Source organism: Bacteroides sp., assembly GCF_028690125.1.
Classification (GTDB): domain Bacteria; phylum Bacteroidota; class Bacteroidia; order Bacteroidales; family Bacteroidaceae; genus Bacteroides.
Genome location: NZ_JAQVBV010000025.1, coordinates 1 through 57,671, shown reverse-complemented (window position 1 = coordinate 57,671; position 57,671 = coordinate 1). Strand labels below are relative to the sequence as shown.

Here is a 57,671-nt window from a genome sequence, read left to right as displayed (position 1 = left end):
ATACAAAATCATTGAGACAGATACAAATCTGTATTTAATGTATTGCAAAAATCAAGGAGTCATCATAGTAAAATCCAATTGTTCGACGGATTTGATTGAATTTGTCCATTCAATTAAATCAGAGTACAAGTTATAAATCTTCATTTCGTTGCTTTTGTCCCTTCTCAAAAGTAAGCCTTGATTTTAGAGTGAAAGTATATGCTTTTTGAAGCGCAAGGAGATAGTATGGAAAGGGTACTAAGAATCCATCTAGGATGGAGACATCGTATTAGCGAGAGAAATACAACGGGATTTATGGAGATATAGACTTCACATCAACGGCTGGTATTTCATCATCGTTCACTGGACGGAAGGTATTGCTATCAAATAGATTATAGACCATGACATGGAACACGGTATTATCACTTGTCATTCACTCAACGATATGTTCAGAGATTATAAAATTTATCTTAACGAAGTGGAGAAACTATATAATCTGATTAAAATCGTGGACAGAAGCGCACGATTATATTAGTTTACTCTATCACTTTGGCATAGACTATTTGCTTCCCACTGCCATAACGCATCAGTACTCCGAGTTCGATAAAGTTATTCAATTCCTTTAGAGCGGACCTCTTGTCACACCCAGTAAGCTGGCAATAGTCAGCACGGGTTAGGCAGGGATTTTTCTTCAGATAAGTATTAACTATTTCCAAACACTTTTCTTCATTACGTTTAACCTTTTTCCCGGGACGAGTGAATGATTTTCCACGTTCCAATCTCATCTGCCCACGCACTTCTTTCTTAAATTGACTACTTACACGAAAATTAATATTCTTCAATTGAATGGACTGTGCCCGCACATCGCTCTTTTTCATCACAGGAGGTCCTTGCAAGGATACTGAAAAGTAACCCATATCTCCCACCTCTACAATCCACCCTTCAGCAAGTAAATCTCTCAACTCATTTTGAAAAGATTGCAGAGCACCCGACAGCATACTACGGCTCATTCCTGTAAACAAATGGACACGATCTAGAAATTCATTTTGATCGATAGTTCCCTTAAAAACGACCCGGGGATGAAGAGGCTGTTCCTCTCCTGTCTTTTGAATATCCGGTGTCTCATAAAGATCATAATGCATACTCATACTTACTAACATTTTTTATAGGTATCTCTAAATAATTACTTCCCTATCCGGAAGTAATCAATTCACTAATTCTAATTCGTTTAACTATAATAAACTTTACGGAACACTATAGTTGAACGAAAATAACACTATAGTTATCTTTTCGTTCAACTATAGTGCTCCGAATTGGCATTAGTATACAAAGATAATAAGATTAGGGAGAAAAAGAAATAAAAATAGCGTAGAAGTGCTTAGTATTCGCATTATCTACGCTAAATATTTAAATCCACAAGAGTTCCATCACCGTATCGTATGGATTCTCAGCTAGTTATAAGCTATTAGAACAATTTAGCAGGATATTCTCCAGCATCTACCAATGCCTGAATCTTATCAACTACGCTCTGACGGTCTTCCGGATAAGTTACACCAAACCATTTGCTAGTTGTATCGAGTACTTCTACGGTTGCAGTTCCGTCATTAATCAATTTATCCACCATCAATGGAATAAAGAATTCACTCTTCAAGTTCTCCATATTTTTCGGATCACTCAGGAAAGCTTTGAAAAATTCTTCACTATATGGGAAATAATCAGGAGTAAATCCCCAGAAATTCATACTTACCGGAGTCGTGTCAGGAGTAGCAACCCACTCACCATTATCATCAATGTATTTCACTTCCCCGTCGATGCGTTGAATTTTAGTACGTTCTACTACGGAAGTCAGCAAGTTGTTAGAATCTGTACCGCAGATTCCACGAGATACAGTACCACTTTCACTCAACGTATTTCCCACGCGGAAACCTACCATTGAATAAACATTCTTTGAACCTTCCGGAAGAGCTGAAAGGAATTTGCCCATTACCTGAAAAGAATCACGTCCGTAGAAGTCATCACAGTTAATCACAGCAAACGGTTCTTTAATCACATCGGCGCCCATCATTACTGCATGATTGGTACCCCAAGGTTTGGTACGGTCTGCCGGGCAAGTGAAGCCTTTAGGAAGATCATTGATAGACTGGAATACCAGTTCGCAAGGGATATGACCTTCGTATTTAGAAATAATTTTATCACGGAAGTCGTTTTCAAAATCTTTGCGGATCACAAATACAAGTTTGCCAAATCCGGCATTGATGGCATCATAAATAGAATAGTCCATAATAGTTTCGCCATTAGGACCCAGTCCGTCTAATTGCTTCAAGCCACCATAACGGCTACCCATACCGGCTGCCAATAAGAATAAAGTTGGTTTCATAATTTGTGTAATATTAAAAGGTTAGTGATGTCTACCGGCATCAATTTTCGATGCAAATGTACAAAAATATACGAATGGATAGGGACAATTATCGTTCAATCTTCGCCATTATCGTACAAAAACGGTTCATTAGAACGGATAACCAATAGCAAAATGTATCCCTAGATTCTTCATGAAAGTTCCGGTGACATTGTAATAACCTTTTCTGTCAGTATCATAGGGAAGGTGCAGAGGAATACCGAAATCAAGACGAAATACAAGAATATCCATATCATAGCGTATACCAACTCCTGTACCTAATGCAATCTGTTTGGGGAATGTTTTCAGGTGAAGCTGGGAGTCTGCACGCTCTTCATCTTTACGAAGCAGCCAAACATTTCCAGCATCCAGAAAAGTGGCTCCCCAAATACTCTTAAAGATACGGAAGCGATATTCTACATTAGCTTCGAAACGGAATGTGCCTGTCTGGTCCAGATAAGAATACTGGCTTTCTGCGGGATGATATCCACCCGGTCCGATACTACGTATCGTAAATGCACGGATACTATTAGCGCCACCAACATAAAATTGCTCACTGTAAGGGGCTACTGTAGCATTGCCATACGTAAAAATAGCCCCCAGTGCTACGCGACTGGCTATTTTATTATTTTTATCCATATTCCAAAGATGACGCAATTCAGAATTCAACTTCATAAATTGTGCAAAAGGAGCTCCCAGTAAATTTTTTCCAGTTTCGTCAAAAGGTTTACCAAAAGCACGATAAATGACTGAAGTTAAATTTCCGGCAGAGGTAATGGTAGATTGCCACCAAATAGGATTTTTGACCCAACGAAGAGAAGAATTATCATAGGTATAAGTATATTCCATCGCAGGAATAAACTGATTTTGCAAACTGACATATAATGCAGGATTAGCAGTAGCAATCTGGCGAAACTCATCCGACTGATGTTGCAATACATTAAACGTCAGTTTAAAAGGAGTAATACTATGCCGGCTGGTCCGTGACGGTTGGAAATCATAAGTAGCATTTCCTCCGAATGATAACAGTTTGTAATATTTGGCACGGTTCAGTTGATCAACATACAAACGGAAAGTAGTACTCGCCTGAAAGTCAAATTCACGTTTCCCTAAATTCGGGAAAAGCACTCTTGGAAAAGTTAATGCCGTAGAAGCTCCCATTTCCCAGCTATTCATCAGAGAACTCTTTTCGCCTCCTCCAGTCTGCCATTCATAAGAGCCTTTCAGCTTCACATTCCAACTTTCTCCTCCTCCGAATACATTATTACGAGTGACACCAAAAGAAGCACCAGGACCCGTCTGATCATTACTTTTAGTAACTACATTCAACTCAAATTCGGCATCCAGAGGTTTGGCGAAAGTAGCCTGTACTGTCACATCCAACGTGTCACAAGCAGCAGTTGTGTCACGAGGAGCATATTGCAAATCAAGATAGCTGAATATACCCAGTTGGCTCAATTTTTCCTGGATCTGTTCCTGACGATACTGACTGTAAAGCCTGGTGCTGTTAGTAGCCCGCATCCTCTCGTTACGTACAAATGCCTGATAGTTAAGCCAACGGTAAAGCATATTAGGACGCACATGCAGTTTATCATAAAAATGGATATTCAGATTTTCATATTGCATACTGTCATTGGGTACCTCTCCGTTCTTTCCAAACAGGTAAACAGAACCATTACCTACATAATAAGGACGCTGGGCCGCCACCGGCAATCCGGGAATAGGAATCAACCGAAGACTGATATGACCTCCGGGAACAAGAGTTGTATCTGCTTGATATGTCATATAATCGGGGCGAAAATAAAAATATCCCCGATTACGCAATAAGCTACTGATACGGGTACGTTCATTGTCAAGATCTACTACATTAAATTGCTCACCGGACGTTAGATAAGATGCACGGCGTCCTTTGTCCATAATCTGCAATGTTTTAGGTGTGAAACGCTGATAATAAACCGTATCAATGTAGTAAGGGTTTTTCATATCCACGGTATATTGGATACTAGCTTTCAGACTGTCTTTCTTATCTACTAATGTTTTATATAATACTTTCCCATTAAAATACCCGTAATCGTGAAGCAAATTGGTTGCTGCTTTTACACGTACCTCCGGATTGGCAGTAGAAATAAATACCGGTGGATTAGCAGCAAAACGGTTGAACATCCACTTACCAAATCCTTTTTTATACTTCACAAAATCATTGTACATCCACATTTTAAAAGGGATACGCAAGATACCACCAAACATTGTAGTACTAGGAGCCTTGTCAAGTGCTGCCTCTACTTCTGTTATCGCCATCTCTCCTACCCGGGTTTTAGAATCATTCAATACGATTGTCTTCTGTCCTGTATACAGTACCTCATCTTCAGGAAGATTTTTAGTAACCGAACAGCTAAACAACGAATAGACGCCGAACAGGGCACAAATCCATATTGCAATATAGTTATGTTTCATTCTCACTTCTTTTTCTTAAAGATAAACAACTCACCCAGTTTGTCCAACTTCTTACGGAGTACCAAACCGACTCCGGTTTCAGTAATTTCCCCTTCAAGTACGCTCTCATAATTCTTATCATAAAACAAACGTACGTAACGGGTTCCGGTTCTGTCAAGACGATACTCAAAGGAAATATTATCGATAAAAGATTCTGCATCATTTGCTGCATTTTCACCAGTAGATACTTTGCCACCAATAACAATCTGGAAACGGTTGTTGAAAAAACGCTGGGAATAACGGAAACTATAATCTGTCCGTTTTCCTCCAGTATCCGTGGCATTATGATCTTCAATACCAACAGAAACACTTGCATTCTTCAAATTACCCATCAATGCATTAATCTGACTGCTAAGTACAGAGTTCAGAGCTGCACCCATGTTCAGATTACCAAGTCCTCCTCCACCACCTCCAATAGGTCCTGTGCCGAGGTAGGTCTTTGCAACCATGATATAAAGCGCCTGCTTTCCACGTTCTTCTGCTCCCATAGCCGTAAGTTCATTTTGTATGGTCGCATCTTCAGGAGCTGATACGTCAAAAGCAAAAGAAAGATTATCCAACCGATTCTTGACAATAATAGAGACATCAAAGTTCACCATTCGTGTCCCTCCATTATCACCTTCAGATACTGAAGCCCGGATACGATCAGTTGCTTTAAAGTTCAACAGTGGATTCATCAGATTCCCGGTCCATTCTACATAACTGCCATTATCTATCGCAAATTCCTTTGCAGCAATTACGGGCAAAGCATATTTCATCAAACCACCTGTCAGTGTATAGCGTCCGGTCAGCGTCATGTCACCCTGTGGAGTATATTTAAGAGAAAGATCGCCACCACCTTCAAGTTCGATACGGTCATCGCTACTTGCATCCAGATCAACTTGCAGACGGACAGAAGGATCGATATTTACCATCATAATCATATCCAATCCACCCAAAGAAACCGTAGGTACTTCTTGGTGAACTACGGTCGTTGTATCACTAAATGAAGTAAAGGTTACCAGACTTCCCAAACGGTCTTGCACTGTCAGTGGTGAATCAGTCAGCACATACGATACATCTGTACTACCTAACAAGTTTATATTTCCGCGCATCGTCAGCCCATCCAAAGGCCCTCTTACAGTGGCTTTGAGATCAGCCAGAACTTTTCCGTAGACCAGGCTTTCACGAGTACGTTTTGCATTCAACAATGTGTAATTTTCTGCCAGCATATCCAGATTTGCTATCGGACGGCTCATTTCACGGAAGTCTACATAACCGTCAATTGTAAACGGATTTTTGCCAGTAGTATAAATGGCAAATTTATCAAATACCAAGCGATTATTTTTCAGCTGTAAAGGACGGTTATCAAACAGAAAGTTAGCACCATATTGACGAGAAAGAACAGTAACACTATCTAAAATCAATTCACCATTTATCAAAGGTTGTTGAGTACTACCCGTAATATGTAGATCACCATCCATATCTCCTACCAATGTCGCCATTTTATCCGGTATGAAGACATTAGCAATACGTAATGGGAAATGTTCTAATGTAGCATTTATCTCAAGACTATCTTTACCCGTACGAGTAGGTATCAACTGACCATCTGCCACCAATACTTCTACTTTTTCATGATTCAAATAAGTATTCAGATACTGCTTTCCGAGGTCACCGGGCAACCAAGTGGCTCCCAAAGTAATATCACCGATCCGCTGACGTTCATAAGTCAATTCATCAATAGATGCTTCAGCAGAAAGTTGAAGATCTTTTTCCGTCTGTATATAGTGGGCTTCGGCAGAAAACAGTCCGGTCATTTCGGGAAAATAAGGTAATACGCTACTAATTTCTTCTAACCGGATTTTTCGTGCCTCTATATCGATATTTTGCAAAGAGACCGTATCTCCCTGTATTGAATGAATACGAAAGCCCATTCCTTCATTATCCAGCATATCCACATTAGCGTATACCCGCATATTCTTATGTAGATAAATCCAATTATGATTTTCTGTAAAATGGAATTTCCGATATGCTATAATTGGCTCCTTAGGAATCAATGTAAATGCAATTCCATCTCCCTTACCTTTTCCTCCCCCCAAAGGTCGTGCATTTATTCCCAATAAAACACCGGTTTCTCCTTGCACATTCTTATAATCTACTAATAATTCGGCATCTTTGTCACGTATCTCTCCGGTCAATGAAGTAGAAAAAGAAAATTGCGGATTTTGCGGTCCGTTAATTACACCCCCATGAAACTTCATCAAAGTAGTGTCCTGCGCTACTGTAAAAAAGACAGTATCCAATTGCAAAGTATCCATCTTCAAAGCATGAATGGAAGCCTTTCCATTGATTCCCCAATCAGGTGCCGAACCGAATTTCAAAGAAGCGTCTTGATACGAGATATTTCGTGTCGCCAGAAAATACGCCAACGGATTCTCCTGTCCGGCCGAGAAAGAAAGTATTGCCGACGGTAAAGCCTCTCGCAATTCAGCGTGATTCAATGACTTTTCATCAATTTGTTTCCTAAGTACATTGACAAAATGAGTGGATTGACGAATGAGCGGATAGACGCCGGCACGTGCACTTAAATTAAGTTTCATATCTCCCGCTATCAGATGAGTATATACCCTATCCTTGCGAGCTTCAGCAGTAAAGTTAAAAGTAAACGGACGCTTCAGGGGTTTAGGAGCGATTCCTAACTCATGTAAATCCAATTGAGTAACATCCATTGTCACTTTTCCATCAGGGTAACTATGTGCTAAATGATATTCAGCATCAGCTGTCATCTTCAACAGAACATTGTCACTTGTCAAATGAGCAGTAGCTAGTGCTCCCTTGATATTTCCTGTCAAATGAATATCGGAGACTTTATATTTAGCGTAATGAAACTGATCTATAGTAAGATCCAGATTGGCATGAGAACGATAGGATTTCACATCCAATCCACGCCCGTTGGCTTTAGCAGAAAGAGAGAGTTCATACAGAGAGTCCTTCGGCAGAAAATGTTGAAGTTGCAGATTATTTACTTTCAAGTCTGCTGCATATACTTCGGTCGAAGTGTTCAAAGTAGCATTTGCACCAATTGTACCTCCTTTGTTCTTCAAATGTAGATTGGCTTTATATTGCGGTCCTCTTATATCGACTTTAGATGACAAACTCATGCTATCAGGAATTACAAAAGTGCTGTTTGGAGCGGTCCCGGTTAAAGCTGTCAGAAAGTTCAAATTACCGGTTTTCATTTCGAGTCCTATTGTTCCTGAACGAGTAAGGCTATCCATCAGGTTTTCCATAGTTCCCCCCCCCTTGGCAGAGAAAGCTCCCGGCAAGTCAATCGTAAAACCGGAAACCTGCATTTGTTTCAGATTCCCTTCGGTACCAGCACGAACAACGAGAGGACGGAAAGGATAAGCTTTCTTAAAATGATCCGACAACCCTCCTGCAAACAAAAACACATCTTCTTTGCCAATATAAGCATTGAAACGGGCAGACAGGCGTCCTGTAGTAGGAATATTAACCAACTCCCAATAGGTCTGTGCCGTCAAATTCATTTCAGAATGTGGAGTCAGCAACCTCAAGTTTGGGACAGAGATTATAGAATCATTGGAAAAAAGCCGACCGGTCAATGAAGTAATGCTCAACCCTGAACGTTCATTCATTGTAATCTCTCGAATCACGGCATTCATCTCCCGACCTTGATACAATAGAGAATCCAATCCGATGCGAATATCACGAACTGCTATATGAGAAGCATCAAAACCTTCCATCGCCTCTGTACTCCCTTTATCATAGCTGGCAGAAGCACCTGACAGCAGAAACTGCTTTAAACCATAAAAATTATTTTTCAAATTGCCATGAGCTTCATTAATTGTTGCTTCTCCGACATAAGCCGCCATTTTAATCGAATCGGATGGAAGTTGCATACTGAATGATATATTGTTCAATTTCAGTTGATGAAGGTCTATTTTCCAATTTATTGGTGAAGCAGATGTAGTATCTTTAGGAGTAGAGGTGGTATCGTTCATCAACAATTGTACGTGGGTATCAGAAAGTTCCGCCCGGTTGATAACTGCCATTTCATTGGATAAATCAACACCGTGACTTTCCAACATAAATTGCCCTAAAACGCCTTTAATCTTCATTCCTTTTATCAAATTGGCAGAATTAACTACCATCTGTTTCAAAGTAATATCATCTACTTCTACTTTACCTTTTAAAAGAGGCAATGCCTGTACATGTACATTTAAACTTTCCAACGACAATAAGGTGTCCGGTTGCTGAATAACTTCTACGCCGCGTACCAATAAATTAAGAGGAAAGCGTAGGTCAATTCGTTGAATCTGAATATCCATTCCGGTGGCTTTTGATACATATGCTGTGACCTCCCGACGTAAAAGATTCTGTACGGGAGGAATATAGAGCAATACCATCAGTATCGCAAAGAGTATTACGGGGGTAAGCAGTATCCAGCTCACCCATCTTATCCATTTTCGTTTCATGCAGGATGTGTCAGTGTATAAAGATGATACAAAGTAAACAATTAAATTTGGAAAAAGGTTTGGCTATAAGACAAAACTTGACTATCAACTAGAATTACGATTACTATAATTTTGTGCAAAATGGATTACTGTTTGAATTAAGTCTAGTACTTCAAGTGTTATTATCTGTATTTCTTCTGTGAACTCTTCACTACGACGAGCTTCCAACCAACTTAACTTAGGAGTCACTTCGGAAGCACCAATTAAAGTAAAAAGAGGGAGAATTTTATGAGCTATAATGGCTATTCCATCCGTCTGTTTATCATCCAAAGCCTGTTGCATCCGGGCTGAGTTCTTTACAGTTTCTTCAATAAAACTCCGGATTATACTTTGTGCCGCTTCGAGATCATCCTCGGAAAAAGCAGTCAATGCCGAAAAGTTTAAAGAAGACGTTTCAGAAGCATTATGAGAAGCATTCCTCTCTGATTGAGCATTTATTTTATTATTTATAAGCTTTTCTTTTTCTAATGTTACTCGTTTTCCATATACGACAGAGAACAGTTCCTTGATAGTAAAAGGCTTATGTAAACAACCGGCAAACCCATGTTCATGCAAAGCCTCCTCACCCATTTCACTACGTGCTGTAACAGCAATTACCGGAATAGTTCGTGCCTGAGGGATATTAGATGCACGTAATAGTTTCACCAAGTCGAATCCATTAATAGCAGGCATCTGTATATCAGTCAGTAGCACATCAAATTCAGAAGAACGAAGTTGTTCTATCAGTTCTTCTAATTGCTCACAACATACTGTTTCAATCTGTGACTGTGCCAGCATTGCAGCAGTCAGATTCAATTGTATCTTATCATCATCTATAAGTAGAACTCGCAAAGTCTTTCCCGGAGTAACAGTTTCCATATTTGCAGGCTGCTTATCTGTCAGTTTCGTTGTCTTATCTTCGATCACTGATCTACCCACCGGGTAAATTGGCAAGATTACCGTAAAACAACTTCCTTCTCCCAATGTACTCTTTACATTAATTGTTCCTTCAAGAAGGATAACCAGTTTGTTCACAATAGATAGTCCCAGCCCAAAACCTTCCTCTCCCTGAGCACCGGGAAGACGGGTAAATTCTTGAAATATACGTTCCCGATCTCCGGGCGCCATTCCTTTTCCTGTGTCCTTAATAGCGATTGTTAATTTTGAAGAGTTATAAGAAACTGATAAAGTGATTCCCCCTTTTGGGGTAAACTTCACGGCATTAGATAAAAGATTGTTCACAATTTGCCGTAGGCGTAAAGGATCACTGATATATTTGTCTGCTAATTCAGGAGCTATATTACATTTCAGTGCCAATCCTTTTGCTGCCGTCAGGGGTTCAAAACTGACACGTATCTCTTCAAACATCTGCGCGGGATTGAATACGACACGGTTTACTTCCGCCTTATTAAGATCAAGCCGGTGAAAGTCTAACAAATCACTAACCAGCTTCAACAGATGTTCTGATGAGCCTTTCATGTTGTCCAAATAGAAACGCTGCCTTTCATCTTCTGTTAGCCGAGACAACAGTTCAGTATATCCCATAATAGATCCTAATGGTGCTTTAAAATCATGAGTTATGGCAAGCATTAGCTTTTCACGTGACACGAGCAAGTCTTCCGCTCGCTTATTCGCCTCTTCCAACTGTAACCGATAACGATTACTGCGGGTAATATCGCGACCAATTATTATCAGGAAAAAACCGGATAGCAATACTGCCCCAATAGCTATTCCCCCAATGATGCGTGCAGAACGCATTTTTACAGTTTGCTGCAATTCAGCATCTTGCCGGGCACGTATAGACATTTCTGCCTCATAATCTTTAATGAGGCTATCCATTCTTGCGGTCAATTGATTGTTCATCCGCTGATACTTGGTACTCGTCCTCCGAATACTCTTTTTCCGTTGTAAACGTTTCTCCTCGTTTGCCATTCGAATTTTCTGCTGAAGAGAATCCGATGCGGAGGCGGTTGGTTCCAAAACAGTATCAGTTGCAACTTCCAGGGATGTATTAACTAATACGGCACTATCTTGTTTAGAAGGAGCAAAGACCTCAGCCAGACGCTTAAAGAATCCTTTCTTTTTCGGAGTGGTCAATAAAGAATCACGTTTTGTAATTACCCGGTGCTGCACACGCTGCACGGCGATCACAGAATCTTGTTCCGAAATAATTTCTTGAATCTCCGAGGTAGAAAGTAGGTTATCATTTGCCTCGCTCAATATCCGCAACATCTGAATTGTATTCTGATCTTTCTCATGGAGAAGAGACATTAAGCTATCTGTCTTTAGATTCTGCTGATCGTCGGCAGCCGATAGCTTTTCCATCTCGTGATGCACAAAAACCAGAGAGAACAGAAGAATCGCCAACAATAAAGTATATCCAACGGTAATTTTCAGCTTCGTAAAACGGAAAGAAGACATAAGAAATAAGATTTATGAATTCGTAACCAGAGTTTTCGTCTTTTGACGGAAACGTAACCATAACATAAGACCTGCACTAGTCAGTCCAAAAGGAAACGCCATCCAGACACCTACAATTCCCCAATTCATAATAAAACCACAGAAATAACCAACAGGGATTGAAATCAAAAAGTAGGCAACAAAGGCGATAAACATCATCGGCTTCACATCAGAGATTCCGCGCAATGCATTGGCAAAGGATATTTGCAAGCCGTCACCGAATTGGTATACCAAAAAAGGAAAGATAAGGGATGTCACCATAGCTGCAACTTCCGGACTATCAGTAAACCACCCCCCCAAGTAATTACGACAAAGGAACACAATTAATGATAATACAAAACCCATAGCCATCATCACATGGAAACCGGCATAAGCTGAACGTCGCACATTAAGGATATCATTCTGTCCTTTGAAATTGCTGACACGTACTGCTACGGCAGCTCCCATCCCATAATACATCATGAAAGTAAACTGTGAAATAGCCAACATAACCTGATGAGATGCCAAAGCAATAACTCCCAACCAACCAATCATGATCGCACTCAGACTAAATGAAGCTGTTTCCATTCCCATCTGTAAGGCAATGGGCCAACCTAGACCATTTAGACGGCCCAATATTGGACGGGACCACCCCAAACGGTAGAAACCTATTTTATAACGGATAAAACGCCGACTGCGTAAAAAGACGGCAACAAAAACTACCACCATCATAATGCGGGAAAACAATGTACTGATACCTGCCCCCAACAAACCTAACTCCGGTAAACCAAACTTTCCATAAATCAGAATATAGTTGCCTATGATATTTAAAACATTTCCTCCCAACAATATCCACATAGCAGTTTTGGTATCAGTAATACCGTCGGTAAATTGCTTGAATCCATTGAAAAGCATAACGAAAATTAATGAAGCTAGCAAAACTAGATAATAGGGTCTGATCAAGGGAATCAGTTCTTCCGGCTGGCCGAGATTTTCCAGGTTCAGATAAAGGACACTCATACATACGGTCAGCAAAATAGCTATTAATAAATTTGCCAACAAGCTACAACGCAAAGCTTGCCCGGCAGGAGCAAACTGATGAGTACCATATAATCCACCTACAATGGGTGTTAATCCATATGAAAAGCCCGTACTAAAAATAATAACCAGATTGAACACATTATTGACAAAAGAAGCTGCTCCCAACTCTATGGTACTATGATGTCCAATCATTAACGTATCGGCAAAGCCTAATACAATTACTCCGATTTGCCCGATCACAATTGGCAATCCGAGATAAATTAATGCTTTATAGTGTTCTTTGTATGTTTTATAGAACATTGTTTTAAACGCCTTGTTTTTTATAATACAATATAACCCCGTTTTCTTTCCGGAAAGCTGATCGGGCTACATCCTGCAACTGCTTTGCAGTTACACTGCGATAACGATCTACATCAGACTCCATATCTTCTGCCCGACCCAACAATTCGAACCAGGCAAGATTGGTTGCTACATTAAGATAATTGATATTCCCGAATATCTGAGTAGATTCAAATTTATTCTTTACTTTTTCAAGTTCCTGTGCATCAACTGTTTCTTGTTGCAGAAGTTTCAGTTCTTCTCTCACAGCCGCTTCGGCTTGCTCTAAAGATACACCAGCAGATGGTTTTCCACAAATATGAAACAAACCTGCATCCACGCTGCCGGCAATATATGCATCGATACTCGAGAAGAGTTGTTTCTCTTGCACAAGACGTTGATTCAACCGACTGGAACGTCCATTGCTTAATATATCAGATAAAATATCGAATGCATAATAGTCTGAAGAATAATGGTCGCACATATGATACGCCATAAATAAAGAATCAAGAGGTACATTACGTTCCACCGTCAATCGGCGTTCTTCCGTTTGTTCCGGTTCCTGTGCCAGGTTTCTCACCGGTACTTCCCGATGAGGAATAGGACCAAACCATTTCTCCGTCAATGCCACCGCCTCTTCAAAAGAAATATTACCCGTCACCGCCAATACAGCATTGTTCGGAGCATAGAAACGGAAGAAAAAATCTTTCACCTCTTCTAAAGTAGCATTAGCAATGTGTGACAGATCTTTCCCGATAGTAGGCCATTGATAGGGATGAGTCTGATAAGCCAAAGGACGTAAGATATGCCCCACATCTCCATAAGGTTGATTCAAACAACGTTGCTTGAATTCTTCCATTACCACTCCTCGCTGTACTTCCAGACTCCGTTCGCTGAAGTCCAAACTCAACATACGGTCGGATTCCAACCAAAAGCCGGTTTCTACATTTTGCCGGGGCACAGTGAGGTAGTAATTGGTAATGTCATTATTTGTCCAGGCATTATTCTCGCCACCCGCCAACTGAAGTGGCATATCATAATTGGGAATATTAACCGAACCGCCAAACATCAAATGCTCAAACAGATGAGCAAAACCCGTATGTTCGGGATCCTCGTCACGGGCTCCCACATTATATAATATATTGATAGCTACCATCTGCGTACTTTCATCCTGAGAATGTACTAAGCGTAACCCGTTATCTAGAATATGCCTGTTGATTTTCATTTATTCTACTTCCACTTTTATAATTTTCACATCATCTTCAGGACGATCGCTACGATCCGTTTTCACCTGCTGAATCTTGTCTACTATATCCATTCCTTCTATCACTTCCCCGAATACGGTATATTCTCCATCCAAATGAGGCGTTCCTCCTACTGTGGTATATGCAGCTATCTGTTCGGGAGTAAAATGAAATTCCGGTTCCTTAGCCGCCATTTCCTGGGCTTCGGCATACAGCTTCTCTTGCAACGCATAAAGCCCATCTTCATCATTTGCTTTACGCATCTTATAGATTTCTTTCATCTGTTTCTGTGCCAACGTATTGAAAATAACATTGATCTTATTTTCATTCATCTGACTTTCCATATTTAATAATGTGGAATCATTGAATACCTTACCAGTCACAATATAAAACTGACAACCGGACGACTCTTTCTTCGGATTCACATTGTCTCCCTGACGTGCAGCAGATAAAGCTCCTTTCTTGTGGAAATACTTAGGATATACAAATTCTGCCGGAATAGTATAACCGACATCTCCTGTTCCCAGTGACTTCCCTTTGGGTGCATTCTTGGAATCCGGATCACCTGCCTGAACCATAAAATCTTTGATTACCCGATGAAATAATGTTCCATCATAAACTCCCTCTTCTGCCAATTTGATGAAATTATCCCGATGCTTGGGTGTTTCATTATACAACTTAACTTTGATATCACCCAAAGTTGTTTCAATCTTTACCAACGTTTCATTATTCATATTTCCTCCTTTTTTATTTCCTGTTTTACAAGCTACAAGCCCGAAAAACGATATCGTTAATAGCATCAATATAATCTTCCTCATAACACTTTTATTTAATTTAAGTTTGCAAATATACTACTTTCACTTAAATCCTCTTACCTTTGTACCTCATAAAAGAGGAAAAACCTGATATGATGAAATCTATATTAATTGTCGAAGATGATATCACTTTTGGGATGATGCTAAAAACCTGGTTAGGCAAAAAAGGATTTGAAGTATCGTCAGTGAGTAATATTGCACGTGCACGCAAGCATATTGAAAGCGAGGCTACAGACTTGATTTTATCAGATTTACGTCTGCCCGACCAAGATGGTATCGATCTCCTGAAATGGATGAAAGAACAGGATAAGAATATTCCTTTAATCATTATGACCGGCTATGCAGACATTCAGTCTGCCGTACAGGCAATGAAACTCGGTGCACGGGATTATGTTGCTAAACCTGTCAATCCGGAAGAGTTACTAAAAAAAATATCTGAGGCATTACAAGAAGAAAAAAGTACTGTAACTTCTGCTACCAAATTTTCTTCTAAAAAAGACACTGTAAAAGAGACAGAGGAAACTCGTCGTGCCTATCTGGAAGGAGAAAGTGACGCTGCCAAACAGCTATATAACTATGTAAGTCTGGTAGCTCCTACAAATATGTCAGTACTTATCAATGGCTCCAGTGGAACCGGAAAAGAATATGTGGCTCATCGTATCCACCAACTTAGCAAACGAGACGATAAACCATTTATTGCGGTAGATTGCGGTTCAATTCCTAAAGAGTTAGCTGCTTCCGAATTTTTCGGTCATGTAAAAGGCTCTTTTACAGGCGCACTGAATGATAAAACCGGTGCTTTTGTCGCAGCAAACGGCGGTACTATCTTTTTAGATGAAATTGGAAATCTCAGTTATGAAGTACAAATACAACTTCTCCGCGCCTTACAGGAACGAAAAGTGCGTCCTGTCGGCTCTACTCAGGAAATAACAGTAGATATCCGTCTTGTGTCGGCTACTAATGAAAACCTGGAACAAGCTATTGAGAAAGGAACTTTCCGGGAGGATCTTTATCACCGGATCAATGAGTTTACTTTACGAATGCCGGACTTGAAAGATCGTAAAGAAGATATCTTATTGTTCGCTAACTTTTTCCTTGATCAAGCTAACAAAGAATTAGAAAAGCATCTGATCGGATTTGACGCTAAAGCATCCAGGCTATTAATGGATTACCATTGGCCGGGCAATCTACGTCAGATGAAGAATATTGTAAAACGTGCCACTCTGTTAGCGCAAGGTAGTTTTATTACATCTGCCGAACTAGGAACAGAGCTATTAGAAGTTCCTGCAACAAGTACCACAAGCATGGCTCTGAAGAACGAGGAATCTGAGAAAGAACATATTTTGGAAGCACTACGACAAACCGGGAATAACAAGAGTAAAGCCGCACAGTTATTAAACATAGATCGAAAAACATTATATAATAAATTAAAGCTATATAATATTGATCTATAGCAAGTGAAACCTACAACCTTAAAAAAACATTCTAATGAACCCGAAAACGCTATTTCCTCTTGCATTTATACCATTAATAGCCACTCATTTACAGGCACAAAAAGATTTGCAAACAGTTCGTACAGATAAACGTCCCAACATTATTCTTTTTATGGTGGACGATATGGGTTGGCAGGACACATCACTACCTTTCTGGAATGAAAAAACACACTACAATGAGTTATACGAGACATCTAATATGGAACGTCTTGCCAAAAAAGGAATGATGTTCACTCAAGCTTATGCCAGCAGTATAAGCTCTCCTTCAAGATGTAGCCTCATTACAGGAACGAATGCTGCCCGCCACCGTGTCACCAATTGGACACTTCAAAAGGATCGGATGACAGACCGTAAAGATAGCCTATTGCAGATACCCGACTGGAATTACAATGGAATCAGTCAAGTGCCCGGCACAAATAATACATTCGTTGGAACTTCTTTTGTACAACTACTCAAAAACAACGGCTATCATACCATTCACTGCGGAAAAGCACATTTTGGAGCCATAGATACTCCGGGAGAAGATCCGTACCATTGGGGATTCGAAGTAAATATCTCCGGTCATGCAGCAGGAGGACTTGCCAGTTATCTTGGAGAAGAAAATTACGGGCACACAAAAGACGGAAAGCCTGTATCACCTATGGCTGTCCCCGGACTCGAGAAATATTGGGGCACAGATACCTTTGTCACTGAAGCACTGACCTTAGAGGCTGTGAAAGCTTTGGATAAAGCAAAAAAATACCACCAACCATTTTATCTGTATATGTCACATTATGCTATTCACGTCCCATTGGACAAAGACATCCGTTTTTATGACAAATACAAGAAAAAAGGAATGACCGACCACGAAGCTGCTTATGCCACCTTAATCGAAGGAATGGATAAAAGTCTGGGGGATCTGATGGACTGGCTGGACAAAAACGGTGAAGCCGATAACACCATTATTGTTTTTATGAGTGACAATGGTGGGCTTGCCTCTGAATCCGGATGGCGCGACGGTAAGTTACATACCCAGAACTATCCATTAAATAGTGGCAAAGGTTCTGTTTATGAAGGAGGCATCCGTGAGCCAATGATTGTCAGTTGGCCGGGAGTAGTAGCTCCCAACAGCAGATGCAATAATTATCTTTTGATAGAAGATTTTTATCCTACAATACTCGAAATGGCGGGTATTAAGAAATATCAAACGATACAACCTATAGACGGGGTTAGTTTCCTTCCTTTATTAAAACAAACAGGTAATCCTTCCAAGGGACGTAGTCTCTTCTGGAATATGCCTAATAACTGGGGAAATGACGGACCGGGAATCAACTTCAACTGTGCCATCCGCAATGGTGATTGGAAATTGATTTATTACTATACTACCGGAAAAAAAGAATTATTCAATATTCCAAATGACATAAGCGAGAACAATGATCTCAGTACCCAACACCCTGATATAGTAAAACGACTTTCTAAAGAATTAGGCAGTTATTTGAGAAAAGTCGGAGGACAACGTCCTACTTTCAAAGCTACAGGCAAACCTTGTCCGTGGCCGGATAAAGTAAACTAACTCTATTAAAATATATTTAAGTGGATGGGGAGTGTGGAATAATTCCACACTCCCCATCCACATTTTCCACATATTCTACAAACGTTTCCACAATACCGTATTTCTTCATTTATTTTATTTCACTATATATCAACCTATTACCCTATCTTTCTCCTTTTGGCACATACTTTGAAATTTATTAGAACGTAATGTAAAACGATACAACCGATTCCTTAACGCAAAAGAAGAGAATTAAAAACATATGTCTAATCATCTTTAAAGCAAACGATTATGAAAAAATTAGTATTAGTAGTAGCAATGTTTATGTTTGTTTGTGGTGGTTCATTCCTTGCGAAGGCTCAGAGTAACTCTGAAAAAGCTGTGAAAGCCCCAACAGAAGTGAAAGCAATCGTTGTTGTTAATGACACAGTAGTCACAGACACTGTAGCCAAAGACAGCACAACAGCTGAGCCTGCCAAGGAATAACCTCACCCAAAACGTGCAGGAATTAAGTTTGCCGAATAATAGTAAGCACACTACAAAAAAGCCATCCCTACTTTGTCTATTCCGGGGATGGCTTTTTATACATCTTTTATTGGACTTCCGAGATATCATAAGTATAAAGAATTCCTTCCACATCCATGATGTAAAGAGTGTGATTAGGCGTATCTAAAGTCATCTCTTTGATTGGCTTATCAACCTATATTTTATAAGCCAGCTCTCCATCCCATGAAAAGACATGAATAACCTTGCTACTATACGGAGGTAAAAAATACTTCATGGGCAGATCAATGTAAAGAGCAAAGATATATTAATCATTAACTGCCATAGTCTGACAATACTTACGACTCTTATACATATCTTCCGATATATCCGAAAAGGTGAAACTCTATTGCATCAGAATTTCCCAACTATTCTCCGTTGTTCCTCCGCGCAAATCATCATCATTCAAGAGATTGTTGGCCTGATGGTAATTGCTCTTCCATGCATGAGTCATTGATTTCTCTATATCATCGATGTATTTCCGATTATTATCAATGAAGTAAAGTTCAAAAAAACATCAAGAAATAACGATAGTAAACAAGACGCAAAGTTAATATTAGAGACAAATCAGTTAATATTAGAGACAAATCAGTTAATATAGGTGCCATAAAAAAATTAATCTGAGATAATCCTTTTAAAAACCATCTAATTATTATATTTTCGCAAAATCGTTAATAAGACAGAATAAAACCTTATTTAATAATAACTAATACTAAAATAAGACACTAATTAATGAAGAACAAAGCATAAAAACACACTACCCTCCTTTAGGAAGATTATCATCCTACTAAAGAATACTTATTAGTATAAAACCAATTGTTATATCTTTAAATATTAAAAACAATGAAAAGCTATGTATTAAATTATCTCCCGGCAACTATATTTATGAATAAATAAGTGTAGTCAGTTTTCCAATTAACCATTATCTAATTAATTATTAAATTCATTCTCTAATCTATTACTTATGAAATTTAATAGAAAAACAAGTTTGAGATTAGGAATTAGCATTCCGCTATTTCTAATCGTTGCACTATCTATTATTAGTGGATGCAATAACAGTGACCTTCCTCCTATCATTTCCAGTGTCCAAAGTACGCCACCGGATTTCAGTAAACCAATTATTCTAGAGTCATTCAGCCCAGACAGTGGTGGTGTTGGAACTCAGCTTGTATTGAAAGGGCAGAATTTTGGTACAGACAGTAACTATTTATATGTTACTGTCAATGATAAGAAAGCTAAAATTGTTGGTATAAAGAATGATTACATTTACGTAGTAGTCCCTGCTCGTGCAGATACCGGCTATGTGCGCTTATATGTAGGACAAGGAGACAATGTAGAAGAATATGCATTGGATAAACCATTCCGCTACAAATTTAAACGTAACGTAACGACTTTAGCAGGTAAAGACCAAGAAAACGGACGTATAGACGGTGATTACGGAGAAGCACGTTTACAACGCCCTTGGTTTCTTCTTGCCGATAAAGATGATGCAATGTACTTTATTGACGAAGGTCGTGGAACGGATAAGAACGGAGCTTTACGCCGCGCACGTGAAGACTTAATAGAAACATTAGTTCAGTGTTCAGCAGGACCGTTCCAATCACCGACTTGTTTGGCATTCAGCCCAAACGAAGATACTCTTTATATAACCAATAAATCCAGTAATGAGGTAACAACAGATGTTAATATCCTCTATTGTACACGTGCCGGAGGATTTGTTGATACTAAACCTTTCGTTTATATGAAAGGTGCACAAACACAAGGAATTGCAGTAAACCCGAAAACTGGAGAAATTTTCTTTGATAGCCAAACAGACGGATATATTTATCGATATACTGGTACCGGTAAAACTGCAACGCAAGAAGATAAACCATACGAACAACTCTTCCGTATCAGTGGAAGTTCAAATGTGGAGATGAGAATGTTATTCTCACAAGATGGTTCAACGCTTTATGTTGTAATACGTAATAGACATTGTATCTATAAAATTAATTATGACACAGAAACTCGTACATTTGGTGTTCCAGAAATGTTTGCAGGACTTTGGGGAGAATCTGGGTATGCCAACGGAGTTGGAACAGGGGCACGCTTTAATTGGCCAGGACAACCTGCTCTTGACGAAGATGGAAATCTATTTGTCCCGGACAAAGACAATCATTGCATCCGCAAAATTACTCCACAAGGTGAAGTTTCACTATATGCCGGTAAAGGTACCGAATCAGGTTATAAAGATGGTACTCCTGACCGTGCCCGTTTCCGTGGTCCTGAAGCTGTCGTATTTTTGAGTGATGGTGCAATGTATGTTGCCGACCGAGATAATCACTGTATACGTCGAGTTGTAGTAGAATAAATAATATGAAAAATAAACACATAATTATAATACTTTATGAATAACATACAGCGGGCAATTTTTATGTTACTGCTCTTACTGGGTACACAAATTTCAAGCTTTGCCCAGCAGGTGAGACAAAACAATACGATTGAAGTAAAAGGTATTGTAAGAGATGAAATAGGCCCAGTCATTGGAGCCTCTATTATTGCCAAAGGGCAACCAGGATTGGGAGTAACATCCGATATAGATGGAAAATTCAAACTAAAGGTTACTCAATTTGATATTTTGGTCATTTCATTCCTAGGCTATGAGCCAGTCGAGCTCCCTGTTGTGAAAATCAAAGATATCTCGAATGTAGATATCAAATTGACTGAAAGTACTAAAAAAATCGATGAAGTTGTAATTACGGCTAGTGGTACACAAACAAAAAAGACTTTAACCGGTGCTTATACATCTGTAGATATTAAGCAATTAGCATCTCCTTCAGGAAACCTTACAAACTCTTTAGCAGGTGTTGTTCCTGGTATCATTGCTGTTCAAAGTTCAGGTGAACCGGGCGAAAATATGTCTGAGTTTTGGATTCGGGGTATTAGTACATTTGGTAGCGGTAGTGGAGCACTTGTATTGGTAGATGGAGTAGAGCGAAGCATGAATGAAATTCCGGTACAAGATATTGAGTCTTTCTCTATTCTGAAAGATGCATCTGCTACCGCTCTCTATGGTTCCAAAGGAGCAAATGGTGTTGTATTAATTACCACCAAACGAGGTGAACCAGGTAAAATTAATATCAGGGCTCGTTTTACTTATGGTTATAATCAAACAGGACGTATGCCACAGTTTGCCAATGCATATGATTGGGCAACATTGGCAAATGAAGCCAAAACAGGACGTTATGAGAGTCCCCAATATACCCCTGAGGAACTCAATATTATCCGTAACGGACTAGATCCTGATTTGTATCCTAATATAAACTGGCAAGACCTTATGCTTAAAAAAGGAAGCCCACAATACAAAGCAGAAATCAGTTTTTCAGGAGGAGGTGATAATGTTAGATACTATGTATCTGGACAATATTATGATGAAAATGGTATTTATAAGACTCAAAGTTCAGAAAATAAATATAATACCAACTCCACCTACAAGCGATACAATTATCGTGCAAATGTAGATATGAATCTAACTAAAACCACTTTAGTAAAAATTGGAGTAGGTGGATGGTTAGTTGACCGTACACAACCAGGTGCAGAAGGAGACAATATCTGGGGCTCATTTTCAGAGTTTACTCCTTTGAGTTCTCCACGTAAATATTCAACTGGAGAGTGGCCCCATGTTAATGGTCGATTGACACCTGAAATCCAATTAACTCAAACAGGATATAGGACCATATGGGAAAATAAAGCAGAATTAAATGTTACTTTACAGCAAGAACTAAATTTTATTACTAGAGGGTTGATATTTGAAGGTACTTATGCATTTGATACACAAAATTCAAATACTACCAATCGCCGTAAATTACCGGAATTGTGGGTAGCTCAAAACTATCGCGATCAGAAAGGTCTGCTAATTCTTCGTAGGACATCTAATCCACAGACGATGACTCAAACTGTGTCGACCGAAGGCTGGAAACGTAATTATTTACGTGCCAATTTAAAATACACTCGGTTATTTGCAGACATTCATCGCGTAGGAGCTTATGCCATGATTTATCAAGAACAAAATGCAGATACCAGACTTGCCAATGAAGGTGATATTATCGCTTCTATACCTCGCCGCAATCTGGCCTATTCAGGAAGTTTTACTTACGCATTCCGCGACAGATACTTGGTGGAGTTCAATTGGGGATACACAGGATCTGAGAATTTTGAGGATGGCAAACAATTTGGTTTTTTCCCTTCCTATTCTGCTGGATGGATTATTTCTGAAGAACCTTTCGTTAAAAGAATTGCGCCATGGCTAGAAATGCTCAAAATTAGAGGTTCTTATGGTTTAGTAGGTAATGATAATATCGGTGGGCAACGTTTTCCCTACATTTCTTTAATAGGAACGACCAGTGGTTATAACTGGGGAGAATTCGGTTCTCACGGGATACAAGGATACCGTATAACAACGGTTGGTACTCCAAAACTAACCTGGGAAACTGCCAAAAAATACAATATAGGTATTGACTTTAACCTTTTTAATAGTAAAATAACAGGTACGGTCGATATCTATAAAGACGTACGCGATGATATTTTCATGAAACGTAATCATATGCCATTATCTACAGGTTTGGCCGATCAAACTCCAATGGCAAATGTTGGACGTATGAAAGCCACAGGATGGGATGGTAACATTGCTTTCTTACAACGAATCGGACAAGTAGATATCACATTACGTGCCAACATGACTTACCAAAATAATGAAATTGTAGATCGTGATGAAGCAGCTAACGAACTCTGGTATAAAATGGATAAAGGATTCCGTCTCAATCAGACACGTGGTTTGATTGGGCTTGGATTATTTAAAGATCAAGAAGATATAGATTGCAGCCCATCACAAACAGGATTAGCAACAGATGGACGCCCCATTTTACCTGGAGATATCAAATACAAAGATGTAAATGGTGACGGTGTTATTACAGATGATGATTATGTACCATTAGGATATAGAGAAATGCCAGGATTACAATATGGTATGGGCGCAAGTTTCCAATGGAAAAATCTTTATGTTAATGTATTGTTTCAGGGATCTGGTAGACGTGACTGGTTTGTGGGTGGAAACGGACCTCATGCATTCCATAACGGAATGACAGGTAACATTCTTCAAGAAATGGTAGAGGGGAACCGTTGGAGTCCAAGAGAAGTCTCTGGTACAGCTGATACAGAAAATCCAAATGCAGAATGGCCACGTTTAACTTGGGGAAATAATGCAAACAACAATCGTAAATCTACTTTCTGGATGAAAAACGGACGTTACTTACGCTTAAAAAATGTGGAAGTCAATTATGATCTTCCCAAAACGTTTGCTCGCAAAGTGTATATGAGAAATATACGTCTAGGCTTTGTTGGAGAAAATCTCTACACTTGGAGTCCATTTAAATGGTGGGATCCGGAAGGTAATAATGAGAGCGGTTCTAATTATCCAATTAGCCGGACATACTCATTCTCAGTTCAAGTTGAATTCTAACAAAATATTAAATATGAAAAAATTAATATTCAACATAATAGCAATAGGGTCAATCTTTATGCTTAGTTCATGTGCCGATTATCTTAATGTAGATAAATATTTCTACGATCAACTTTCTCTGGATTCGGCATTTGCAAAGAAAATTTACGTAGATGGATGGTTGGCTAATGCCTATGAAGGAATGAATTTTATGGCAGAGTTTAAAGAGCGTTATCGCTGGGGATCTGATGACCTGATTAATCCAGATGAAAAGGCAATGCAGAATGGTAATTACAGTGCTGACGACCCATTAGATAATATGGATGGTCGTGGTGCAGCCGGTACAATGTATAAAGTATACGAGACTGTACGTAAAGCTTCGACATTCATTGATAATGTTGGCAGATGTCCTGAACTAACACTCACAGAAGTCTCTGATTATACGGCACAAGCACATTTTCTACGCGCTTATGCTTATTGGTCTTTACTTCGTAGATATGGTCCTATTCCCTTAATCCCTAAAGAAGGGTTAGATGTGAACCTTTCATATGAAACACTTTCATTGCCACGTTCCAAATTCGATGATATCATTAACTTTATTAACGAAGATTTGGAGCTTGCAGCTGTAAACCTACCAGTAAGACGTACCATTAATAACATGGGACACCCTACCAAAGGAGCTGCTCTGACTTTACGTGCACGAGTACTTCTGTATGCAGCAAGTCCATTATTCAATGGAAATACGGACTTATTCAACATGAAAGATAACGTAGGAAATCAATTAATTAACCAAACTTATGATGAAGGGAAATGGGCACGAGCCGCTGCTGCAGCCAAAGACGTAATGGAATTAAACCAATACGCATTAAATATCATAAAGCCGTCAGCAACAACTATAATGCCTCCACATCATGCAGAATATTCTGATAAAGAATTTCCTTACGGCTGGGCTGACGTCGACCCATATGAATCGTATAAATCAATTTTTGATGGAACAATCCTTGGTTCTAAAAATGATGAATTGATTTTCACCCGTACCAATGAAGGACATAGCACTATTAGAGGATTAGTGGAATCTTGTATACCACGAACCTTAAATGGAGGTAATAAAATTGGTGTTTCCAAAAAAATGGTAGATGCCTATTATATGAATGACGGACGTACGATCCAAGAAGGACAAGCTGACGGCTATTACCAAGAAAAAGGGTTTACAACTAGCGCTACAGAATATTCATTTTTACCAGCAAAAGTTTCATTACAATATGCTAACCGAGAGCCCAGATTCTATGCATCTATTGCATACAATGGTTCTATTTGGGAATGCGAAAGTGCAAATGAAAGTAAATATAGAAGACAACAACTTTTCTACTACAAAAATGAGAACGACGGAAAATTAGGATTCAAAGAAGATCTCCCTTTAAGTGGTATTGGATTCAAAAAATTCTATAATCCAGAAGATGCATTAACGACTGGAGGATATGTGGTAAGCAAGACAGAACCTTCAATGCGTTATGCCGAAGTACTACTGATTTATGCAGAAGCGCTTAACGAGCTGACTACCACACACAATGTAGTAACCTACAATGGAAATAGCGCGACCATTTCACGTGATATCGAGGAAATGAGATATGCTTTAAAACAAATCCGTTTTCGTGCCGGTTTACCAGATTTTAAGGATGATATATATGCTGATCAAGGTGAACTCCGTACTAGGATAAAAAGAGAACGCCAAATAGAATTTCTTGGTGAAAATGCTTTCCGTTTCCTTGACAATCGTAGATGGAAAGATGCTATGGTAGAAGAAAATATGCCATTAATGGGTTGTAATATCAACATCAGTTATGATGAAGATAAGATACAATTATATTATGTACCTACAGCCATTACTTCAATGCCTAAAAACTTTGAACAAAAAATGTATTTCTTCCCTATACCGACCGAAGAACTGAAGCGAAATGTAAATATGACCCAAAATCCAGGATGGTGATAACAATATAATTAAGTCATGAATATGAAACAGATTAAAAATATAAGTCTTATCTCCTTGCTTTTATTGGCGTTTTCTTCTTGTGTAGACGAGTTAGATAACGAATTATTCACAAAGTTCACTAACCTGAAACTAAGTGGATGGCAAGAAACAACCTTGAATATTAAAGAGGATAATACAGCTATATTACCTCTATATTTTGGAATAAACGGAACTTCCGGCAATGATAAAGAAATTCAAATCAAAGTTGGTTTTGATGCTGATACATTAGATGCCTATAACTGGGAGAAATATAAGAATGAAAAAAGTAAATACTACCAACAGTTACCCGAGGAAAGTTTTACTTTAAATAAAAATACATTCACAATTAAAAAAGGCGATCTAAACACAAGTGGGTATTGTACAATAGACCTTTCCCTAATTGAAGATTTGTATGATGACTACGTATTGCCTCTGAAAATCACATCTTCTATTGGTGAGCCTATCGGTCCAAATAAATATTCTAAGGCATTATATCACATTGCTTTTAAGAATCATTTTTCTGGAAACTTTGCTGGATATGGCACTATAAAAGAAGAAGGTACCAGTTACACAACTTCGGCTAATGGTAAAACATTGTATGCGATTTCTAGAGATAAATGTTATATGTACGTAGGTAATGTAACGCGCGATAATAGTATTGACTTCAAACAATATATCGTTGAATTAACGTATGACGAAACAAATAAGAAAATTACATTAAGTACAAAAAACAGTGCGTTAAATCTAGAAGCAGAACCCGTCAGTATCACGCGTAAATATACCAAAAACACCACTGATCTACGTAAGTACAACGAAGAAACTGTAATTGTTATGAAGTATAAATATAACGATTTGTCAGAAGGCAGCTCCGCACGTTATTCATATGAAGGTACATTGACGATGAACCAAAGCGTATGGGCAAAAGACTATCCAGATGTCCCTGTAGAAGATGAAGAGGAGTAAACGAAGAGTAATTATTAACTAAAGATTAATAAACATGAAAAAAATATTATTCATACTATCAATATTAGCGCTGCCACTGGTGTTTACCAGTTGTAGCGACGATGACGACAATGGTGGTAATACAATTCCCGCTGATGCCGTAGAACTGAAAGTAGACGAAACAGAATTGCAGATTGCGCAAGAAAATAGCCGTATAGTGAATATTACGGCTGGTAATGGAGATTATAAGGTAACTTCCTCTAATGAAGAAGTGGCAACAGCAACTGTCGATGGTAAGGTAATTACAATCACAGCACTTCCAACAGATAATAATGCTGAAGCAATGATTGTCGTGACAGACAAATATTACAAAAGAGCTTATATTAAAGTAGAAACGGCTGCTGTCTTCGGAATACGCCTTAATAAATCAGAAGCCACTCTTTTTTCCCAAGTTGACGGACAGGATGTATTCACGTTCAAAATTATCACTGGTAACGGTGGATATAAGGTAGAATACCTTGAAAACCCAGATAATTGTACAGAACTAATCGGAGTAGAAGATATAGAAACGACCGGTACTTTTACTGTAAAAGGTTTAGATAATGGTATAGCCAAAATCAAAATAACCGATAAATTAGGTAAATCTCTAACAGTTGTTACAAAAGTAATTGCTCCAGATCCACTCATAACAAATTATGACGGAAAGATCCTACAATTTAGCGCAACACAACAGTACGGAAAAGTAGAAATAATCAGTGGTAATGGTGGGTATAAATTGGAAATTGCCGATCCAAGTATTGTTAAAGCATCCATGAACGGCAGTACAATTGAAATAACCGGTAAGAAGAATGGTTCTACATACATCACAATTACTGACTCTAAGAAACAAGAGAATAAATTGACTGTAACAGTAGATGGAAAAAATTATGGCTTAGCGCTCGATAACAAATTCTGGTTATATGCAAACTTTGGTAATATAACTGATAATAAACTTGTTAAAGTCAAACAAACAACTTGGGAGATCATTTGTCGTTTGAATTCACTTTCATGGTTAGAGACATTTATAGGTATGGAAGGGAAATGTCTATTACGTGGAACAGGAGATGGTTCACATATTGAATTATCAGCATTAGGAGATGGCTTTAAGTTCCATAGTAAAACTGCACTTAAGACAAATGAATGGATGCATATCACATTTGTCATAGACTGTTCTAAAACTAATCATAAAGAACAATATCGCTTGTTCATTAACGGAGAAGAAGATGATTATATCATCGACAATCAAAGTAATAGGCATGAAGAAGTAGATTTAGCCTCAAGTAATGATGATAACAAATTCACACTTGGACGCGCCTGTGGTGACGACCGACGTATGTTGAATGGTTCTATCGGAGAAGCTCGTGTATGGACTGTTGCCCGCACGCCAGAACAAATCAGAGCTAATCTGTGGAGATTAACAGAAAAGGCTCCTGTAGGCTTACTAGGACACTGGGAATTTAACGCCGGAGTTGAAACAAATTATATTCAAGATATTGCCGGAGGAAAGTTTGAAAACAACCTAACCATTTGTGGTAAAGGTGGTGCTATCAGTACTAAAGTACCTATGTCGGCATGGATTGAAAAAAATTATCTAAAATAATAAAAACGAAACGATATGAAAATACTTTATAAGTTATTATTATTGTCCTTCCTGTTTACTTGGACATTTTCATCTTGTAGCGATGACGATGACGAAACATCCTTAATAAAGGACCCTGTCATAAATACTGTGGCTCCAGTTTCATTGTTACGTGCAGAAGTAACAGAGAATGAAAACGAACTGCTAATCAAATGGACGAATCCAATGAACAAGGATGTGTATCAAGTAGAGATTTCTTATTCAACAGTTACCTCACGTGCTTTTTCCGGCAGTCCTATACTAGTGGAAGCATCTAAAGGTACCGAGGGAGAAGTACTCATTACTGTACCTTGCTATGATGTCTATACCATTTCTGCAGTAGCTATCAATAAAGCCGGTATACGCTCTCCCAAAGAAAGTGTAAAGGCAGAACCTTATCTTCCTAAGGCTACGGAATCTGACGACAAAGAAGAATAAAAGGTCTGAAATCTAAAATAGAACGAGGCTGTCTCAAAACAAGAATTTGAGTTCAGCCTCTTTTCTTTGTTAAAAAATAACGCAAACCTTGATTTCTCTTAGTCACAGACTTGCTCATATCCCTAGAATTTCATATCTTAGGAATATCCTCAAAAAACATAAAGGTTTTAAGACGTTTAGATTCCGTGGAATAAAAAAGGTAGAAATCGAATTTGGATTACTTACTATTGCACATAATCTAGCGAAAATAGCCTGCACAGAAGGTTTTTTTGTCGGAAAAGTATCCTTAATGAAGGAAAGGGCAGGGGAAAAAAATCTCTTTTCTTTTTGGCATGTGCTTTGAATTTTATTAAGACGTAACGAAAGCGATACAACTGATTCCTTAACACAATAGAAGAGAATTGAAACATATATCTAATAATATTTAAATCAAACGATTATAAAAAAATAGTAGTAGCAATGTTATGTTCGTTTGTGGAGGTTCATTCTTTGTTAAGGCTCAGATTACCTCTGAAAAAGCTGTGACAGCCCCGACAGAAGTGAAAACGATCGTTGTTGTCAATGATACAGTAGTCACAGACACAGTAGTCAAAGACAGCACAACCGTTGAGTCTGCCAAGGAATAACCTCACCCAAAACTCGCAGGAAGAAAGTTTACCGAAGAATAGTAAGTACACTATAAAAAGCCATCCCTTCTTTGTCTATTCGGGGGATGGCTTTTTTTATTCAAGAATTATTTATCTATTTTCTCTTTCCAATACAGCCAACCGGGCATACAATTCAACCAATGCTCCTTGCATTAATATATCCCATTTATCTTTTATAGTTCCTCCTCTGAGGTCGTCGTCATTCAAGAGATTATTACGCTGATGACAACTACTGTTCCAGGCATGAAGCAATGATTTCTCAATATCATCGATATACTTACGATCATTATCAATAGAATAGAGTTCAAAGAATCCACGACACATGATCGTATTGAACCAAGCATGTCCAGGAGAAAGAATATTGAATGTCAGATTCAACTCTTTCGAACGATAAGGCATAAACCACTTTTTATGACAACTTTCAGCTATTGCATAAGCTTCATTCAGGTATTTCTGCTCTCCTGTAATTTTATACAAAAGACACGCAGCCTGTAAAGGTTGTCCGGAATTATAAGAATACTTGTTTTTTTCGATCCCACCCGGCAAATTTGGGTTTTCTTCATTCGGACGTACATTGTCGTAGAACAAATGATCAGACTTGTCTTGTAAGACATTAATCATATAATCATAACATTTGATAGCCCAATCCAAATACTCCTGTTCATGATTTGCCAGATAAATCTTGCATCCTAGTACTGTTGCTGGTCCGGTAGAGCAGGAATGTTTGGTGATACTAGGTTGATTCAATTCTTTCCAGTGAATACCTCCTCCACAGGTTTCATCCCAACCATGTTCAGTCAAATATTTCCATACCACCTTAGCTTGATCCAAGTACTTTGTCTCATTCGTTTCCGTATACCAGTCGATCATATCAAGACCAATCCAGACATTATCATCATAAAAACGATCGTTTCCGGAAGCCGGATAAACAGAATAAGCCAGGATACCATGATCCATCTGGCAGAAATTCTGTATCCCTCTAAACACCCTTTCGTCCATTGACTTATACACATTCTCAACTTCACTTTGCTTGGTAGCTTCGCGCATAGCGACAAAAGCTGATAACCCCGATCCTTGTCCCCAAACCAAAGCATCACCATCCCAATAAGCACCGCCATTGTAAGGATAATCACCACGCCAACAGTCTCTGGAACTTTTGCCGAAATAATATCCAATAACCGAAGTCATATATGAATGGGCACGATCCAACATAGTCTGTTTCTCTTGCTCCGGTTCTTCCCCCTTTTCATGAAAAGGTGTCAAGGTAAGGCTCTTTGATATAGATCGTTTACCAGCTTTGCTGATAGCAACTAACGAAACCTCATAAGTAGAATAATAAGGTACTTTCAGTAAATACTCACCCGGAGTCTTGGGTTCTGCCTTTAAAAGGATATGTCCCGGAGTAAAATCTGCCTTACGGGCTGAAACATCAGCTACCTCTTCGTAAGAAATCTCTACTAAATCCAAATCACGATTAGCAGGATTTATCCATTTCACCAAAAGCTCATTCTCATTATCGGTAGCCTTTACCGTAAACGAATTAACTGAAGAAATATTACCCTCCACGGGATCACTCAGTTCGACGATTTCTTTTTTATCATCACCACAAGACGAAAATACAAGTAAAGTGAAAAGATTCAAAATAAACAGTTTATATATTGTTTTCATACTTTTTTCATTTAAAGGTTACTTAAAAGGTACTGTAATTGGTACTTCTTCGAATCTATTCATTGGGAATTCTACATTATTGAAGCTATCAAATTTAGAAATATGCATCAACAATTCATGATTGGAGTTTGTGCCATCCTCAATATAAAAGACCGGTGCTCCAGCTGAGAAATCCCAACGTCCTAACAAACCGACGGGGTTCTCTTCCGCAAAATTCCAGGCATTGGCTCGAAGTTGGTCTTCCGTTCGGCAAACCGACCAAATACGTGCTTCAAGCACTGCACCTCCAAAGAAACGGTTATTATCAAAAGCCTTTCCTATAGAAATCTTTCCACCGTCATTGCCCGCACAAAGGTCTATTTCCGAAAAGTTTATTTCATTTCTTTTAGTCTCTGCCCAAAAAACTCTGTTACCATTAATATAAAGTTTGTATTTGTTACCCGGATCACTTTGTGCCACATCACAATCTACCACTAATGCCAAATGCATCCATTCCCCCAATTTAATCACCTCGTGGCTTGTTCTCAATTTCAGTTTATCATCTGCTCCTACCAGATCAATCACTTTCCACTGATTACCACCTTTTTTACCCGGTTCGCCGTCATCACCACCACGAAGGATAAAGTAGCCTTCTTTGCCCATGAAAGTCTGCAAAAAATAAGTATCATCAATGCGACAGATCAATTCCCAAGTCATTTTCTTCAACTTGAAGTTATTATTAGCAGCTTTCAAAGCCTCAGCTCCGTCTCCCGTCATCTCATCGAAATGAGTCCAAACAGCATAGCTGCTTCCCAAGTTCATAGCCAATCGCTTGCCCGAGACGATCTTTACGTGAATAGGTTTTGAAACCTGTTTTCGCACGTCAGTCAAAGTAAATGATGTTTCTCCCACCTTCCTTCCGATCACAGTCACTGTATTGCCATAAACCTCTAAGTGAATAATTTTCGAATCTCCTGCATCCAGAATCTTGTATTCACCATTACCACTTGTTATTTTCACTTGTTGGCTTCCTTGCTTTCCATCAATCAATACCCCATTTTCATCAGCATCTGTCAAAATTGGATCTGAAGCAATCACATTCAGAGTGACTTTAGCCGCTTTACCTTTCCGATCAACCACTTTAATTTCTGCACTGCCTTCTCCTATCGCTTTTACAGTGAACATTTCCGTATCTTCCAGCTGATCTTGATCCAAAATCTCTATGCAATGATTCTCATCCTTCACATCCAATGAATATCCTCCGTTGCCCGTATTGATTTTAACAACAGCTTCATCAGCATCTTTTGCATTCGAATAAAGTGTAAACAATGTTTCGTTAAGTTTTAAATCAAATTCTGCAGCTGTATTTACCTTAATTTTAATACGTTGATAATATTTATCTTTCAAATATACCACTCCCTGGGCATTATTCTTACCGACCACAGCAGTCAGTTTCAACTTATTACCATCAATTTCAGCCGTAACCACTTTTTCATTAGCCGAAGTCACGACATACTCTCCATTGCCAGATATTATATTAACGACTCGAGTATCACCCTGAGCAATGTTTATTTCATTGGCATCAACTTTTAGTTCTGCCATCTCCGAAGGAGTTCCATTGTCTTTGTTATCATCATCACTACATGCACAAAAGCAAAGCAGTGATGCAAAAACAAGATACTTAATAAATTTCATACGCATTACATTTAAAGTTTAATATTAGTTTATAGAAAAAGCTGAATCATCTTTATCAGTCTGGAATAATCAGAAGCCAACAAAAATATGATATTCGCCACATTTTCTGTATCCAAAGCCTTATTTGATAGTTATTCATCGAGAATATTTACTATTTTGGCATAATTTGATAACTTTCTTATTTCCATAGTCAGAAAACAAAATAAGCTCCAATATTATTGTCCCATTTCCTCCAAATGCCTATCACGAAATTCTTTTGGCGTGCATGCATACTTCTCACGAAACACTTTAAAGAAAGTTACTTTATTTGAAAAGCCAGATTCAAACGCAACTTCATCAATTGTCTTTTTTGTTGTCAATAATAGATCCTTAACTATGTGCAAACGACATTCCCTGATGAGATTTGTCGGACTATCTTCCCCTATTTCTTCCATTTTACGGTATAAACTCCGAGAGCTAATAGCTAATTGATCAGCGATAAAACGTGGAGTAAGTTCTTTACTCCTAATATTATCATTAATAACCTTCAGTACAGATTGAAGGAATTTTTTTGATTCATTATGAGTCAATTTTCCATCTGATTTTTCAAAAGAACTTATGGGAGACCTGAAATAATTCTTTAATACCTCTTTTCTTTCCATCACTTGTCCTACAGATATACGTAAATACTCAGCATTAAATGGCTTCGTAATATACATCTCTGCTCCGGCAGAAAGAGCTGCCATTTGTTGTTCCATTTCATGATGTCCGGATACTACAATAATAGGAATATGCGATGTTTCTTTTGTTGATTTTATTTTTCTAATCAATTCAAGACCTCCAACTTCCGGCATCATAATATCGCAAATTATTACATTGGGATATACCTCATTCATTATCTGGTCAATTTGGGAAGGATCTTGCAAAGTCAGGACATTAAAATCACCAGAAAAAATTTCACCGATAAACCACAACATTTCCAACTCATCATCAATAACCAATAAAGTAGGCCGCATTTTATCAAACTCATAATGAGGTAACTTTAGCATTGGCTGTGTATCTATCTTTGGAATATATTCGGAAGTCAGCCGTTTTGAAGATTTCACTTCTGTAGTCAATTCCAATGGAGGTAAAGTCAAGGTAAATAAAACCCATCCATCAGAAGTATTCTCCACTTTCAAACTACCATTCAAGAGTCTGGCCATATTATAAGAAATAGCAAGCCCTAAACCATTTCGGGAGAAATTCTTATCATCCTGATTTTCAAAATTATCCAATATCGCATAACGGTTAAAAATATATTGAGAATCTTTCTCTTTAATAACACTGCCTTCATTGGCTACACACAAAAACAGATGGTTATCTTCGGTCATTCCCAGTTCTATTCTAATTCCTTTCTCATCCGGAGTATATTTGAATGCATTGGAAATCAAGTTAATAATAATTGTATTTAAGAATCCTTTATCCGAATTCCAAGCTATTTGCTCCGGAATTTTACTTAAAAAGGTAATACCTCTTGATTTAGCCATTTCTACAAAAGTTTTAGCTATTTCTAGCATAATGGAAGATACATTCAATGACTCTATGCGGACTTCTCTGTGCCCCGTTTCAATTCGACGGAATTCAATGAGTTCATGTATCAGGTTATTTAATCGTTCAGCATTAGTCTGAATCATTGTCACATAATCCACTACAAATTTACTAAGTCCCTTAGAAGAAAGAATACGACCGCAAGGACCATAAATTAATGTTAGTGGAGTACAGAATTCATGAGCTATATTTGTGAAAAAGCGTAGTTTTGATTCAAAAACATTTTTTTGATGACGCTTTTCTATTTCATTCAACAGTTCCTGTTTCTTCTGTTGCGAATGAAGGATAAAATAGCGTATTAATAATGCTGTTATAGATATCAAACATATTGAATAGATTAGATAAGCCCACCAAGAAGCATACCAAGGATCGGCAATGCGAATTACTAAAGAATAGACTTCACTTTCCTTATCAAATACACTATTATAGTATTTTACCAGTAAAGTATATTCACCAGGAGCCATATTGGTAAAAGAAACTTCACTTTCTTTCCCATTATTAATCCATTGATTACTCAGCCCTTTTAATTTATAGAAATAAACATAATTATTTCCATTCAAATAATCGACAGAAGTGAAAGAAACTGCAAAGAAATTCTGGTCATATTTTAAATTCAGTACTTCATTTCCCTTTTTCTTAGTAAGAAACTCCCCTAAATTATATTGCTCTCCAAAAATAGAAAGTTTATCAAAATAGACAGGAGGCATATAAAGCAGTTCCGGCTGTCCATCTGCCTGAATAGTTACGAATCCATTGATTCCACCCAAAAAGAGTGTTCCTGTTTGTGGATCTCTAAAAGCTGCTCCATCACTGAATTCAACGACCTTTAGTCCATCTCCGAAACCATAAGTCCGGAAAATATTCCGTTTAGAATCAAAATTGATTAATCCCAGATTGGTTCCCATCCAGAAATTATCTTGGGTATTTTTGAGTATAGAATGAATCGTATTATTCAAAAAGCCATTTTTGACATTAAAAAGCTGATATGAAGTCTCAGAAGTATATTTTATGAGTCCTGAGCTTGTACCAAACAAATAATTATTGCTACTATCTTTACTAATAGCAAGAATATTATTTAATGTCATATTTTCATATTTATGAGTAGAAATAGGTTCTAAGCCATTAGTTGTTTTATTGAAGCGAAATACTCCATACCCTTTATTACCAAACAATAAGTCAGGATCGCTTTCCGAATAGATAGTGAAAAAGTGGTTCGAGCTGAATTCACCTTCGTTAATAACATGATGTTGCACATCTTCAAGAATAGGATTATCAGATGTTCCTCCAATACGAGCCCTAACCACACCCATTCCTACACTTGCCAGCCAGAGTTCTGAATCGTTCGTTTCATAGATATCATGAATATATTTAAAAGATTCGTTATTAATTCTGATTGGTATTTTCTTGATGCGTCGTTCACCATATGAATAATAGTTTAACCCTTCCTCATCCCCAATCCATAACACATTACGATGACTTTTCGCAAAACAATAAACAGCATTGCTACCTAATGCGCTATTAGCTGTAGTCATTGTTTCTGCGTGGCACTCGGCAATATTCTTATTCACTTCGTAATCTGAAATTTTAAGGATACCATTTCCTTTTGTACCGACCCAAAACGTTTTTTCTGCATCCAGATACAATGCACGTACCGGACGCTCAATTTTTGCTGTATAATTATTTAAAACGATTGATTTTATGGAATAAAAAGGATTGGAATAGAGATAAACTCCCTGCCCGTCCGTGCCAATCCAAACAACATCTTGAAAAAGGTCTTTAGTCAGACAGAACACACCGCTATTAATAGGTAATTGTTGAATCTGATATTTATTATTATCTTTTTCCTTCTCCAACATCAAAACACCATCCATTATAAAACTCACAAAATAGTTATTATGATACTGAATAATGGAAGATATTTTGCCGCGTGCCTGTACTTCCTTACCTAAATTAGTAATCAACTCATTCTTTTTAGATGGAATGTGATAAGCATAGAAATTATATTCTTTATCAACATAAAAAAGAGACTCTGCATCATTAAAACAATAGAGTAATGATGCCTGATAATCCAAACCACTTTTCTGAGGAATTAAGATTATATCACCTGTCGTATTTTCCTGTTGCAGATCATAACAACGGTTATATCCTTTCATTACGACCCACATACGATTGTTTACATCAAAAAAGAAAGTGATAATGTCCGAAACAGGGATTCCCGTAATAATGATTTTCTTAAAAACGCCTTCTTTCTTATGATAATAGCAGATACTATTGCTATCTTGAATAATAAATAAGGTTCCGTTATTATCCTTATTCATAAAGAAAACTTTTCGAAATTCGTTATAGCGAGTGATTGCATTTGTTTTACGATCCAACCGATTCAAGCCATAATAAGTCTGAATCCAATAAATATCCTCGCCAGTATAAATGATTTTATCAATCAGATTGCCGGATAAATATTTATCTTTGTCATGTGGCTTAAATTCTTCAATCTCTTGTCCATCGTAAATATTCAGTCCATCGCAAGTACCAATCCACATTAGTCCGCGTTCGTCCTGACACAAAGCAGTAATAGCACTATTCGACATATATTCTTTATCTGCAATCTGCTTTAAATTATAAGCGTATGCTGTATTTAATAACAGATTTAGAATTAAAGACAAGAGTAAAATATAATATTTTTCCATAGCATTTCATTCATAGACTAACGTTATGACAAAGATAAAGAAAAAATATTTAATTCTCTTTATTTTACTAGAATATAAGTAAAACTCAGCGCCATAGTAGTTAATTATAGTGCCAACAAATCATTTACCTTCTCTAATCTTATCGACACCTACTGTATTCTGCCTAATTTCGTCACAGAAACTATTTAAATACATAATTTTATTGTCTCATGAGAACACATTTTTCATTTAAACACCTGTTATTTCTGGGATGTGCCGCATTCTACAGTTTGCAAACTTCTGCCGTTAAAAACCCAGTAGACTATGCAAGCACACTGGTGGGTACGCAATCAAAGTTCGAACTGTCTACGGGAAATACTTACCCGGCTACGGCTCTGCCATGGGGAATGAACTTCTGGACACCACAAACCGGTAAAATGGGCGACGGCTGGTCATACACTTACAATGCCGACAAAATCCGGGGATTCAAACAGACTCATCAGCCAAGCCCTTGGATGAATGATTACGGTCAGTTTTCCATTATGCCGATTACCGGAGAACCTGTATTTGACCAAGATCAACGCGCAAGCTGGTTCTCTCACAAAGCAGAAATAGCTAAACCTTATTATTATAAGGTATATCTTGCCGACCACGATATTACTACCGAATTAGTGCCAACAGAACGTGCCGTTATGTTCCGTTTCACATTCCCGGAAACAAAGAACTCATATGTTGTTATTGATGCTTTCGATAAAGGTTCTTATGTAAAGGTAATCACGGGGGAAAATAAAATTATCGGTTATACAACCAGAAACAGCGGTGGTGTGCCCGAAAACTTCAAAAATTACTTTGTAATCAAGTTCGACAAGCCATTTACATTCACTTCTGCTGTGAAAGACAACGAGATTATTACAAATGAAAAAGAGGTACAATGTAATCATGCCGGAGCCATTATCGGATTCGCAACTAAAAAGGGAGAAATTGTTCATGCCCGCATTGCTTCCTCTTTCATTAGCCCCGAACAGGCTGAGTTAAATCTCAAAGAATTGGGTAATAACAGTTTTGACCAATTAGTTTCCGAAGGAAGAAATACATGGAATCGTGAAATGAGCAAGATAGAAGTAGAAGATGATAATATCGACAATTTACGTACTTTCTACTCTTGCCTGTATCGTTCCATGCTTTTTCCACGCAGCTTCTACGAAATAGATGCGAAAGGAGAAGTGGTGCATTACAGTCCTTACAATGGCAAAGTGCTGCCGGGATATATGTTCACAGATACAGGATTCTGGGATACTTTCCGTTGCTTGTTTCCATTCCTTAACCTGATGTATCCGTCAATGAACCAGAAAATGCAGGAAGGATTAGTGAATGCTTACAAAGAAAGCGGATTTCTTCCGGAATGGGCAAGTCCCGGACATAGAGATTGTATGGTAGGAAACAACTCAGCATCTGTTGTAGCGGATGCTTATATCAAAGGCTTGCGCGGATACGATATTGAAGTTCTTTGGGAAGCATTGAAACATGATGCTAATGCGCACCTTCCCAAAACGGCTTCAGGACGTGTGGCTTATGAAGCTTACAATAAGTTTGGATACGTACCAACCAATATCGGAGTAGGTCAAAATGTTGCCCGCACACTAGAATATGCTTACAATGACTGGACCATCTATACATTAGGTAAAAAGTTAGGTAAACCGGCAAGCGAAATTGACATTTACAAAAAACGTGCAATGAACTATCAAAACGTTTACAATCCGGAACGCAAGTTGATGGTAGGTAAAGATGACAAAGGCGTATTTAATCCCAATTTCATTGCTGTAGACTGGAGTGGTGAGTTCTGCGAAGGAAACAGCTGGCATTGGAGTTTCTGCGTTTTCCACGATCCACAAGGATTAATCAATCTGATGGGAGGCAAAAAAGAGTTTAACATGATGATGGACTCTGTATTCGTGATTCCAGGCAATTTAGGAATGAAGAGCCGTGGTATGATTCATGAGATGCGCGAGATGCAGGTGATGAATATGGGACAGTATGCTCATGGCAATCAGCCTATACAACACATGGTTTACCTTTATAATTATTCCGGCGAACCTTGGAAAGCTCAACAAAGAACCCGTGAAATCATGAACAAACTGTATACAGCAGGTCCTGACGGTTATTGTGGGGACGAAGATAATGGACAAACTTCTGCCTGGTATGTGTTTTCTGCACTCGGCTTCTACCCTGTTTGTCCGGGAACAGACCAATATGTCTTGGGCACTCCTCTTTTCAAATCAGCCAAGTTGCATTTAGAGAACGGAAAGACTGTTACGATTAACGCCAGTAACAATAGCATGGACAACTACTATGTCAAAGATATGAAGGTAGATGGCAAGGTGTATAACCGCAACTATTTGACTCACGATCAGCTGACGAAAGGTACAAACATACAATATCAAATGAGCCCTGTTCCCAACAAACAGCGTGGAACGAATGAAAAAGATGTTCCTTATTCTCTTTCAATTGAATAAAATATTGTATTTTTGACACCCGACAAGTAATCTATCTACTTTGACAAACTAAAGAAAACATGAAATTAAAGAACCTTTTACTAATCGCTTTAGTCGCTATAGTCTTTTGCAGTTGCCAAAGCTATCAGCCCACACGTTTCACTGTTGCTTCTTATAATCTGAGAAATGCCAACAAGTCCGATTCCGCTAACGGGAATGGCTGGGGACAACGTTATCCTGTAGTCGCAAAAATGGTGCAATATCATGATTTTGATATTTTCGGCACTCAGGAATGCTTTCTACATCAATTACAAGACATGAAAGTTGCTCTTCCCGGCTATGATTATATTGGAGTAGGACGTGATGACGGAAAAGACAAAGGTGAGCACTCTGCTATTTTCTACCGCACTGACAAATTCGATGTGATAGAGAAAGGAGACTTCTGGTTGTCGGAAACACCAGATGTTCCTAGTAAAGGTTGGGATGCCGTGTTACCCCGTGTTTGTAGTTGGGGACATTTCAAGTGTAAAGATACCGGATTCGAGTTCCTGCTTTTCAATCTGCATATGGATCATGTTGGCAAGCAAGCGCGTGTTGAAAGCGCCTTCCTTGTTCAGAAGAAAATGCAGGAACTGGGAGCCAATCTTCCGGCTATTCTGACAGGTGATTTCAATGTGGACCAGACTCACCAATCTTACAATGCGTTTGTTGAGAAGGGAATACTTTGCGACTCTTACGAGAAATCCGATTTTCGTTATGACACCAATGGAACTTTCAATAGTTTCAACCCGAACAACTTTACCGAAAGCCGTATTGACCATGTGTTCGTTTCACCGGTTTTTCATGTGAAAAGATATGGTGTGCTGACCGATACTTATCGTAGTAAAGGAAGTGGAAATAAGGCAGATGCAAAAGACTATCCGGAAGAAATTATGATTAAAGCGTACCAAGCACGTACACCTTCAGATCACTTCCCCGTAAAAGTGGAATTGGAGTACGACAAACGCCATCAAAAGTAAATGGGATGATTTACCCCTAATCATCTGACACAAAGATATGCAAATAATAGGTTGATAATCTTTAGACCACCGTACATCACGTCTCGGATATGCCATTTACAACGATGGTATTCATTTCCAACGGGCGAAAACAATTTATGTACAGCTACTTCTGAAGATTTGGTAAACTGGATTCCCGTTGTCAATATCGACGGTTCATTAAAAAAGACTATTCTCTCCAAGAGATGGATATTTTGATAGCCAACTGGCGGAATGCAGTCCTCCTGCGATTTGCAATCTAAAGGGAATCGTTCTTTTATATAACGGCAAGAATAGTGCAGACAAAGGAGACAAACGTTACACTGCTAATGTATATGCTGCCGGACAAGCTCTCTTTGACGCTAACGAGCCGACTCGTTTCATCACTCGTTTGGACGAACCTTTCTTCCGTCCGATAGATAGATTCGAAAAAAGTGGTCAGTATGTAAACGGAACAGTCGCTGCCGATCCGGCCCCATTGCCTTAATCCGATTCTTTACATAGGGCTCAGTTTTTCTGCACCTTTTGTTCATGGGAGTAAAAGCCTATAAACAAAAGGTGCAGTTTTTACTTCGTTACATATTTACGGATAGTTTTCTGTTTAACCACTGCAGAAGATTTTTATAATATATCACGTTATTCACATTCAACAAAACTATTATTATAATGAATAGTAGTCACAAAATCAATCATTCTATCTCCACTCATAAAAAAATACGATTTTATTTATCACCCTAAAAACGATAGAAAAGACGATATAAAAAGAATCATCTGATAAAGTAGTCGTAACAACGTATAAAATGAAGTGCTCATCCTATGCCAATATAGATCGCAACAACATACGAAACAATGTGTTTGTACGCTTGAAACAAAGTGTTTTATACTGTTGAAACAAAATGTTCCAACAGTATAAAACACTTTGTTCAAGTAGATGGAACAGCATTTATATCTAGTTCTTGATTTGAAATGCTGTGGGATTGAGACAGGTTTTTGTAGATATTTAACTAATAACATTAGTTTGCAAACTAGATAAATTAGTTTATTTGTAAGAATTGTATATAAGTTAAATGAAAAACACGCAAATTATGAAAAAATTTTGGATGTATACAGTCTGCTCAATCTATTTGATGGCTGCTTGTACAGGACCTCAACGCTCTACAACTGAAGATTTATGCATTGTGGATGTGGCAGGTGCTATGGAAAACCAAACAGAACTGAAGATCTCCGAGTTGGGTAGTGATGTTTGTTATATCCCTTTGGAAACCACTGATTCTTGTCTGATAGGTAATGATCCGAAACTGTTGTTGCTGAACAAACACATCGTTGTCTATACGCGTAAAGATTGTTTTCTGTTCAATAAAGCCGATGGTAAGTTCATTTCTAAGATGGGATATGGAGGTGATAGTCCTGAAGCTTATTCCGATGCCAAACCTATCTATAATGATGTAGAAAAGATGCTATATTTCAAACGTGAACCGAATATCTTTCAACGGCACGACTTGCAAGGTAAATACCAGGGAAAGACGACGATCCCCACTCAGCCGGTTGCACCAAGCGATTTCATTTTTACAGATTCATTGGCAATAGGACATTACAATAACTTAGGGCAAGAATTCAATAGCCGTTCGCTAGTATTCTTCGATACTCGGGGGGAACAAAAAGATACACTTTCCAGTCTGTTGCCCGTACTTCCTGAGAAAAATATTGGCGATATTAAAAGATTTTCCATACAAAAACAGGGATTGACTAGCTTTATCCTGATGGAATTCAAAGATGGCAGTTATTCAGCTAATATCACCGATCTGCCTTTCTTATGGAAACAAGATGGTAAAGTTCGTTTTAAAGAGGGTTTCATCGATACGATTTATACGGTGGAGAGAAATCGGCTGGTTCCTGTCATTGCATTTTCGACTGGGAAATGGCATTGGGGAGTAGAGGCGCGTACAGATTCTAAAGACAATTACAACCGCCTGCTGATGACAACGGTGTTCGAGACAAATCAGACTCTCTTCTTCCAATCCGTACGTGGAATCTATAGCAACGAGCAGGAAACATTCAATGGTGTTTATGACTGCAAAGCCGGTACCACTCGTATGTATCCAGAGAAAGCCGGCTTTGTAGACGATCTGAACGGATTCATGGTTTTCCGTCCCCAGACTTATAATTCTCAGGGTGAATACGGTATGATGAAAGGTTCGGATGAAGTATTGAGATGGTTAGAAGAACACCCAGAGATGGTTCAAAATAAGAAATTAGCTGGATTGAAAAAGTTAGATGAAGATTCTAATCCGGTGGTGGTGATTACTTTGCCACGAGAATAGTGTGGTGAATATACATAAAACCATTGTCGGTTTTTTGATTATTTGGAAAAAGTATGAAATACTTGTAATGTACATCTATTAGCCTGTACATGAAAAACAGCACATTCTAAGCCAAAAGCTAAAAGCCCATTATTACCTTCGTTACAAGGGGTTGAGAAGTGATAGCTATGCTCCAATCATGAAACGTATTTCCATCGGGAAATCTATGGTATGGTTCAATGCAAAGTGTAGCCCTTTGGAATAAGGGAGCACGGGCAATAGGCAAAAGTAAAATGGCTACCGAATCAAACCGAGTACTTGATAAAACCACTCTATCCATCCATATCCATCACAAAGAACTGCTGTCGAAAAAAGGAAATATCTAGGTAGAAGAGATAACGGTTTCCAAGCATCCATTATCAAATGCTTGTCGATTATAAACAGTTTTGTGACTTGATATTGCATCATCCTAATAATTTATATTAGTTGTACAATATAAATATACTAGACAAACTGCCACCTTCGCTAAATTGCCATTATAGCAACTTCAGTACTACTACGAAACAGTCCACCCCACCATAAGCACCGGTACTCAGACCTTGTGGGATTACTGCTTTTAATTGCCTCCTTATCATCTCATGGTGAGTTACCGTCTTCCCACAATATAGTCTCTATGCAAATCATGCCACACTGCAAGATGGAAGATTATTTCCATTATTATTTCATTAGCAAACAGAATCCATAGACGTAGGTTGCACACAATATTATCTTAAGCTCTGATCTCCTTGTCCTCTTATCGAAAGCCTTTTAATAGAAGCTAAACAAGTACCTTTTTCTGCCAGAAAAGTAATATTTCACGCCATCTCTGTAAAAAACTACGATTCAGACTATTATACTAATTAATTCTATTACCTTTGTTTTTATTATTAACATTCAAACATAATAATACTACTAAAACATGATGAACAAAAAAGTAGCTTTTCTGGCTCTGGCTATGGTTGTTGCCGGAGGCAGTTATGCGCAAAACAATGCAAAGAGCGAAAAAGCAAAAGCCTATCTTGTAGCTGATGCTCATCTGGATACTCAATGGAATTGGGATATTCAAACAACAATCAACGAATATGTATGGAATACAATCAGCCGGAATTTGTTTCTGCTGAAAAAGTACCCGGAATACGTATTCAACTTCGAAGGAGGTGTGAAATACGCCTGGATGAAAGAATATTATCCGGAGCAATATGAAGAAATGAAGAAATTTATCAATGAAGGACGCTGGCACATTTCCGGAAGCAGCTGGGAAGCCAGTGATGCATTGGTTCCTTCCGTAGAATCGGCTATCCGCAACATTATGTTCGGACAGACTTATTACCGTCAGGAATTCGGCAAAGAAGGTACAGACATTTTCTTACCCGACTGTTTCGGTTTCGGATGGACTCTTCCTACCATTGCTTCTCATTGCGGATTGATCGGATTCTCTTCACAAAAACTGGATTGGCGTAACCATCCTTTCTACGGAAAAAGCAAACACCCGTTTACTATCGGTTTATGGAAAGGTATAGATGGTAATCAGGTGATGCTGGCACACGGTTATGATTACAACCACCGTTGGAAAGATGAAGACCTTTCGGAAAGTAAGGAGATAAAAGAATTGACTCAACGTACTCCTCTCAATACTGTATACCGCTATTATGGTGCAGGAGATACAGGAGGATCGCCTACCCTGGAAAGTGTACGGGCTTTGGTAAAAGGAATGAAGGGTAACGGACCGGTAGAGATTATCAGTGCTACCAGTGACCAGCTTTACAAAGACTATCTGCCTTTCGACAAACATTCTGAACTTCCGGTATTCGACGGAGAACTACTGATGGACGTTCATGGTACAGGATGTTATACTTCACAAGCAGCCATGAAACTATATAATCGTCAAAACGAGCAGTTGGGTGATGCAGCCGAAAGAGCTGCCGTTGCCGCAGAATGGCTGGGTGCAGCAAACTATCCGGGACAAGCATTATCAGAATCATGGAAACGATTTATTTTCCACCAATTCCATGACGACTTGACGGGAACTAGTATTCCGCGCGCATACGAATTCTCATGGAATGACGAATTGATCTCAATGAAAGAATTTGCAGGAGCACTTACTTCTTCTGTGAATGCCATTGCCAAACAAATGGATACACGTGCAAAGGGTACAGCGGTTATTCTTTATAATGCAAATGCTTTCCCCGTATCCGACCTGGCAGAAATCATCCTTGAAATGCCGAAAGCTCCGAATGGCTTTACCGTTTATAATGCACAAGGCAAAAAAGTTTCTTCACAACTGATTGGCTACCAAAACGGAAAAGCTCGTCTGTTAGTAGCAGCCGATATTCCTGCCAACGGATATTCCGTATATGATGTACGTACAGGAGGAGCCGGTAAAGCAATCACTCCATCTGTATCCAATACATTGGAGAATTCAGTCTATAAATTGACCTTAGACAAAAACGGAGATATTACTTCTCTTATTGATAAACGTGGTAACAAAGAATTGGTAAAAGATGGAAAAGTAATCCGTCTGGCACTCTTCACAGAAAACAAATCTTACTCATGGCCTGCATGGGAGGTACTGAAAGAAACTACAGACCGTGATCCGATTTCTATCACAGACGACGTCAAAGTTACTTTGGTAGAGAATGGTGCCCTTCGTAAAGCACTTTGTATAGAAAAGAAACACGGTAAATCACTCTTCAAACAATACATCCGTTGCTATGAAGGTAATCGTGCCGACCAGATTGACTTCTACAATGAAATAAACTGGGAATCTCCAAACGCATTGCTCAAAGCTGAATTTCCTTTAAACATTGAGAATGAAAAAGCAACTTACGACTTAGGAATTGGTAGCATCGAACGTGGGAATAACACAAAAATTGCTTATGAAGTATATGCTCAGCAATGGGCCGACCTGACTGATAAAGACAACAGTTATGGTGTATCTGTAATGAACGATAGTAAATACGGATGGGATAAACCGAACAATCATACTATCCGTCTAACGCTTCTCCATACTCCTGAAACAAAAGGAAATTATGCTTATCAAGATCAACAGGATTTTGGTTTCCATACCTTTACTTATAGCTTGGTAGGACATAATGGAGCTCTCGACAAACCTGCAACGGCTATCAAAGCTGAAATACTGAACCAGCCGATCAAAGCATTCGACAGCCCCAAACATCCCGGAACACTGGGTAAAGAGTTTGCTTTTGTCCGTTCAAACAACGACCGGGTAGTGATCAAAGCACTGAAGAAAGCAGAAGTATCGGATGAATATGTAGTACGTGTATACGAAACCGGAGGCAAAGAAGCTCAAAAAGCAGCTATTACCTTTGCCGGTGAAATAGAAAATGCAGTATTAGCAGATGGTACGGAAAAAACAATTGGAAATGCAGACTTCAACAAGAATCAATTGAATATATCTATCAAACCGTACAACATACAAACGTTCAAAGTAAAACTGAAGAAGAAAGGAACTGTTCCGACTTTGAAACATGAATATTTACCATTAAATTATGACCGCAAATGTTTCAGTTGGAATGAATTCCGTCACGAAGGCAACTTCGAATCGGGCTACAGCTACGCAGCAGAGCTTCTTCCGGACTCTATCCTGACTGCCAACGGTATTCCTTTCCGTTTAGGAGAAAAGGAAGTTGCCAACGGCATAACTTGCAAAGGTAATGTAATTCAACTCCCTACAGGAAATACATATAATCGCGTTTACTTCCTGGCAGCTTCTACAAGCAATGATGCTACTGCCACATTCAGCACAGGCAATGCTTCACAAGAATTAACCGTGCCTTCTTATACAGGTTTCATCGGTCAGTGGGGACACTTGGGACATACTGAAGGGTTCTTGAAAGATGCAGAGATTGCTTATGTAGGTACACACCGTCATTCTTCACAAAAAGACGACGCATATGAATTTACATATATGTTCAAATTCGGTATGGATATTCCCAAAGGTGCTACCACAATCACTTTGCCGGACAATCCCAACATCGTAGTGTTCGCAATGACTTTGGTTAATGAAGAATATCCTTCTGTAACTCCTGTATCCGAACTATTCCGCACCGCCTTGCAGACAGCCGGAACAGCCGAAACATCTAGCAAAGTCAATTTGCTCAAACAAGCTAAACTTATCAAATGCTCCGGCGAAGTGAATAAAAAGGAACAGGCTCAATTTGCTATTGATGGCAACTTAGAAACAAAATGGTGTGACACAAGCAAAGCTCCTAACTACATCGACTTCGATCTCGGCAATGAACAAATAATCAGTAGCTGGAAATTTGTAAATGCCGGTAATGAGGGTAGCTCATTTATCACCCGTGACTGCTTTCTGCAAGGTAGAAATAGCCTGAATGAGGAATGGGAAACAATCGATGCAGTAATTGATAACCACAAGAATACAGTGGTACGCCAATTTAAACAGGCTTCATGCCGTTATGTCAGATTGTTGATTACACAGTCTACACAAGACAACGGACTGAATGCAGCCAGAATTTATGAACTGGAAGTTTATTAAATTGTAGAAAAAGAATAGAAAAAATTTATCTTTGGTGATCAGGGAATTAGCCTGTATACTTCATCCTGTAGTATACAGATCAGAAAATCCCCTGGTCACCATTTTTATTTTTCAAATTATTACTTGTTCAATGACTCTACTTTCGTAGTCAGCTATATTCAGACTGAAAGACAGGATTCTAAGCTAGTCATTAACATAGCAACAAGCAATTAAAAAGAAACAAATCGAAATACGATATAAAAGAGAAATAGTACACAAACAAACATTTTGTACTACACATATAGCAAAATAATTCATATTATAAACTTTATGGGGAAGAAGTTCATTTTTTATATAGATAAATGTGCATCAAAAGAAATAAAACACTATTTTTATCGTAAATTTCACGATTAGTTCTAATTTACTTTAAAAACACACATTTATCTATGGATCAAAAGAAATCGAACAGACTTCGTTCGTTAGACGCGCTGAGAGGCTTTGATATGTTTTTCATTATGGGTGGTGCGGGGCTCTTGGGCGCTTTATCACAGATATGGAGTAATCCTGTGACTGACTGGCTTGCCATTCAAATGCAACATGCCGAATGGGACGGATTTCAACATCATGACATTATCTTCCCCCTTTTTCTTTTCATTGCGGGAATCTCTTTTCCTTTTTCGTTAGCCAATAAACTGGAAAAAAACGATACGAAAGCTCAAATACAAAAAGATATATTCCGCCGTGGAATAATACTTTTCCTACTGGGTATTCTTTATAATAACGGACTTAATTTCGATTTCCCTAATATGAGATATATGAGTGTGCTTGGACGCATCGGTCTGGCATGGATGTTCGGAGCATTGATCTACACAAACTTTAAGCAACGGGCACGCATCGTTTGGATAGTAACCATACTAGTAGGCTATTATCTGGTAATCGCTTTTGTCCCAGCTCCCGATGCTCCAGCCGGAGTGAGCAATTTTAGCCCGCAAGGAAACTTTGCAGGATGGATTGACCGCGTATTGTTGTTCGGAACCTGGGCAGGTAAGTATCAGGACCCCGAAGGAATCCTGAGTACTATTCCTGCTATTGCAACTGCTCTGTTGGGAATGCAGGCGGGACGATTCATCAAGTGGGAAACAAATAAAGTTACTCCCTCAAAGAAAGCTTTATATTTGCTGTTAATCGGTATAGCATTGGTAATCGTAGGACAGTTGTGGGGTGAGTTAATGCCTATCAATAAAAAGTTATGGTCAAGCTCATTTGTTTGCTTCGTAGGAGGTCTTGGCTTCATGCATATAGCACTGTTCTATTATGTGATCGACGTGTTGAATTTCAAGAAGTGGGCTTTTTTCTTTACGGTTATCGGAATGAATTCCATCACCATTTATTTGGCACAACGGATTATCGGATTCACAAAAGCCTCCGAATTCTTTAGCAAAGGATGCATAGCGTTATCTCCTGATTATCTGCAAGGTTTTGTAGCCGATATATTCTATATCGGAGTGTGTTGGTATTTCCTTTACTTCCTCTATAAACACAAGATATTCCTGAAGGTGTAGCTTCGATATAAATACTCGCAAAGCGATAACATTTCGGGAGCATAGAGACATACATTAAAATTGCAATCTCTACGCTCCCGATCTATTTTTATAAACATTCAGAACTGACTTATAAAAGTAACTGTAGGTGACCTGAAAATCACCTAGTAGTAGTTGTCTCTCTACTACGGGGTAGTTGATCAACTACTGCGAGGTAATCAGTCATTTACCTATAGGTAATTTAAAGCAGCTCCAAAATAATTCATCTTATTATTAATTCAAGGTAATAGGTCTGTTCTCAGGCACCTTACCGAATTTCTTATTGGGCTTCTTACCCATTACAAATTTCAGAGTACTTCCATTTATTATATCATCATATAGAATATAACTCTGATTATAAGGTTTGCCATTCAAATAAACCTGTTGAATATAAATATTTTCTTTACTGTTATTTAATGCTTCTACAGTAAAGACCTTTCCACCACGTACTTTTACTTCCATCTTGTTAAAACGGGGGCTTCCGAATGCAAATATTCCTTCAGAAGGATTTACCTGATAGAATCCCATTGCTGAAAGAAGATACCATGCAGACATTTGTCCGCAATCTTCATTACCAATGATACCGTCGGGCTTGTCCGTATAAAAATTATCCATAATGAAGCGGACTTTCTCAGCAGCTTTCCATTGCTCACCGGCATATGTATATAAATAAGCAATATGATGGCTTGGTTCATTCCCATGTGCATATTGGCCGATTAATCCGGTAATGTCACTGGAAGCACCTTCACCCATACTATCATTATTCGTAAAAAAGCTATCAAGTTTATCGGTGAATGGTTTGTCACCACCGAACAGATTAATTAGTCCATACGGATCTTGCGGAGCAAAGAAAGTATACTGCCATCCATTACCTTCGCAAAAATCACCGACTCCGTGAATAGAACGTGCCGGATCATAAGGAGTCCGCCATGAACCATCTTCCATTTTCGGACGGATAAAGTGAATGGAAGGATCAAAATAGTGTTTATAATAATGAGCACGTTTCAAGAATTTCTCATAATCGGCAGTCTTGCCCATCTTCTTTGCCATGGCCGCAATTCCCCAATCATCTACAGCATATTCCATAGCAATAGAAGTTGCTTCATGCACTTTATCAGCAGGGATATATTCACGTGCCATTACAAAAGGAACTCCGTTCTGTTTTTCGTAAGTAGCAGTTGCCTTCATCGCCTGAAAAGCATCTTCTGCATTAAATCCGGTGAATCCTTTCAGATAAGCATCGGCAATTACAGGAACAGAACTATAGCCGGGCATCTGGTTCGTTTCCCCGCTCATTAAAGGCCAAATTGGAAGTTTGTCCTGTTGTCGATAAATAGAAAGCATCGAATTGATCACATCATCCACTCGTTCGGGATGGGTAATAGTCATCAACGGATGCAAAGCACGATAAGTATCCCATAAAGAGAGCGTAGTATAGTTCGCCTTTTTCGGATCTGTATAAATCATGTCATTCATTCCGCGATACTCACCATTGACATCGCAAAAGAGTGTAGGAGCAATCATCGTATGATAATGTGCCGTATAGAATACACGTTTGGCGGCTTCGTCGTCCGATTGGACAATCATTTTCTGTAATTGCTCGTTCCAGCGTTCACTGTTCATTTGCACTACCTTATCGAAGTCCCAATGAGGAAGTTCCTCACGCAAATTCATTGCTGCATTGTCGCAACTGACTGAAGATATAGCAACTTTGATCTTTACTTCCTTTACGTCACCGAAAGTCAGCACGCTCTTCACAGATTCCACTTTCAATTGTTCCCAAGGCTTCGGAGTGTTGTCATCATAGGCAGTAAACTTCTCTATCTTTTTATCACTCTTCAATACAAAGTAGACTTTACGGCTAGGGCTCCATCCTCTTACGTAACGATAACCTTCCACTGTAAAATCATCTACCTTGCGGATATAACTTTCATAAGCATTAGTGCCGTTACCTTCACGCAGGTCGATAAGAATAGAAGCCGGTTTCCCCTCAGGATAAGTGTAACGATGAAAACCTACCCGATCGGTTGTCGTCAGTTCTGCCTTAATATCGTATCTGTCTAATACAATAGAATAATATTCCGGACGTGTCACTTCATTAGCATGAGAATACCTCGAAGCATATCCATCTCGTATATCATCCTGATTTCCCCGGGGGGTACGGATTTCATTAAGGGGCATAATCAAGACATCACCTAAATCAGTACATCCCGTACCACTAAGATGAGTATGCGAAAAACCAATCATAATACTGTCGGAATGATGATAACCTGAGCACCAATCCCAACCCTTATGAATATTGTTCGGACCGAGTTGTACCATTCCGTAAGGTACACTCGTACCAACAAAGACGTGTCCGTGATAACCGGAGCCGATAGTCGGATCAACATACTGTAACAATCCTTCGCTCTTTGAATAATCTTTCTGGGCAACCCCATTGGCTGATATTGCCAAAAAACAGGAAGCTGCCATTAATAGCCTGAATGCGTTCATTTGTATTACTTAAAAATTTCTTCTTATTAATATTTAAATAACCATTTACATATTGAAAGAAGGTGGAATCGCATCATCTCCTGCTGCCCATGCTTTATTCGGACGTTTGCCCATGACAAATTCCAGTACTCCACCTTTCATTAGTTCGTCATGGCTGAACCAAGACTTATCCCAAACCTTTCCATTTAACTTAGCCGACTGAATAAACTTATTCTCCGGAGAATAATTCCGACAGACTATCTGGAATGTTTTACCATTGCTCAACTGAATTGTTTGTTTCTCGAATACCGGACTTCCGATGACATACATCGGCAAACCGGGAGTAACCGGATAGAACCCCATCATAGAGAATACCACAAATGAGGTCAATCCTCCTCCGTCTTCATCTCCGGGAATACCCATCAAGTCATTACGGAACCACTGCGTCAGCAAGTTACGCACACGCTTTTGAGTACGCCAAGGCTCTCCCGCATAATTATAAAGATAAGGAATATGCATGGCCGGTTCGTTTCCCATTGAGAACTGACCCACATTACCCGTATGGTCAGGGAACTGAGAATAGAAATCATAACGTGCTTTTCCTAAGGAAGTGTTGTACATCCGTTCCAACTCTTCCACAAAACGAGTTTTACCTCCCATCAAACTTACCAGATCATTCACATTATGCGGAACATCCCAACGATACACCCAAGCATTATTCTCATCATAAGTTTCACGTCCGCCCATTCCACTGGAGAAACGATAATCAAACGGCTGAATGAAATTGCCAAACGTATCTTTCGGATGGAAGAAACGAGTTTCCTTATTGAAAACGGTCTGATAGTTCAAACTTCTTTTCAGGAAATGATCTGCATCTTTCTTATTTCCCAGCAGTTTAGCAATATTACCCAAACACCATTCGTCATACACAGTTCCCAAAGTAACTGCAATCGGTTGGCGTTTTTCCCAGGAGTGAACTTCAGGAACAGTTTCTTCCTCGCCTACTGCAAGTGCAGGGAAATAACCGTGATCTTTATAGAACTGATCCAACACTCCGGCGGGTTGGGACGACCAGGGCGCCAATGTTTTTTCTGTAATACCAGCCTTACAAACTTGATAAGCTTTTTCCAGATCGAACGAGCGGATGCCTTTGTTATAAGCGTCCAGCACCGTGGCTACACCATGATTACTGTTCATACGCCGGCTATCTCCGTTAATTTCAGGGAAAGTAGGCATCCAATGATTTTCCATCTGATAAGCCATCCGGATAAATGAATTGACCATATCACTCTCTTTCTCCGCCTCAATGATCAATCGTAGAGGATGAGTAGCCCGGTAAGTATCCCAAATCCAATCATCCACATAAAATGGAGTTCCTTCGTCATCGTGTATTTTTCCGTCATAAGCACTGAAATATTTGCCGTCTTCGGAAATGCAGATCATACGTTCGTAAGTACGATACAATGACGTATAAAACACAGTTTTCTCATCATCCGTACCTCCGTTCACCCGAATCTTTCCCAAAGTTTCATTCCAGAGTTTACGTCCCGCATCAGCTACAGCTTGTAGATTGTAGTTTTTGATTTCACGGTGAAGATTCTTCTCAGCCTGTTCAGCAGAGATAAAGGAGACGCCATAGCGAAGTTTTACAGAAGCCGTTCCTTTGGGATATTCCATTATATAGAAAGCATTATTGCCTCTTGTCATCTTATCATTCGTATCGATAGCCCCTCCTTTGTGAGTACCTATTTTAAGTGGGACTTTATCTGTTTCTACATATATATAGACTTGCGTCCGGTTGCCCAGCTTCTGATAACCGCTGATTGACTTACCATCTGTTTGCAGTTCTCCGTCACGCGTGTTGAATATCAGATAAACAGGCTTGTCCGTCTGCGAAAAGTCCATCTGATAGATGCCCGCTTGATGCGAAGGAGCATACTGAACGTATATCTCGTTATCATCCAAATCTACACTGTAATAATAAGGTTTGATAACTTCATTATCGTATCCGTAATGTATAGTACTTTTAGCTTCGGACAAATCTCCCTGATAAGGGCTCAAATTGAAAGCTGAACTTCCCCGGTGACTAGTAACCATTAACGGCAAGCCATTAATGGCGTTTCCTGTAAAATTCTCCCGTTCGGGGTATACTCGCAGCATACTATTAGGTAAATGAACAGTAGGATAAGTTGGAACCAACAAGTGACTGATATTTCCGATATACGGATTAACATAATCAACCGGAGTTCTTTCCGGTGAACGATAAACGTTAGCTGTCAGAAATTGGAAAGGGATTAGACATCCCAGTAATAGATACAAAATTTGTTTCATGGTATGATCTACTTGATTAATTAAGAGTTTTCAAGATGCAAATATAATGTCTATTCCTGAAAAAACGGACTGTCGCTAGAATTTACTATGAGAATGGCTAAGATTTTAACTCTTTTGGCAAAAGAAAAAAGGATTTGTACTGATTAAAACAGTTCAAATCCTTTCCATAAATTTCCTTCGGGAAGAGGAGCTTCCAATTCTATCTGTTCCTTGGATACCGGATGTATAAACTTCACTTTTCGAGCATGTAAACAAATACTTCCATCAGGATTAGAGCGTGGAGATCCATATTTCAAATCCCCTTTAATCGGGCATCCCATTTTTGCCAACTGACAACGAATCTGATGATGACGTCCCGTTTTCAAATCAACTTCCAGCAGATAATAATTTTCCGAATGTCCGATCAGCCGGTAATGTAAAATCGCTTTTTTACTATTCGGCACTTCCTTGTCATAAGCAAAGCTTTTATTTTGCTTTTCGTTACGTACAAGGAAATGGACTAATTCACCTTCCGGTTCTTTCGGAGCATTCTTCACCACTGCCCAATAAGTCTTTTTCACTTCACTTGTCCGGAACATTTCATTCAGCCGGGCAAGCGCCTTACCGGTCTTGGCAAAAATGATAAGACCGCTTACGGGGCGATCCAGTCGGTGCGTTACACCGATAAAGACATTTCCGGGTTTCTGATACTTCTCCTTCAAATACTGTTTTACAGTCTCCGAAAGCGGAGTATCCCCCGTCTTATCTCCCTGAACGATCTCGGAAGCGGTCTTATTGACTACAATGATATGGTTGTCTTCGTATACAACAGTCATTCTGCCTGATTACATATTCATACCACCATCTACCTGAATCACCTGACCTGATACGTATGATGACATATCTGATGCCAGGAAGGTAGCGATGTTTGCCACATCTTCAGGAGTACCACCACGACGCAAAGGAATCTTCTTTGCCCAATCAGCTCTTACTTCTTCCGAAAGAGAAGCAGTCATATCTGTCAGGATGAATCCCGGTGCGATAGCGTTAGCACGGATACCACGAGAACCAAGCTCCTGAGCGATAGATTTAGCCAATGCGATCATACCAGCCTTAGAAGCTGCATAATTAGCTTGACCTGCATTACCGTGAACTCCTACAACAGATGCCATATTAATAATGCTACCTGCTTTTTGACGCATCATGATCGGTGTACAAGCATGGACAAAGTTGAATGCTGATTTCAAGTTTACATTGATCACCATATCCCATTGCTGTTCACTCATACGCATCATCAAACCGTCACGAGTAATACCTGCATTATTTACCAAAATATCGATACGACCGAAATCTTTATGAATTTCTTCTACAACCTTTGCAGTATCTTCGAAGTTGGCAGCATTGGAAGCATAACCCTTGGCTTTCACACCAAACGCCTCAAGTTCTTTAGCTGTTTTTTCTGCATTTTCATCAATTACAAGGTCAGTAAATGCAACGTTTGCTCCTTCAGCAGCAAACTTCAAAGCAATAGCTTTACCAATACCGCGAGCGGCACCGGTCACGATGGCTGTTTTTCCGTCTAATAATCCCATACTAAAAAGTTATTTAATTAAATTTCTGTTCTATGTAGCGCCCCAAACACAATGTTGGACACATATCTATTTCTAGCCTCGTCATCCAAATGAGCACCAATCTGCCCACGGATATAAGGTACTTCAATTCCTTTCACACAATAATGCACCAACTCAGCTGCCATTTCCACGTCATCAATCTGAAATACCCCTTTCGATTGTCCTTCCAACAGTACGGCTTTGAAAAGTTGTATTTCTTTTGCATCAAATCTTTTACGAACCTTCTCTACCCGCCATATATCACGGAAGAAGTTTGCACGTAACGTACCATTCCGGTAAACAACCTCTTTCACTGCATCCAGCCGAGTATAGATCATTTCCAACATCTTCTCGTCCGGAGAGATATTTTTCTCAGCCACCCGCTTCATCATATCGGACAGTATATCTAATTCCGACTCCACAACAGCCAAATAAATTTCATCCTTACTTTTAAAATAGGTATAAAGCGTTCGTCTACCTTTTTTAGAAGCAAGAGCGATATCATTCATTGTAGTATTCTCAACACCCATCTTCGCAAAAAGCTGACGGGCTACATCTACTAACTTGGCTTTTGTCTTGGATACGGTCATAGGCTACAAATTGCACATTGCTGAATATTTTGAGCAAAAGTAATTCTTTTCTTTAGACCATACAAGAAAACGGAGAGAATATTAACATTTGTATATTAATAGGTGCTAAGAAAAAGTTTCAACATTACTCATCTCATTATCAGCAATATATAAATCAAAGTCTTCTTTTCTGGAAAAATATTCTGCAAATAATTTGTTTATCCCAAAGAAAGCCGTACCTTTGCACCATCAAACATCGCGGAGTGGAGCAGTTGGTAGCTCGTTGGGCTCATAACCCAAAGGTCATTCGTTCGAGTCGGATCTCCGCAACTAAAGGTAAGATAAGCAGCTAATAGTCAAATGATTATTAGCTGCTTCCGATTTTATACCGGGACAAAATCGGGACATGTACCGAAATGCTCTAATTGGCAGATTATTAACGCTACATTCTTCGTAAATCGAAAGAATGTAAAAAAAATGTTTGCATCAAATTCAGAAAATAGCCCTATCAAAGAAATAATAGGGTATTCTTATCCCAAGCTCTACACGGGGAAGGAATGGTACATCGGCTTTAATGCTTTCGATCCGGCAAGTGGGAACATGCGCCGAAAAAAAATCAAATTGAATCACATTGGGAAGATTACAGAGCGAAGGAAATTTGCCTCTGGATTAATTTATCGCCTTAGTAAGCAACTAGAAAACGGCTGGAATCCCTGGATCGAAGCGGAAAATTCAAAAGCTTATCACAAATTCAAAGACGTTTGCGAAAGATATAAAAACTATCTGCAAAAGCTACTTAATGATGGTAATTTAAGGGAAAAGACACATTATGGCTATATTTCCATGCTACGCATGTTTATTTCATGGAATGATGCTAGGAAAGTGCCTATTACATATATATATCAATTCGATATGATGCTAGTCAGCGAATTTTTGGATTACATATATATCGATCGTAACAATTCAGTCTGCACCAGAAATAACTATCTAACGTGGTTAAGTACATTTGATGGATACCTAGTACAACATTCCTACACAAAAACAAAAGCAACAGAAGGAATAAGCAGTATAAAAAAGAATGGTTATAAAAAGGAGCGCGAAGGTATCACAGATAAAGATATGATACGTTTGCGCGAATATCTGGAAAAGGAAAACAAACATTTCCTATTAGCCAGTTACATATTACACTACGCTTTAATCCGGCCTAAAGAAATGTCCTGGTTAAAATTGTCCGA

The 57,671-nt window shown here is 38.8% G+C and carries 32 protein-coding genes, 1 tRNA gene and 3 pseudogenes (1 of these 36 running past the window's edge); 20 read left to right on the top strand and 16 right to left on the bottom strand.

Going from position 1 to position 57,671, the window contains the following annotated elements:
• Window positions 1-136, top strand: the 3' end of a protein-coding gene (locus PHO71_RS15860) for a YcxB family protein (RefSeq protein WP_300205167.1). 236 nt of this gene lie to the left of the window's left edge; the window shows 136 of its 372 coding nt (coding positions 237-372); the start codon falls outside the window, past its left edge; it ends in the stop codon at window positions 134-136.
• A gap of 379 nt (window positions 137-515) precedes the next feature.
• Here PHO71_RS15860 and PHO71_RS15855 read toward each other — a convergent pair whose 3' ends face one another.
• From PHO71_RS15855 to PHO71_RS15820, 8 genes are all read right to left on the bottom strand, one after another.
• Window positions 516-1,127 (bottom strand): DNA-binding protein, encoded by a 612-nt coding sequence (locus PHO71_RS15855; protein WP_300205165.1) that lies wholly within the window; start codon window positions 1,125-1,127, stop codon window positions 516-518.
• A 317-nt stretch (window positions 1,128-1,444) separates the two neighbouring features.
• A complete protein-coding gene (locus tag PHO71_RS15850; protein WP_300205163.1) occupies window positions 1,445-2,356 on the bottom strand; it encodes a nucleotidyltransferase in 912 nt (303 codons plus the stop codon).
• Between the two features lie 129 nt (window positions 2,357-2,485).
• Window positions 2,486-4,828 carry a BamA/TamA family outer membrane protein gene (locus tag PHO71_RS15845; protein ID WP_300205161.1) on the bottom strand — a complete coding sequence of 781 codons (2,343 nt, stop codon included), beginning with the start codon at window positions 4,826-4,828 and terminating at the stop codon, window positions 2,486-2,488.
• Window positions 4,829-4,830: 2 nt separating this feature from the next.
• Window positions 4,831-9,342 (bottom strand): translocation/assembly module TamB domain-containing protein, encoded by a 4,512-nt coding sequence (locus tag PHO71_RS15840; RefSeq protein WP_300205159.1) that lies wholly within the window; start codon window positions 9,340-9,342, stop codon window positions 4,831-4,833.
• Window positions 9,343-9,426: 84 nt separating this feature from the next.
• Window positions 9,427-11,781, bottom strand: a complete 2,355-nt coding sequence (locus PHO71_RS15835; RefSeq protein WP_300205157.1) for an ATP-binding protein — start codon at window positions 11,779-11,781, stop codon at window positions 9,427-9,429.
• A gap of 12 nt (window positions 11,782-11,793) precedes the next feature.
• A complete protein-coding gene (locus tag PHO71_RS15830) occupies window positions 11,794-13,140 on the bottom strand; it encodes an MATE family efflux transporter (RefSeq protein WP_300205155.1) in 1,347 nt (448 codons plus the stop codon).
• Window positions 13,141-13,144: 4 nt separating this feature from the next.
• Entirely contained in the window at window positions 13,145-14,383 is a 1,239-nt protein-coding gene (locus tag PHO71_RS15825) for a pitrilysin family protein (RefSeq protein WP_300205153.1), read from the bottom strand.
• Window positions 14,384-15,220 (bottom strand): peptidylprolyl isomerase, encoded by an 837-nt coding sequence (locus tag PHO71_RS15820; RefSeq protein WP_300205151.1) that lies wholly within the window; start codon window positions 15,218-15,220, stop codon window positions 14,384-14,386. It abuts the gene before it with no gap.
• A gap of 89 nt (window positions 15,221-15,309) precedes the next feature.
• Between PHO71_RS15820 and PHO71_RS15815 the strand changes: the two genes are divergently transcribed.
• From PHO71_RS15815 to PHO71_RS15765, 11 genes and pseudogenes are all read left to right on the top strand, one after another.
• Window positions 15,310-16,671, top strand: coding sequence for a sigma-54 dependent transcriptional regulator (locus PHO71_RS15815; protein WP_300205149.1), 1,362 nt, complete (start codon window positions 15,310-15,312; stop codon window positions 16,669-16,671).
• A gap of 34 nt (window positions 16,672-16,705) precedes the next feature.
• The gene (locus tag PHO71_RS15810) at window positions 16,706-18,262 is read left to right on the top strand and encodes a sulfatase (protein WP_300205147.1); all 1,557 of its coding nucleotides are present in this window, start codon (window positions 16,706-16,708) and stop codon (window positions 18,260-18,262) included.
• Window positions 18,263-18,532: 270 nt separating this feature from the next.
• Window positions 18,533-18,727 (top strand): hypothetical protein, encoded by a 195-nt coding sequence (locus PHO71_RS15805; RefSeq protein ID WP_300205146.1) that lies wholly within the window; start codon window positions 18,533-18,535, stop codon window positions 18,725-18,727.
• A gap of 1,045 nt (window positions 18,728-19,772) precedes the next feature.
• Window positions 19,773-21,134 (top strand): IPT/TIG domain-containing protein, encoded by a 1,362-nt coding sequence (locus tag PHO71_RS15800; RefSeq protein WP_367279907.1) that lies wholly within the window; start codon window positions 19,773-19,775, stop codon window positions 21,132-21,134.
• A gap of 36 nt (window positions 21,135-21,170) precedes the next feature.
• Complete coding sequence (locus PHO71_RS15795; protein WP_300205142.1) at window positions 21,171-24,281, top strand: TonB-dependent receptor; 3,111 nt, start codon at window positions 21,171-21,173, stop codon at window positions 24,279-24,281.
• 13 nt (window positions 24,282-24,294) lie between these two features.
• The gene (locus tag PHO71_RS15790) at window positions 24,295-26,247 is read left to right on the top strand and encodes a RagB/SusD family nutrient uptake outer membrane protein (RefSeq protein ID WP_300205140.1); all 1,953 of its coding nucleotides are present in this window, start codon (window positions 24,295-24,297) and stop codon (window positions 26,245-26,247) included.
• A 24-nt stretch (window positions 26,248-26,271) separates the two neighbouring features.
• On the top strand, window positions 26,272-27,231 hold the full coding sequence (locus PHO71_RS15785) for a DUF1735 domain-containing protein (protein ID WP_300205138.1): 960 nt from the start codon (window positions 26,272-26,274) through the stop codon (window positions 27,229-27,231).
• A 34-nt stretch (window positions 27,232-27,265) separates the two neighbouring features.
• Window positions 27,266-28,849 (top strand): LamG-like jellyroll fold domain-containing protein, encoded by a 1,584-nt coding sequence (locus tag PHO71_RS15780; protein ID WP_300205136.1) that lies wholly within the window; start codon window positions 27,266-27,268, stop codon window positions 28,847-28,849.
• Window positions 28,850-28,864: 15 nt separating this feature from the next.
• Window positions 28,865-29,305 carry a hypothetical protein gene (locus PHO71_RS15775; protein ID WP_300205134.1) on the top strand — a complete coding sequence of 147 codons (441 nt, stop codon included), beginning with the start codon at window positions 28,865-28,867 and terminating at the stop codon, window positions 29,303-29,305.
• Between the two features lie 148 nt (window positions 29,306-29,453).
• Window positions 29,454-29,558, top strand: a pseudogene (locus PHO71_RS15770) (transposase); the annotation flags it as partial.
• Between the two features lie 211 nt (window positions 29,559-29,769).
• Entirely contained in the window at window positions 29,770-29,931 is a 162-nt protein-coding gene (locus PHO71_RS15765; protein WP_300205132.1) for a hypothetical protein, read from the top strand.
• A gap of 111 nt (window positions 29,932-30,042) precedes the next feature.
• Here the strand turns inward: PHO71_RS15765 and PHO71_RS15760 are convergent, their stop codons facing one another.
• From PHO71_RS15760 to PHO71_RS15750, 3 genes are all read right to left on the bottom strand, one after another.
• Window positions 30,043-31,620, bottom strand: a complete 1,578-nt coding sequence (locus tag PHO71_RS15760) for a glycoside hydrolase family 76 protein (protein WP_300205131.1) — start codon at window positions 31,618-31,620, stop codon at window positions 30,043-30,045.
• An 18-nt stretch (window positions 31,621-31,638) separates the two neighbouring features.
• Window positions 31,639-33,294, bottom strand: a complete 1,656-nt coding sequence (locus PHO71_RS15755; protein WP_300205129.1) for a LamG-like jellyroll fold domain-containing protein — start codon at window positions 33,292-33,294, stop codon at window positions 31,639-31,641.
• Between the two features lie 215 nt (window positions 33,295-33,509).
• On the bottom strand, window positions 33,510-37,550 hold the full coding sequence (locus PHO71_RS15750; RefSeq protein ID WP_300205127.1) for a response regulator: 4,041 nt from the start codon (window positions 37,548-37,550) through the stop codon (window positions 33,510-33,512).
• A 209-nt stretch (window positions 37,551-37,759) separates the two neighbouring features.
• Between PHO71_RS15750 and PHO71_RS15745 the strand changes: the two genes are divergently transcribed.
• The 6 genes and pseudogenes from PHO71_RS15745 to PHO71_RS15720 all read left to right on the top strand — a co-directional run bounded on the left by PHO71_RS15745 (window position 37,760) and on the right by PHO71_RS15720 (window position 49,457).
• Entirely contained in the window at window positions 37,760-40,042 is a 2,283-nt protein-coding gene (locus tag PHO71_RS15745) for a GH92 family glycosyl hydrolase (protein WP_300205125.1), read from the top strand.
• Between the two features lie 59 nt (window positions 40,043-40,101).
• Window positions 40,102-41,040 carry an endonuclease/exonuclease/phosphatase family protein gene (locus tag PHO71_RS15740; protein WP_300205123.1) on the top strand — a complete coding sequence of 313 codons (939 nt, stop codon included), beginning with the start codon at window positions 40,102-40,104 and terminating at the stop codon, window positions 41,038-41,040.
• A 123-nt stretch (window positions 41,041-41,163) separates the two neighbouring features.
• A pseudogene (locus PHO71_RS15735) lies at window positions 41,164-41,518 on the top strand (hypothetical protein); the annotation flags it as partial.
• Window positions 41,519-42,143: 625 nt separating this feature from the next.
• Window positions 42,144-43,379, top strand: a complete 1,236-nt coding sequence (locus PHO71_RS15730) for a DUF4934 domain-containing protein (RefSeq protein ID WP_300205121.1) — start codon at window positions 42,144-42,146, stop codon at window positions 43,377-43,379.
• A 940-nt stretch (window positions 43,380-44,319) separates the two neighbouring features.
• Window positions 44,320-47,916 carry a glycoside hydrolase family 38 C-terminal domain-containing protein gene (locus PHO71_RS15725; protein WP_300205199.1) on the top strand — a complete coding sequence of 1,199 codons (3,597 nt, stop codon included), beginning with the start codon at window positions 44,320-44,322 and terminating at the stop codon, window positions 47,914-47,916.
• A gap of 425 nt (window positions 47,917-48,341) precedes the next feature.
• On the top strand, window positions 48,342-49,457 hold the full coding sequence (locus PHO71_RS15720) for a DUF5009 domain-containing protein (protein WP_300205119.1): 1,116 nt from the start codon (window positions 48,342-48,344) through the stop codon (window positions 49,455-49,457).
• A 252-nt stretch (window positions 49,458-49,709) separates the two neighbouring features.
• Here the strand turns inward: PHO71_RS15720 and PHO71_RS15715 are convergent, their stop codons facing one another.
• The 5 genes from PHO71_RS15715 to PHO71_RS15695 all read right to left on the bottom strand — a co-directional run bounded on the left by PHO71_RS15715 (window position 49,710) and on the right by PHO71_RS15695 (window position 56,457).
• Entirely contained in the window at window positions 49,710-51,968 is a 2,259-nt protein-coding gene (locus PHO71_RS15715) for a GH92 family glycosyl hydrolase (protein ID WP_300205118.1), read from the bottom strand.
• Window positions 51,969-52,013: 45 nt separating this feature from the next.
• Window positions 52,014-54,278 (bottom strand): GH92 family glycosyl hydrolase, encoded by a 2,265-nt coding sequence (locus PHO71_RS15710; protein WP_300205116.1) that lies wholly within the window; start codon window positions 54,276-54,278, stop codon window positions 52,014-52,016.
• 143 nt (window positions 54,279-54,421) lie between these two features.
• On the bottom strand, window positions 54,422-55,093 hold the full coding sequence (locus PHO71_RS15705; protein WP_300205114.1) for an RluA family pseudouridine synthase: 672 nt from the start codon (window positions 55,091-55,093) through the stop codon (window positions 54,422-54,424).
• 9 nt (window positions 55,094-55,102) lie between these two features.
• Window positions 55,103-55,849, bottom strand: coding sequence for a 3-oxoacyl-[acyl-carrier-protein] reductase (fabG, locus tag PHO71_RS15700; RefSeq protein WP_300205112.1), 747 nt, complete (start codon window positions 55,847-55,849; stop codon window positions 55,103-55,105).
• A gap of 17 nt (window positions 55,850-55,866) precedes the next feature.
• Window positions 55,867-56,457, bottom strand: a complete 591-nt coding sequence (locus tag PHO71_RS15695; RefSeq protein WP_300205110.1) for a TetR/AcrR family transcriptional regulator — start codon at window positions 56,455-56,457, stop codon at window positions 55,867-55,869.
• A gap of 236 nt (window positions 56,458-56,693) precedes the next feature.
• Here PHO71_RS15695 and PHO71_RS15690 point away from each other — a divergent pair.
• Window positions 56,694-56,766 (top strand) — tRNA-Met (locus PHO71_RS15690).
• Between the two features lie 147 nt (window positions 56,767-56,913).
• Window positions 56,914-57,671: pseudogene (locus PHO71_RS15685) on the top strand (site-specific integrase); the annotation flags it as partial.

Coding starts and splice junctions, on each gene's coding strand:
- PHO71_RS15775 (WP_300205134.1), top strand. CDS start 28,865: ATGAAAATACTTTATAAGTTATTATTATTGTCCTTCCTGTTTACTTGG.
- PHO71_RS15845 (WP_300205161.1), bottom strand. CDS start 4,828: ATGAAACATAACTATATTGCAATATGGATTTGTGCCCTGTTCGGCGTC.
- PHO71_RS15780 (WP_300205136.1), top strand. CDS start 27,266: ATGAAAAAAATATTATTCATACTATCAATATTAGCGCTGCCACTGGTG.
- PHO71_RS15790 (WP_300205140.1), top strand. CDS start 24,295: ATGAAAAAATTAATATTCAACATAATAGCAATAGGGTCAATCTTTATG.
- PHO71_RS15745 (WP_300205125.1), top strand. CDS start 37,760: ATGAGAACACATTTTTCATTTAAACACCTGTTATTTCTGGGATGTGCC.
- PHO71_RS15725 (WP_300205199.1), top strand. CDS start 44,320: ATGAACAAAAAAGTAGCTTTTCTGGCTCTGGCTATGGTTGTTGCCGGA.
- PHO71_RS15815 (WP_300205149.1), top strand. CDS start 15,310: ATGATGAAATCTATATTAATTGTCGAAGATGATATCACTTTTGGGATG.
- PHO71_RS15740 (WP_300205123.1), top strand. CDS start 40,102: ATGAAATTAAAGAACCTTTTACTAATCGCTTTAGTCGCTATAGTCTTT.
- fabG (WP_300205112.1), bottom strand. CDS start 55,849: ATGGGATTATTAGACGGAAAAACAGCCATCGTGACCGGTGCCGCTCGC.
- PHO71_RS15710 (WP_300205116.1), bottom strand. CDS start 54,278: ATGAAACAAATTTTGTATCTATTACTGGGATGTCTAATCCCTTTCCAA.
- PHO71_RS15730 (WP_300205121.1), top strand. CDS start 42,144: ATGAAAAAATTTTGGATGTATACAGTCTGCTCAATCTATTTGATGGCT.
- PHO71_RS15810 (WP_300205147.1), top strand. CDS start 16,706: ATGAACCCGAAAACGCTATTTCCTCTTGCATTTATACCATTAATAGCC.
- PHO71_RS15855 (WP_300205165.1), bottom strand. CDS start 1,127: ATGAGTATGCATTATGATCTTTATGAGACACCGGATATTCAAAAGACA.
- PHO71_RS15840 (WP_300205159.1), bottom strand. CDS start 9,342: ATGAAACGAAAATGGATAAGATGGGTGAGCTGGATACTGCTTACCCCC.
- PHO71_RS15765 (WP_300205132.1), top strand. CDS start 29,770: ATGTTCGTTTGTGGAGGTTCATTCTTTGTTAAGGCTCAGATTACCTCT.
- PHO71_RS15830 (WP_300205155.1), bottom strand. CDS start 13,140: ATGTTCTATAAAACATACAAAGAACACTATAAAGCATTAATTTATCTC.
- PHO71_RS15750 (WP_300205127.1), bottom strand. CDS start 37,550: ATGGAAAAATATTATATTTTACTCTTGTCTTTAATTCTAAATCTGTTA.
- PHO71_RS15835 (WP_300205157.1), bottom strand. CDS start 11,781: ATGTCTTCTTTCCGTTTTACGAAGCTGAAAATTACCGTTGGATATACT.
- PHO71_RS15805 (WP_300205146.1), top strand. CDS start 18,533: ATGAAAAAATTAGTATTAGTAGTAGCAATGTTTATGTTTGTTTGTGGT.
- PHO71_RS15720 (WP_300205119.1), top strand. CDS start 48,342: ATGGATCAAAAGAAATCGAACAGACTTCGTTCGTTAGACGCGCTGAGA.
- PHO71_RS15820 (WP_300205151.1), bottom strand. CDS start 15,220: ATGAGGAAGATTATATTGATGCTATTAACGATATCGTTTTTCGGGCTT.
- PHO71_RS15850 (WP_300205163.1), bottom strand. CDS start 2,356: ATGAAACCAACTTTATTCTTATTGGCAGCCGGTATGGGTAGCCGTTAT.
- PHO71_RS15715 (WP_300205118.1), bottom strand. CDS start 51,968: ATGAACGCATTCAGGCTATTAATGGCAGCTTCCTGTTTTTTGGCAATA.
- PHO71_RS15705 (WP_300205114.1), bottom strand. CDS start 55,093: ATGACTGTTGTATACGAAGACAACCATATCATTGTAGTCAATAAGACC.
- PHO71_RS15695 (WP_300205110.1), bottom strand. CDS start 56,457: ATGACCGTATCCAAGACAAAAGCCAAGTTAGTAGATGTAGCCCGTCAG.
- PHO71_RS15825 (WP_300205153.1), bottom strand. CDS start 14,383: ATGAAAATCAACAGGCATATTCTAGATAACGGGTTACGCTTAGTACAT.
- PHO71_RS15755 (WP_300205129.1), bottom strand. CDS start 33,294: ATGAAATTTATTAAGTATCTTGTTTTTGCATCACTGCTTTGCTTTTGT.
- PHO71_RS15795 (WP_300205142.1), top strand. CDS start 21,171: ATGAATAACATACAGCGGGCAATTTTTATGTTACTGCTCTTACTGGGT.
- PHO71_RS15785 (WP_300205138.1), top strand. CDS start 26,272: ATGAAACAGATTAAAAATATAAGTCTTATCTCCTTGCTTTTATTGGCG.
- PHO71_RS15760 (WP_300205131.1), bottom strand. CDS start 31,620: ATGAAAACAATATATAAACTGTTTATTTTGAATCTTTTCACTTTACTT.